At 41.2% G+C, this 57,671-nt stretch carries 54 protein-coding genes and 2 tRNA genes (1 of these 56 only partly in view); 44 read left to right on the top strand and 12 right to left on the bottom strand.

Features of this window, described 5'->3' with window-relative positions:
• Both gpmI and CFE23_RS09505 read right to left on the bottom strand, forming a co-directional pair.
• A protein-coding gene (gene gpmI, locus CFE23_RS09510) for a 2,3-bisphosphoglycerate-independent phosphoglycerate mutase (RefSeq protein WP_291087119.1) crosses the window boundary here: on the bottom strand, positions 1 to 750 show its beginning. Its footprint begins 768 nt before the window's first position; only the first 750 of its 1,518 coding nucleotides appear in the window; the start codon lies at positions 748 to 750; its stop codon lies off the left edge, out of view.
• Between the two features lie 78 nt (positions 751 to 828).
• A complete protein-coding gene (locus CFE23_RS09505; protein ID WP_291087117.1) occupies positions 829 to 3,249 on the bottom strand; it encodes a DUF5916 domain-containing protein in 2,421 nt (806 codons plus the stop codon).
• 195 nt (positions 3,250 to 3,444) lie between these two features.
• On the opposite strand from CFE23_RS09505, the gene CFE23_RS09500 reads away from it, so the two are divergent.
• A complete protein-coding gene (locus CFE23_RS09500) occupies positions 3,445 to 4,155 on the top strand; it encodes a murein L,D-transpeptidase catalytic domain family protein (protein WP_291087115.1) in 711 nt (236 codons plus the stop codon).
• On the opposite strand, the gene CFE23_RS09495 is transcribed toward CFE23_RS09500, so the two are convergent.
• Complete coding sequence (locus CFE23_RS09495) at positions 4,150 to 4,596, bottom strand: GNAT family N-acetyltransferase (RefSeq protein ID WP_291087113.1); 447 nt, start codon at positions 4,594 to 4,596, stop codon at positions 4,150 to 4,152. The genes CFE23_RS09500 and CFE23_RS09495 overlap by 6 nt on opposite strands.
• A 142-nt stretch (positions 4,597 to 4,738) precedes the next feature.
• On the opposite strand from CFE23_RS09495, the gene CFE23_RS09490 reads away from it, so the two are divergent.
• Positions 4,739 to 4,814: transfer RNA gene (locus CFE23_RS09490), tRNA-Gly, on the top strand.
• A gap of 225 nt (positions 4,815 to 5,039) precedes the next feature.
• On the opposite strand, the gene pepE is transcribed toward CFE23_RS09490, so the two are convergent.
• Positions 5,040 to 5,747: a dipeptidase PepE gene (gene pepE / locus CFE23_RS09485; protein WP_291087111.1), complete on the bottom strand. Its 708-nt coding sequence runs from the start codon at positions 5,745 to 5,747 to the stop codon at positions 5,040 to 5,042.
• A gap of 162 nt (positions 5,748 to 5,909) precedes the next feature.
• Between pepE and CFE23_RS09480 the strand changes: the two genes are divergently transcribed.
• The 7 genes from CFE23_RS09480 to CFE23_RS09450 all read left to right on the top strand — a co-directional run bounded on the left by CFE23_RS09480 (position 5,910) and on the right by CFE23_RS09450 (position 11,915).
• Positions 5,910 to 6,665 carry a carboxypeptidase-like regulatory domain-containing protein gene (locus CFE23_RS09480; protein ID WP_291087109.1) on the top strand — a complete coding sequence of 252 codons (756 nt, stop codon included), beginning with the start codon at positions 5,910 to 5,912 and terminating at the stop codon, positions 6,663 to 6,665.
• The gene (locus CFE23_RS09475) at positions 6,652 to 7,362 is read left to right on the top strand and encodes a hypothetical protein (RefSeq protein ID WP_291087107.1); all 711 of its coding nucleotides are present in this window, start codon (positions 6,652 to 6,654) and stop codon (positions 7,360 to 7,362) included. Before CFE23_RS09480 ends, CFE23_RS09475 begins: the two co-directional genes overlap by 14 nt.
• Positions 7,349 to 8,107: a hypothetical protein gene (locus tag CFE23_RS09470; protein ID WP_291087105.1), complete on the top strand. Its 759-nt coding sequence runs from the start codon at positions 7,349 to 7,351 to the stop codon at positions 8,105 to 8,107. Before CFE23_RS09475 ends, CFE23_RS09470 begins: the two co-directional genes overlap by 14 nt.
• Positions 8,108 to 8,119: 12 nt before the next feature.
• On the top strand, positions 8,120 to 8,617 hold the full coding sequence (locus CFE23_RS09465; protein WP_291087103.1) for a DUF6702 family protein: 498 nt from the start codon (positions 8,120 to 8,122) through the stop codon (positions 8,615 to 8,617).
• Positions 8,618 to 8,642: 25 nt separating this feature from the next.
• Entirely contained in the window at positions 8,643 to 10,895 is a 2,253-nt protein-coding gene (locus tag CFE23_RS09460; RefSeq protein ID WP_291087101.1) for a M1 family metallopeptidase, read from the top strand.
• A 73-nt stretch (positions 10,896 to 10,968) separates the two neighbouring features.
• Positions 10,969 to 11,340, top strand: coding sequence for a twin-arginine translocase TatA/TatE family subunit (locus CFE23_RS09455; protein ID WP_291087099.1), 372 nt, complete (start codon positions 10,969 to 10,971; stop codon positions 11,338 to 11,340).
• Between the two features lie 2 nt (positions 11,341 to 11,342).
• Complete coding sequence (locus tag CFE23_RS09450; protein WP_291087097.1) at positions 11,343 to 11,915, top strand: phosphatase PAP2 family protein; 573 nt, start codon at positions 11,343 to 11,345, stop codon at positions 11,913 to 11,915.
• Between the two features lie 124 nt (positions 11,916 to 12,039).
• Here CFE23_RS09450 and CFE23_RS09445 read toward each other — a convergent pair whose 3' ends face one another.
• Positions 12,040 to 12,681: an O-methyltransferase gene (locus CFE23_RS09445; RefSeq protein ID WP_291087095.1), complete on the bottom strand. Its 642-nt coding sequence runs from the start codon at positions 12,679 to 12,681 to the stop codon at positions 12,040 to 12,042.
• A 120-nt stretch (positions 12,682 to 12,801) separates the two neighbouring features.
• On the opposite strand from CFE23_RS09445, the gene rlmN reads away from it, so the two are divergent.
• The 6 genes from rlmN (at position 12,802) to dnaG (ending at position 19,984) form a co-directional block, all read left to right on the top strand.
• Positions 12,802 to 13,842 (top strand): 23S rRNA (adenine(2503)-C(2))-methyltransferase RlmN, encoded by a 1,041-nt coding sequence (rlmN, locus tag CFE23_RS09440; RefSeq protein ID WP_291087139.1) that lies wholly within the window; start codon positions 12,802 to 12,804, stop codon positions 13,840 to 13,842.
• A gap of 294 nt (positions 13,843 to 14,136) precedes the next feature.
• A complete protein-coding gene (locus CFE23_RS09435) occupies positions 14,137 to 15,114 on the top strand; it encodes a polyprenyl synthetase family protein (protein ID WP_291087092.1) in 978 nt (325 codons plus the stop codon).
• Positions 15,115 to 15,275: 161 nt separating this feature from the next.
• Positions 15,276 to 15,836, top strand: coding sequence for a sigma-70 family RNA polymerase sigma factor (locus tag CFE23_RS09430; protein ID WP_291087090.1), 561 nt, complete (start codon positions 15,276 to 15,278; stop codon positions 15,834 to 15,836).
• Complete coding sequence (locus CFE23_RS09425; RefSeq protein ID WP_291087088.1) at positions 15,823 to 16,554, top strand: hypothetical protein; 732 nt, start codon at positions 15,823 to 15,825, stop codon at positions 16,552 to 16,554. The genes CFE23_RS09430 and CFE23_RS09425 overlap by 14 nt, the downstream gene beginning before the upstream one ends.
• A gap of 29 nt (positions 16,555 to 16,583) precedes the next feature.
• A complete protein-coding gene (locus tag CFE23_RS09420; protein ID WP_291087086.1) occupies positions 16,584 to 17,630 on the top strand; it encodes a hypothetical protein in 1,047 nt (348 codons plus the stop codon).
• Between the two features lie 377 nt (positions 17,631 to 18,007).
• A complete protein-coding gene (gene dnaG / locus CFE23_RS09415) occupies positions 18,008 to 19,984 on the top strand; it encodes a DNA primase (protein WP_291087137.1) in 1,977 nt (658 codons plus the stop codon).
• Here dnaG and CFE23_RS09410 read toward each other — a convergent pair.
• Positions 19,981 to 20,610 (bottom strand): response regulator transcription factor, encoded by a 630-nt coding sequence (locus CFE23_RS09410; protein ID WP_291087080.1) that lies wholly within the window; start codon positions 20,608 to 20,610, stop codon positions 19,981 to 19,983. The genes dnaG and CFE23_RS09410 overlap by 4 nt on opposite strands.
• A gap of 71 nt (positions 20,611 to 20,681) precedes the next feature.
• Positions 20,682 to 21,482 (bottom strand): NAD(+) synthase, encoded by an 801-nt coding sequence (gene nadE / locus CFE23_RS09405; protein ID WP_291087078.1) that lies wholly within the window; start codon positions 21,480 to 21,482, stop codon positions 20,682 to 20,684.
• Between the two features lie 245 nt (positions 21,483 to 21,727).
• Here nadE and gldB point away from each other — a divergent pair, with 245 nt between their 5' ends.
• Entirely contained in the window at positions 21,728 to 22,705 is a 978-nt protein-coding gene (gene gldB, locus CFE23_RS09400; protein ID WP_291087076.1) for a gliding motility lipoprotein GldB, read from the top strand.
• Positions 22,698 to 23,030: a gliding motility protein GldC gene (gldC, locus tag CFE23_RS09395; protein WP_291087074.1), complete on the top strand. Its 333-nt coding sequence runs from the start codon at positions 22,698 to 22,700 to the stop codon at positions 23,028 to 23,030. The genes gldB and gldC overlap by 8 nt, the downstream gene beginning before the upstream one ends.
• 3 nt (positions 23,031 to 23,033) lie before the next feature.
• Here the strand turns inward: gldC and yihA are convergent, their stop codons facing one another.
• On the bottom strand, positions 23,034 to 23,651 hold the full coding sequence (gene yihA / locus CFE23_RS09390) for a ribosome biogenesis GTP-binding protein YihA/YsxC (RefSeq protein WP_291087072.1): 618 nt from the start codon (positions 23,649 to 23,651) through the stop codon (positions 23,034 to 23,036).
• Positions 23,652 to 23,700: 49 nt separating this feature from the next.
• Complete coding sequence (locus CFE23_RS09385; protein WP_291087070.1) at positions 23,701 to 24,465, bottom strand: alpha/beta hydrolase; 765 nt, start codon at positions 24,463 to 24,465, stop codon at positions 23,701 to 23,703.
• Between the two features lie 385 nt (positions 24,466 to 24,850).
• On the opposite strand from CFE23_RS09385, the gene CFE23_RS09380 reads away from it, so the two are divergent.
• The 16 genes from CFE23_RS09380 to CFE23_RS09305 all read left to right on the top strand — a co-directional run bounded on the left by CFE23_RS09380 (position 24,851) and on the right by CFE23_RS09305 (position 42,851).
• On the top strand, positions 24,851 to 25,324 hold the full coding sequence (locus tag CFE23_RS09380) for a division/cell wall cluster transcriptional repressor MraZ (RefSeq protein WP_291087068.1): 474 nt from the start codon (positions 24,851 to 24,853) through the stop codon (positions 25,322 to 25,324).
• Entirely contained in the window at positions 25,299 to 26,207 is a 909-nt protein-coding gene (rsmH, locus tag CFE23_RS09375) for a 16S rRNA (cytosine(1402)-N(4))-methyltransferase RsmH (RefSeq protein ID WP_291087066.1), read from the top strand. Before CFE23_RS09380 ends, rsmH begins: the two co-directional genes overlap by 26 nt.
• A 4-nt stretch (positions 26,208 to 26,211) precedes the next feature.
• The gene (locus tag CFE23_RS09370) at positions 26,212 to 26,559 is read left to right on the top strand and encodes an FtsL-like putative cell division protein (protein WP_291087064.1); all 348 of its coding nucleotides are present in this window, start codon (positions 26,212 to 26,214) and stop codon (positions 26,557 to 26,559) included.
• A complete protein-coding gene (locus CFE23_RS09365) occupies positions 26,550 to 28,550 on the top strand; it encodes a penicillin-binding protein (protein WP_291087062.1) in 2,001 nt (666 codons plus the stop codon). The genes CFE23_RS09370 and CFE23_RS09365 overlap by 10 nt, the downstream gene beginning before the upstream one ends.
• Positions 28,547 to 30,010, top strand: coding sequence for a UDP-N-acetylmuramoyl-L-alanyl-D-glutamate--2,6-diaminopimelate ligase (locus CFE23_RS09360; protein WP_291087060.1), 1,464 nt, complete (start codon positions 28,547 to 28,549; stop codon positions 30,008 to 30,010). Before CFE23_RS09365 ends, CFE23_RS09360 begins: the two co-directional genes overlap by 4 nt.
• A gap of 4 nt (positions 30,011 to 30,014) precedes the next feature.
• The gene (mraY, locus tag CFE23_RS09355; RefSeq protein WP_291087057.1) at positions 30,015 to 31,244 is read left to right on the top strand and encodes a phospho-N-acetylmuramoyl-pentapeptide-transferase; all 1,230 of its coding nucleotides are present in this window, start codon (positions 30,015 to 30,017) and stop codon (positions 31,242 to 31,244) included.
• Positions 31,245 to 32,579 (top strand): UDP-N-acetylmuramoyl-L-alanine--D-glutamate ligase, encoded by a 1,335-nt coding sequence (murD, locus tag CFE23_RS09350; RefSeq protein WP_291087055.1) that lies wholly within the window; start codon positions 31,245 to 31,247, stop codon positions 32,577 to 32,579. It abuts the gene before it with no gap.
• 103 nt (positions 32,580 to 32,682) lie between these two features.
• Positions 32,683 to 34,026, top strand: a complete 1,344-nt coding sequence (locus tag CFE23_RS09345; RefSeq protein WP_291087053.1) for an FtsW/RodA/SpoVE family cell cycle protein — start codon at positions 32,683 to 32,685, stop codon at positions 34,024 to 34,026.
• A 5-nt stretch (positions 34,027 to 34,031) separates the two neighbouring features.
• Positions 34,032 to 35,141 (top strand): undecaprenyldiphospho-muramoylpentapeptide beta-N-acetylglucosaminyltransferase, encoded by a 1,110-nt coding sequence (murG, locus tag CFE23_RS09340; RefSeq protein ID WP_291087051.1) that lies wholly within the window; start codon positions 34,032 to 34,034, stop codon positions 35,139 to 35,141.
• Positions 35,138 to 36,487 (top strand): UDP-N-acetylmuramate--L-alanine ligase, encoded by a 1,350-nt coding sequence (murC, locus tag CFE23_RS09335; RefSeq protein ID WP_291087049.1) that lies wholly within the window; start codon positions 35,138 to 35,140, stop codon positions 36,485 to 36,487. Before murG ends, murC begins: the two co-directional genes overlap by 4 nt.
• Complete coding sequence (locus tag CFE23_RS09330) at positions 36,474 to 37,208, top strand: cell division protein FtsQ (protein WP_291087047.1); 735 nt, start codon at positions 36,474 to 36,476, stop codon at positions 37,206 to 37,208. The genes murC and CFE23_RS09330 overlap by 14 nt, the downstream gene beginning before the upstream one ends.
• A 6-nt stretch (positions 37,209 to 37,214) precedes the next feature.
• On the top strand, positions 37,215 to 38,615 hold the full coding sequence (gene ftsA / locus CFE23_RS09325; RefSeq protein WP_291087045.1) for a cell division protein FtsA: 1,401 nt from the start codon (positions 37,215 to 37,217) through the stop codon (positions 38,613 to 38,615).
• Positions 38,616 to 38,692: 77 nt separating this feature from the next.
• On the top strand, positions 38,693 to 40,621 hold the full coding sequence (gene ftsZ, locus CFE23_RS09320; RefSeq protein WP_291087043.1) for a cell division protein FtsZ: 1,929 nt from the start codon (positions 38,693 to 38,695) through the stop codon (positions 40,619 to 40,621).
• 250 nt (positions 40,622 to 40,871) lie between these two features.
• Complete coding sequence (locus tag CFE23_RS09315; protein WP_291087041.1) at positions 40,872 to 41,321, top strand: GatB/YqeY domain-containing protein; 450 nt, start codon at positions 40,872 to 40,874, stop codon at positions 41,319 to 41,321.
• A gap of 9 nt (positions 41,322 to 41,330) precedes the next feature.
• Positions 41,331 to 41,402, top strand: a tRNA-Arg gene (locus CFE23_RS09310).
• Between the two features lie 300 nt (positions 41,403 to 41,702).
• Positions 41,703 to 42,851, top strand: a complete 1,149-nt coding sequence (locus tag CFE23_RS09305) for a site-specific integrase (RefSeq protein ID WP_291087038.1) — start codon at positions 41,703 to 41,705, stop codon at positions 42,849 to 42,851.
• Here CFE23_RS09305 and CFE23_RS09300 read toward each other — a convergent pair.
• Positions 42,844 to 43,080: an XRE family transcriptional regulator gene (locus tag CFE23_RS09300; protein ID WP_291087036.1), complete on the bottom strand. Its 237-nt coding sequence runs from the start codon at positions 43,078 to 43,080 to the stop codon at positions 42,844 to 42,846. The two genes, CFE23_RS09305 and CFE23_RS09300, sit on opposite strands and share 8 nt — an antisense overlap.
• 84 nt (positions 43,081 to 43,164) lie before the next feature.
• Here CFE23_RS09300 and CFE23_RS09295 point away from each other — a divergent pair, with 84 nt between their 5' ends.
• The 10 genes from CFE23_RS09295 (at position 43,165) to CFE23_RS09250 (ending at position 53,129) form a co-directional block, all read left to right on the top strand.
• A complete protein-coding gene (locus CFE23_RS09295) occupies positions 43,165 to 43,581 on the top strand; it encodes a TM2 domain-containing protein (protein WP_291087034.1) in 417 nt (138 codons plus the stop codon).
• Between the two features lie 209 nt (positions 43,582 to 43,790).
• On the top strand, positions 43,791 to 44,312 hold the full coding sequence (locus CFE23_RS09290) for a hypothetical protein (RefSeq protein ID WP_291087032.1): 522 nt from the start codon (positions 43,791 to 43,793) through the stop codon (positions 44,310 to 44,312).
• A gap of 118 nt (positions 44,313 to 44,430) precedes the next feature.
• Positions 44,431 to 44,727: a hypothetical protein gene (locus CFE23_RS09285; RefSeq protein WP_291087030.1), complete on the top strand. Its 297-nt coding sequence runs from the start codon at positions 44,431 to 44,433 to the stop codon at positions 44,725 to 44,727.
• The gene (locus CFE23_RS09280; RefSeq protein ID WP_291087028.1) at positions 44,717 to 45,709 is read left to right on the top strand and encodes a hypothetical protein; all 993 of its coding nucleotides are present in this window, start codon (positions 44,717 to 44,719) and stop codon (positions 45,707 to 45,709) included. The genes CFE23_RS09285 and CFE23_RS09280 overlap by 11 nt, the downstream gene beginning before the upstream one ends.
• 506 nt (positions 45,710 to 46,215) lie before the next feature.
• Positions 46,216 to 46,911 (top strand): AbiV family abortive infection protein, encoded by a 696-nt coding sequence (locus CFE23_RS09275; protein ID WP_291087027.1) that lies wholly within the window; start codon positions 46,216 to 46,218, stop codon positions 46,909 to 46,911.
• 19 nt (positions 46,912 to 46,930) lie between these two features.
• A complete protein-coding gene (locus tag CFE23_RS09270; protein WP_291087024.1) occupies positions 46,931 to 48,142 on the top strand; it encodes an HNH endonuclease in 1,212 nt (403 codons plus the stop codon).
• 113 nt (positions 48,143 to 48,255) lie between these two features.
• Entirely contained in the window at positions 48,256 to 50,199 is a 1,944-nt protein-coding gene (locus CFE23_RS09265; RefSeq protein WP_291087022.1) for an AAA family ATPase, read from the top strand.
• A 2-nt stretch (positions 50,200 to 50,201) separates the two neighbouring features.
• Entirely contained in the window at positions 50,202 to 50,807 is a 606-nt protein-coding gene (locus tag CFE23_RS09260) for a hypothetical protein (protein WP_291087020.1), read from the top strand.
• A complete protein-coding gene (locus CFE23_RS09255) occupies positions 50,804 to 51,868 on the top strand; it encodes a hypothetical protein (RefSeq protein WP_291087018.1) in 1,065 nt (354 codons plus the stop codon). Before CFE23_RS09260 ends, CFE23_RS09255 begins: the two co-directional genes overlap by 4 nt.
• 1 nt (position 51,869) lies before the next feature.
• Complete coding sequence (locus tag CFE23_RS09250) at positions 51,870 to 53,129, top strand: DNA methyltransferase (RefSeq protein ID WP_291087017.1); 1,260 nt, start codon at positions 51,870 to 51,872, stop codon at positions 53,127 to 53,129.
• Positions 53,130 to 53,504: 375 nt separating this feature from the next.
• On the opposite strand, the gene katG is transcribed toward CFE23_RS09250, so the two are convergent.
• A complete protein-coding gene (katG, locus tag CFE23_RS09245; protein WP_291087015.1) occupies positions 53,505 to 55,781 on the bottom strand; it encodes a catalase/peroxidase HPI in 2,277 nt (758 codons plus the stop codon).
• Positions 55,782 to 55,956: 175 nt separating this feature from the next.
• On the opposite strand from katG, the gene CFE23_RS09240 reads away from it, so the two are divergent.
• Positions 55,957 to 56,853, top strand: a complete 897-nt coding sequence (locus tag CFE23_RS09240; RefSeq protein ID WP_291087013.1) for a DUF72 domain-containing protein — start codon at positions 55,957 to 55,959, stop codon at positions 56,851 to 56,853.
• A gap of 14 nt (positions 56,854 to 56,867) precedes the next feature.
• Here CFE23_RS09240 and rpe read toward each other — a convergent pair whose 3' ends face one another.
• Complete coding sequence (rpe, locus tag CFE23_RS09235; protein WP_291087011.1) at positions 56,868 to 57,527, bottom strand: ribulose-phosphate 3-epimerase; 660 nt, start codon at positions 57,525 to 57,527, stop codon at positions 56,868 to 56,870.
• Positions 57,528 to 57,671: the final 144 nt, after the last annotated feature.

Here is a 57,671-nt window from a genome sequence, read left to right as displayed (position 1 = left end):
GCCTTCCTTAATGGTCGCGAGTGGCTCATCTTTATCATTTACCATCACCATCGGCGGTGTGAACTCATCGGTGAGATTTTTTTCATAATTGGCCTTCAGGCTGGCCACGGCATCTGTAGTATGGGCTCCGCTACCATGTACCAACAGATCATACGCCTGCTTGACACGCTCCCAGCGTTTGTCGCGGTCCATCGCATAATAGCGGCCAATTACTGACGCCAGTTTTACCGAAGTGCCTTTAACATGGTTTACCATATCACCAATAAAACCAACTCCGGATTTCGGATCTACATCGCGGCCATCGGTAAACGCATGGATAAAGACTTTTTCGAGTCCGTAATCATGTGCGGCATCTACCAATCCCTTGAGGTGATTGATATGGGAATGTACGCCGCCGTCGGATACCAGTCCAAGAAAATGGACATCTTTATCATATTCCTTTGCATAATGGAATGCATCCGCAATCGCCTTTTCTTTGTTGAACGTCTTGTTCTCCACGGCAAGGTTGATTTTGGCAAGATCCTGGTAAATAATCCTCCCGGCACCAAGATTCATATGCCCAACCTCAGAATTCCCCATCTGACCTTCAGGAAGGCCGACGTTCAAACCGTCAGTACGCAGTTCCGCACTTGGATATTTTTGAAACAGGCTTTTTATGAATGGGATATTGGCATTGTCGGGGGCAGATACCTTTGGGTCCGGAGATTTCCCCCAGCCATCCAATATCATCAATATGACTTTCTTGTTCATCGGTGTTATTTTTCCGCAAAGATAACCGATTTATAAAACGGGCAGGTTAATTAAATCTAAAAATGGGAGGGATATGGGTTAAAACCAACGCTTTGCGCTATTGTAATCGATATAGTACCGGAAACTGATGGAAAAAATATTGTTCAGGTTGTCTGCAAACAGGTTTTTGAGGTTGTTGGTGAGGTTTCGTTCAATCACGTTCCTGTAATCTGAGGCATTGTTCCGGTAAAGAATAGAAATCTGGCTGGCCGGAGCAAACCACCAGGCATAAGACAGGTCAAAATTCCAGACGTTGAAGTTTTCGTCGACGTTTGAGCCAAATGCTGTTGGAGACAAATATCCGGTGTCTTCCAACGTAAAGAACGCGTGATTGTCAGAAAAAGACCAGTAATAACGAGTGGTTAGGTTGATGGTCATTTTATTGTTCAGCGCGAGTTTTCCCGAAAGTTCACTCGTGATGGTCTTAATATCCCGTTGCGCATAATAAATATCCGTTGCATCTGAAGCCACATAGCCACGGTCATTCATGGATCGAAAATAATTGAACCCATAAATCAAAAGGATTTTATCATTGATTCGGTAGCGCGGGCTGATGAAAAATCCGTAATCGATCCTGCCGGATTCGTCATACATTTTAACCGAGGGATTGATGTCCAGCGCCAACGTGTTGTTGTAGTTTGACGAAAAGACAAAGAGAGACGTGACACTGCGGGGGACATATGAAAACCGTCCGCTGGACCTGGGCTGGTAAAAGTCGAAGCTCTCCAGCGGATTGAGCTGTATCAGGAATTTATAATAGTCGTTTTGGCGCGAATTGCCTTCAGCCGAGACATTGATGAAGTTATCCTGTATCCGTCCCGTGGTATTTTCAAGTTCGAGGCTTGATTTCATGTCGGTACGAAATGTGTTGAATGTTTTGGTCGGGTTCAGGATCCTATAGCTGAAATCGGCGTAGATGTTGTGGTAGTCTGTCTGGAATCCGATCCCAAGGTCGTTGATGTCATAGTCTGCAGAAATGTATTTGCCGAAAATTGTATAACGGTATTTTCCGCTTGTTTTTTCAAAATTTACCGACGTCTTAAAGCCTTCGTAATTTTGGCCAGTATTAATGGCGCTGTATTTAAAATCGCCGGAAAGATTGTAGGCGTTCTCTTTTGTATTTAAATCAAAAATCAATCCTGCCACGTTGGCATCCCTGTAATTTCCTTCGCGGAAGGTACTGGCATTCACCAATGTGACCGATGAGTTTTGATTGAAACGCTGGTCCAGGACCAACAAATTGTAATTGGTCAATGGCTCCACAACCCCACGGCGCCTGGCTCCTGTAGCCGTGTTTTCTATTGTTGCATAGGTACGCTCAGTCACTGCATTGAGTACGCCGATACCAAGACCTTTCTTTGTGCGTCCGGATATTTTGACGGCATTAAGCAAATTGACCGTGTTGGGAATTTCGGTTACCGTTTCATTGGCGGTGTCGAGATCTTGTGGGGTGAATCTTGGCGCCCCTCCGATTCGTCTCGAATAAAGCAGCGCGCCTTTGTTGAACAAATCTGTGCCCTCAGTAAAGAAGGGTCTGTTTTCTGCGAATTCCTGCTCAAACGGGCTGAGGTTCAATATGACATTGTCAAAACGCGTCTGGCCGAAATCCGGGACCAGGATGGCATCTAAGGTAAACGAGTCGTTGATGCCGTATTTGATGTCCATACCGGCTTTAAATTTGGTAGCCGATCCCGATTCATTTTCTTCATAATAATACGAGGAATAAGGAATAAAAAACAGTCTGGTAGACGTTTTTACATTTTCGATGCCTTCGAGTATTCCGTTTTGATTGCGCGTAGAGCGAATTTCAGAATCAATAGGACTCCAGGTGTAGTGTTGCCTGTCGCGACGAATGCTCCGGTAAAAATTGAGTCCCCACGTTTGTACATTTTCCTTTGAAAAACGAAGCGCGGCGTATGGTATTTTCATTTCGACCGCCCAGCCAGACTCGGTGATTACGGTTTTACTATCCCAAATGGCATCCCATGAAAAATCCTGGCTAAAGTTATCAGGAGCGACGGCGCCGTCCTCAGTTGCCAGTCGGTCCATCTGTACGCCTGAAGCGCTCACAAAAAATTGAAAATCCTGTTGGCCATCGTTGAATCCGTTAATAAAAACCCCGAAAACATCAGCCGTGCCCACATTGTCACGCTGTGTAATTTCTTTCAGGATTTTTTTGGGTTGGTCATCGTTCATCACAGCGGCAATGTACACTGCTTCATTGTCATACAGGATGTGTACTTCCGTTCTTTTGGTGCTGTCGATGGGTTTGCCGTTGTCGGGCTGAAACATTACAAAATCTCCCGCAACAGGCGCGGCTTTCCAGGAAAGTTCGTTGAACTTTCCATCAATAATGATGTTGTCAGTTGTGGTTTTGGCTACCAGAATTTTCTTTTGTGCCCATGATTTTGAACCTGTCAATAGTATCAATAACAGGAAAAATTTTAAAATCTGGTTCATAGGGGTTTCGTTGTGAGGCAAATGTAAAAATTAAAGTAAAATATACCTAATGGGTATAATAATAATAAAATGACAGCGTTATGAACGTCCTACCTGATATCCTGTGAAAGTTAAAATTTGGTTATAAATTTGATTTACAGCCGTTAACGATTTACCTTCGCAATCCCGATCTGAATAGTAACTTAAATTATTTCAATGGTATACAGACTATCAGTGGTCATGATTTTTTTCCTGACCAGCTTTTCCCCAATCGAAAATAAAGTTGAGCGTAAATTAATTACTGCCAATACGATCACCAAAACTACTGGTTTTGAGGCAGAAGCCACCGCCGTATACAATCAGTTAAACGCAAACAGCTTTGCACTACCAGAAGTGTCCAGTTTCACTCAGGCACTGGAAGGTTTTTACGCTTTGAAAGCAAAAGGGGTGATCCAAAAGGACATTTTGACGTTAATCGATTTTAGCAAATCGTCGAATACCAAAAGGCTTTGGGTGATTGACATGGCGACCAATACTATTTTATTCAATTCCCTTGTGGCGCATGGCCGGAATACCGGTGAAGAATTTGCAAATTCGTTTTCCAATCAACCCCAGTCTTATAAAAGCAGCCTTGGGTTTTATGTCACGGGCGAAATTTACAATGGAAAACACGGCGCTTCCCTAAAACTTGATGGACTGGAAAAAGGTGTAAACGATACTGCGCGGGAAAGAGGCGTTGTGATGCATGCCGCCGATTATGTTTCAGAATCATTTATTAAAAACAATCACCGACTTGGCAGAAGCCAGGGTTGCCCGGCACTGCCTGCAGAACTGACCCAGGAAATCATCCAGAAAATTAAAAATAAATCGTGCCTTTTTATTTACCATCCTTCACGAGCCAAAGCAAGCCAGGTACTGGTTTTATAATCCCGACATGTCTTTATACATCAAATAATGCGGCCCGACGTTTTCGATCTCAAACGGTGGGCCGTTTTTTTTATAGCCCGCTTTTTCATAAAATCCTACTGCGGTAACGCGGGCATTAAACCATATCCGGTTTGCGTCCTGTCCCCAAGCGAAGTCTTCCGCGGCTTTTAAAAGCAACGCCCCAAATCCGCCGTTCTGACATTGTTCCAATACCGCCATGCCGCGAAGCTGGAATTGTTTTGCCGTAAAAAAATCAGGATGACTGTTTTCAAGCAGGGTCACAATGCCTGCCAGCTCTTGATTGTGGTATAATCCTAAATGAACTGTTGTCGGGAAATCGTCGCCATCAAACTGGCAGCTTTCGGGTGGCTTGCCTTTTCGGAGCACTTCCTGGCGTATCGGATGCGTTTCTAATGCCGTAATTTGCCTTATTTCTATCATCTTTTTAAAATTTATTTTGCTTTTTCCGGCTGTAACTTTTTAAAGATAAAATGGTTATGTGGCCTGCAAAAGCGATACTGTGCATTTTTCAAAAAAAAACTTGCAACTAAAAAAACTTATTACTTATATTTGCACCGTTAATGCGGAAGTAGCTCAGTTGGTAGAGCTCCAGCCTTCCAAGCTGGTTGTCGCGAGTTCGAGCCTCGTCTTCCGCTCCAAAATCCTAAACAAAGTTTAGGATTTTTTTTTATACGTCCAGCGAGAAGTTTATCCCGAGAGGGTTGCGATTCGGGGAGCCTCGTCTTCCGCTCCAAAATCCTAAACAAAGTTTAGGATTTTTTTTTATACGTCCGGCGAGAAGTTTATCCCGGGAGTGCAGCATTTCCAATTCATACGAGGCCCAGTGCCAAACAGACGGGAGGTAATCGCTCACCCAAAACCACTCACTTCACGAAGCTAAGGTCACTTCCCGGCTCAAGTTCCTCTGCTTCCTGTCCCTGACGGAATAAACGCGCCTTCAAATCGCCCTTCAGTATAATTGTTTCCCCTTTCACGTCCAGCCAGCTTCCTTCGCGAAGCCCTAATACCGGTACCGAATTGAATTGGTGGTATTCCCTAATCCGGGTTTCGCGCGTTTCGCCCATGTGTTTTGATTGCAGATCAGCATCCAGATAATGCGGATTCAGGTTAAACGGAATCATACCAAGCGTCTTAAAACTGGGAGGATAAATAATTGGCATGTCGTTCGTCGTTTGCATCGTCAATCCGGTAATGTTACTCCCGGCGCTGGAGCCAAGGTAAGGCGTGCCGTTTTTCAATGCCCCGGCCAATTGTTCCATCACCTGAAATTGATACAACTGCGACACCAATAAAAATGTGTTGCCGCCTCCTGTAAAAATGGCTTCAGCGTTTTGCACCGCCTTCACAGGATCGTCAAATTCGTGTAAGCCGATGACTTTTTTTCCCAATAAAGCAAAGGCTTCGGCGACTTTTCCGGTGTAGTCGTCGTGTGAAATGCCACCCGGTCTTGCATACGGGATGAAAGTGATGGTACCACAACCGGAGAAATGATCTTCAAGCGGCGGCATGAGGTATTCGAGATAGCTCCCACCATGTAATGTGGACGTACTCGCGATGATGAGGTTCTTCATGATTAGGATTTTCGATAAAGATAAAAATTCTTGTTTTGGAATTGAAATACTTCGGTTGGTACGTGATGACCTAATTAACAGAATTTTACGATTTCGTTGGCATTAATTTGGCAAAGCTTTTAGATATTTTTACCACTGTAAATTCCCATTACAACAATTCCCATGACAAAAAATATCTTCCTACTGCTGTCGCTACTTGCTTTACTGCCATCGGTTGCACAGGAAAACGCGTTGAAGAATATTAAAGGCAAAGTCTATTCCGACTTTTCAAACCTGTCAGATATCAATGTTATCAATCTGCGTTCAGAAAAATATGCTGTGACAAATCATGACGGTTATTTTACAATACAGGTAAAGGAGGGAGATACCCTGCTCTTTACCGCGGTAAATGTCCATCCAAGAAAGGCAGCGATTGGTTGTGAGGATTTTGAAAGTGAAAAAATGTATGTGAAGCTGCAATCCGTGGTGAATCAACTCAAAGAGGTCGTCATCGTGAATTACAAAAATATCAATGCTGTGGCTTTGGGAATTATTCCTGCCGACCAGAAGAAGTTTACGCCGGGTGAGCGTCGCCTGAATACAGCCACGCGACTGGATGCCCAAATTGGTTTGGACACAAAGTTCTCACTCGACCCGTTATTGAATGCCATTTCAGGACGCACCGCAATGCTCAAAAAGGCATTGGAAACCGAAGAGAAGGAAACCTGGCTGCACAGGGTGATCGATCTTTACAATGACGATTTCTTAATTAATACCCTTAAGATTCCAATTGATTATGTAAAAGGATTTCAGTATTTCATAATCGAAAACAAGTCGTTTTTGAATACTTTAGCATTAAACAATAAATCGATGTCTGATTTTCTTTTGGGACAATTGGCCACAAAATTCATTGAAAATATTGCGAATGAAAAAAAATAATACGTTACTGCTACTGTTTTTGTTGGTGTCATCGTGCGTTTTTTCGCAGCAGGAAAAATTACTATCAGGGACTGTTGTCGTCAAAGACGGTAATCCAAAAGGCATACATGTTCTAAATATCGTCAATGAAAAGGAAGCCACCACCGATGCCACCGGTAACTTTTCGATATTGGGAAAAACTGATGACGTGCTGGTGATCTCTTCTCCATCCGTTGAAATGAGGAGGAAGGAAATCGAGAAAACAGACTATGAATCCGGAAAAGTTACCATCGAAACGCTCGCTAGCGTCACCGAACTGGACGAGGTCGAGATTGTTAAATTTGATGCCGTAAGCCTTGGCATCCTTTCCAAGCCCGCAAAGGAATATACGCCGGCTGAGAGAAGGGTATATAGTGCAAACAGCACGGCAGTGGATGCGCTGCTGAACCTGATTTCTGGCCGAACCAAACAGTTGAAAGCCAATGTGAAAGTAGAGCAAAAAGAATTCCTGCTTGAAAAACTCGACGGTCTTTTTGAAGAGGCATACTATGAACAAAACCTAGGAATCTCAAAAGAGAGGATTAAAGGGTTCCATTATTACCTCGTGGAAAATCCTAAATTTGCAAATGCCCTGAATGCAAAAGACAAAACACTTGCCACTTTTTTAATGGTAGAACTTGCGAGGGAATATAATGGCCTAGCCAATGATAAAAAATAGTCTGATAGTTATTCTGCTGATCCTGTGGCATTGTGGTTTCGCACAGCAGGAGAAAATGTTGACGGGCAGGGTAATTGTAAAGGATGGAAGTGCCAAAGAAGTTCATGTTGTAAATGTCGCTAATGAGTCAGAATCCGTTAGTGATGATAGTGGAAATTTTAAGATTTCCGCTAAGGCCGATGATGTGTTGGTTTTTTCGTCGGCGAAACTCGATTTCCAGCGTTTGATTGTAGACCAGCAAATCTATGATTCGGGTGTTCTGGAAATCACCATGACTTCCAAAGCGACGAACCTGGACGAGGTAGAAGTCGTAAACTACAACAAATTCAACGCGGTCGATTTGCGGATACTATCAAACAAACCGAAGTCGTACACGCCGGCCGAACGTCGGTTGCGGACTGCAGGCGACTTTAAGCCGATCCAACTGCTTGGTATTATTGCCGGAGGAATGGAATTTGATCCGATTATTAATGCCATCAACGGAAAGACAAAAAGATTGAAGGTACTTGTGAAACAGGAGAAGAAGGAACTATTGCTTCTGAAAATCAGTGAGACCTATTCTGACGAATTTTTTGTCAACGAAATGAAAATCCCCGCCGATTATGTCAAAGGATTTAAATATTATCTCGCTGAAGATCCGGAGTTTACTGCCACATTTGTTCAAAACAATAGTGAAGCTGCCAAATTTGTAACGGCAAAGCTTTCCGTGCTGTTCAACCAATCCCTTTCTGATGAAAAGAAATAGTATCTTTGGGTAATGAAGAAATGGGCTTGTTACATCTCCGTGTTTATCCTGCTTTCCGGTTTTTCCGTAGCGCATAAGTTCTATGTCTCCATTTACCAGCTGCACTTCGCGCCTGAGAAAAAGATGTTGCAAATCACCACACGCATATTCATTGACGACCTGAACAATACGCTGGAAAAGCATTTTAAGGTCAAAGCACACCTTTGCGATAAAGCTGAAACGCCGCAGGATGTGGAGCGAATGAAAACGTATCTGGCAGAGAAATTTATCGTAAAGATAGCCGGAAGACAAAAGGAAATTACCTACCTCAGTAAGGAGGTTGAGGGCAATGTCCTGATCTGTTATTTCCGTATTACCGGCGTAACAAAACCAGATAAGATCGACATATACAATCCAGCGCTGATGGAACTCAATGATACACAACAAAATATTATCCAATATTCAGGCAGCGGTGAAAAGCAAAGCCTGCTGCTCACTATTGACAGTCCATCCGGTACATTAAAACCCTAAAGCGCAATTATTAAGCCCATTTGACATGACTAAAATTACCCTATCGTCACTGCTATTTTTTTTTACCATCCAACTGGTTGTAGGTCAGGACGCCCCAAAGCCGAAGGAATCAGGACACGAGGATGTGAATAAATTTCGCCAGATGTACGATTTGCTGGCCACCCCTAACATGTACAGGACCGCTTCCGGAGCACCGGGCCCGGAATATTACCAGCAACAGGCAGACTACAAAATCAATGTAGAGCTCGATGACAAAAACCAGAAATTATATGGCACAGAAACGGTGACGTACACCAACAACGCCAAAGAGTCGCTGGACTATCTGTGGGTACAGCTGGACCAAAACCAACATGCGCGTACCTCGAAGAGCCCACTGGCAGAAAGCCAGAATCCGGATGCGGTCATGGGTGTCAGCGGGTTTGCTAAGACATACCTTCAGGAGAAATTTGATGGCGGCTTTAAGATTGAATACGTAAATGACATTTCGGGAAAACCGCTGCCGTACACTATCAACGAAACCATGATGCGGGTGGACCTGCCCAAACCATTAAAGCATGGAGAAAAGGTTTCCTTTTCAGTGAAATGGTGGTACAACATCAACAATTACATGGTGGATGGCGGGCGTTCCGGCTATGAACACTTCCCGAAAGACGGCAATAACTTATATGTGTTGGCACAGTTTTATCCGCGCATGGCGGTGTATAACGATGTGGAAGGCTGGCAGAATATGCAGTTCTGGGGCGGTGGTGAGTTTGCGCTGCCGTTCGGGAATTTCGAAGTCAATGTTACTGTGCCAGCAGATCACATTATGGAAGCCACCGGCGTACTCCAGAACCGTGCAGAAGTGTTTACGCCCGAACAGCTAAAACGTTACGCATTAGCCGAAAAGTCTTTTGACAAGCCCGTCATCGTAGTTACCCAGGCCGAGGCGACTGCAAAGGAATCGGCTTTTGCAACCGATAAGAAAACCTGGAAGTTTAAGGCAGAAAATGTCCGCGACTTTGGGATTGCCACCTCCCGAAAGCTCATTTATGATGCCATGGCGGTGAAAATCGGGGATAAAAATATCATGGCGGTTTCCGTTTATCCGAAAGAAGGAAACCCACTTTGGGGACAGTATTCTACGAGGGCCGTTGCGCATACTTTGAAAAGCTATTCCAAATACACCTTTGATTTCCCGTATCCAAAGGCGGTTTCCGTGAATGCACAGGACCAGGGAATGGAATACCCAATGATTTGCTGGAATTTTGGACGCCCGGATGAAGACGGCTCCTATACTGATCGTGTCAAATACGGCATGCTCGGCGTAATCATACACGAGGTGGGGCATAATTTCTTTCCGATGATTGTCAACTCTGATGAAAGGCAATGGACCTGGATGGATGAAGGCCTGAATACTTTTATGGAATACCTCGCAGAGCAGACGTTCGATCCAAACTTTCCATCGCGCCGCGGCCCAGCGAAAACCATCGTACCCTACATGAGTGGCGACCAGTCAAACCTGGTGCCGATTATGACAAACTCTGAAAGCATCAAGCAATTTGGAAATAACGCCTATGGGAAGCCTGCAGTCGGGCTGAATATCCTCCGCGAGACCATCATGGGTCACGAGTTATTTGATTTTGCGTTTAAAACCTATGCGAATCGCTGGAAATTCAAGCACCCCACACCTGAGGATTTTTTCCGTACGATGGAAGACGCGTCTGCAGTCGATCTGGACTGGTTTTTCCGGGGATGGTTCTTTACGACAGACAATAACGACATCGGGATCAAGGACGTTAAAAGGTATTTTGTCAGTACGGAACAGCCTAAAAATTACAAAGAACCACAGCCGGAAGCAAGTCCCAGAAAACGCCGTGCACCTGCAGGCCCACAGGTATTTCTATACAGTAAAGACAGCGAAGACTACAAGCCCGAAATGGACAAGGCATTCAGTTACAGTGATGCGAAGCCATTGGCATCGTTTATCGATGCGAACTTTAACGCTGAAGAAAAGGCGAAACTCGCCGATCCAAAGTATTTCTATCACGTCACTTTCGAGAAACCGGGTGGATTGGTCATGCCGATCATCGTTGAACTGACCTTTGAAGACGGCAGCACCGAGATACGGACTTTTCCCGCCCAGATCTGGCGTATGAATGACAAACAGGTATCGCGGATGTTTGCAACGGCGAAACCGGTAAAGAAATTTATGGTCGACCCCAAAGAAGAAACGGCGGATGTGGATGTGACAAACAACTCCTGGCCTAAGGAAACAACCAAATCAAAGTTTGATTAATCATATCATAAAGTGTATCGCGGCGCATACATTCTTTTGTATTTTTGTAAAATAAATGTCTAAATAAATAGCTATGTTTGGAATGGGTGGCGGCGAGATGATCTTTATCATCTTTATTGCATTAATGTTGTTCGGGACAGATAAGCTTCCTGAAATCGCGCGCGGACTGGGAAAAGGCATCGCCCAGTTGAAGAATGCCACGAATGAAATCAAAAGCGAAATCAAGAAAAGCGCCGAAGACCATGGGTTTGATCATAAGTCAATCACCGGCGGAATCACGGAAGAGATTGACAATGTCAAGAAAGGGTTCAATAAAATGGTGACAGACCACACGCCGGAATCTCCGATCAATATGAACGATGTCACTTCGGATATTACCGCTGAAATCAATAAGGCCAAAGAAGGTATTGACGATATAGCCGGCTCGGTCAGAAGGCAGTCATAACCATGTTAGAGGAGCTGCTATCGCTTGACCGCCGTCTGTTTATATTCCTGAACGGTTTTGGTTCTGAAAAATGGGACTATCTCTTCCTTTTCCTAACAAACCAGCTCAATTGGACCCCGTTTTTTATTTTCCTTTTCTATCTCGTCTTTAAAAAGCTGGGTGTCAAAAACACGCTGTTGGTAATGGTGTTTGTTGCGTTTTTGATTCTTATCACAGACCAAACGACGAATTTCTTCAAATATGAGTTCAAGCGCCTTAGGCCGAGCAGCGACCCCGATCTGAATACGTTTATCTATTTCGTAAAAAGCAAGACCAGTAAGACTTTTAGCTTTTTCTCCGGGCACGCCGCAAATTCCATGGCAGCGGCGGTATTTCTTTACACCATTTTAAAACCCTACTACCGCATGATGTGGCTGATTTTTCTTTGGCCAATCGTGTTCGCGTACACGCGGATTTACCTCGGCCTGCATTATCCCATTGATATTTTATGCGGCTATCTTTGCGGATTTCTTACCAGTTCGCTCGTTCTCAAAGGGTATTTCTGGTCAAAGGAGAAGCACTTCTCACATTTCTAGTTTTGAAGTGTTGAGGCTGAGCCGTTTTGCACTTTTGGAGTATGGGTCCTGCTTTCTGCTATATCTTTTCTCCCGAAAAGATGGAGGAAAAGGATGCCGCTTCTCCCGAAGCTTCGGGACAGGGCTAGCGCACCCGGCTCACGGTCAAACCATCTCTTATAGGCAGCAGCACCGTCTCCACACGCGGATCGTCGCGCAGTAATTTATTGTATTCCAAAAGGACTTTTGTGCTGAGGTCATTCGGTTGCAATTCCTGTACTACCTTGCCGCTCCACAACACGTTATCTGAAAGGATGATGCCGCCTTTATTCATCTTTGGCAAAATCATCTCATAATAATTGAGGTAGTTTTCCTTGTCGGCATCGATGAAAACCAAATCAAATTTTTGGTCAATGCCGGGGATAATGCCCAACGCTTCTCCCAAATGCTGTACAATATGTGTGCCCCAGGGGGAAGCATCAAAATACTTTCGCTGGAAATCCACGAGTTCTTCCTTAATGTCAATCGTATGCACGACACCATGTTCCTGCAAACCCTCGCATAAACAAAGCGTGGCATATCCCGTATAGGTCCCGATTTCCAAAATCGCCGTCGGCCGGATCAATTTGGACAACATGCCCAACACCCGACCCTGGAAATGGCCGCTGAGCATCCTTGGCAATAGGATTTTCTGGTAGGTCTCTTTGTTGAGTCTGGCCAGCAATTCGGGCTCTTTTTCTGAATGTTGCTCGATATAATCTTCTAAATCGTCGGATAGGAAATGCATGGTTGGTATTTTTGTCAAAAATACTAAAAGTTTGGCGATCGAACGTTCGTGTCATACTGTCGTATTGTCTTCCGATCTTCCGAACTTTCGAACTCCAAACTAAAAATGTACCTTTGCACCATGGAAATGCAGAAGAAAGACATTCGTGCACTGAGCAAAGAGCAGCTTCGCGACTTTTTTGTGGCCAATGGTGACAAGGCTTTTCGCGGCAACCAGGTCTACGAATGGTTGTGGGGCAAAGGCGCCCACAGTTTTGAGGACATGAGCAACGTGTCGAAAGCCACCCGCGAGATGCTTGAAAGTAATTTTGTGATTAACCACATTAAGGTCGATCAGATGCAGCGCAGCGAAGACGGCACCGTAAAAAATGCGGTACGCCTTCATGATGGGCTTGTAGTAGAATCAGTGCTGATCCCTACTGAAACCAGAACGACGGCTTGCGTGTCGAGCCAGGTAGGGTGTAGTCTCGACTGTAATTTCTGCGCGACGGCAAGGTTAAAAAGGATGCGGAACCTCGCACCCGACGAAATCTACGACCAGGTGGTCGCGATCGACAAAGAGAGTCGGCTCTATTACAACCATCCGTTGTCGAATATTGTATTTATGGGCATGGGAGAACCGCTGATGAATTATAACAATGTGCTGAAAGCTATTGAAATGATTACGTCCCCGGAAGGCCTGGGCATGTCCCCGAAAAGAATTACGGTGTCTACCTCCGGTGTGCCGAAAATGATCAAAAAACTTGCAGACGACGAAGTCAAATTCAAGCTGGCCGTGTCACTGCATTCCGCCATCGATGATACGAGGTCGAGGATCATGCCTTTTAGTGCTAACTTTCCGCTGTCTGAACTGCGGGAGTCTCTTGAATACTGGTATGCGAAAACTAAAAGTCGCGTAACCTATGAATATGTTGTCTGGAAAGACATCAACGACGATAAGGCCTCCATCGATGCGCTGGTGCGTTTCTGCAAATATGTACCGTGTAAGGTCAACCTGATCGAATACAACCCTATCGATGACGGCGAATTCCAGCAGGCTTCCGATGAGAGCATCAATGCCTACATCAGAGCGCTTGAAGCACATGACATCGTTGCCAAGGTACGCCGTAGCCGCGGTAAGGATATTGATGCGGCTTGTGGGCAATTGGCGAACAAAAGCTGATTTTCCGCTTCAGTGTTTGGAGAGTTATTTTTTTGCCTCAGAAATTACCGTCCGATTCTTCTTTACTACCGTCCGTTGCGTCCGCGCCACAGTGTCTCGTCTCCGCGAAATTGTTCGGGATATCGAGGTTGTAGTCAAACTTTGCCGCCTACACAACGATTGGCCTCGCAAAGACCATAGACGGTATTATTATACTTGACTTATAGGTTTTTTGGCTCATTGGACTGGTATTTCTGAAAACTCAGGTGCTCGGAGCCCAATTTACTCATCGACTTTTTTCCTATCTTTGAACCAATGAAAATCACAGAGCAGATCAAAGAACCCATACTCCGGGAGATGGAACTTTTCGAAACAAAGTTTCACGACGCTATGGCGTCTAAAGTGGCGCTGCTCAACCGCATTACTTACTATATTGTCAACCGAAAAGGCAAGCAGATGCGCCCGATGTTCGTGTTCCTGTCTGCGAAGATGGTGTCAGGCGGCACAGTAAATGAACGTACGTATCGTGGCGCCTCGGTCATAGAATTGATTCACACGGCTACTTTAGTCCACGATGATGTGGTCGATGACAGCAACCGCCGCCGCGGATTCTTCTCTATTAATGCGCTTTGGAAAAACAAGATAGCCGTCCTGGTAGGGGATTACCTGCTTTCAAAAGGGCTGTTGCTTTCCATTGACAATGGTGATTTTGACTTGCTGCGCATCATATCGGTGGCTGTACGCGAAATGAGCGAAGGGGAGCTGCTCCAGATTGAAAAGGCACGCCGGCTTGACATCACCGAAGACGTGTATTATGATATCATCCGCCAGAAAACGGCTACCTTAATTGCCGCGTGTTGTGCACTTGGCGCGCAGTCGGTGATTGAAGACGCAGCGACGGTGGAGGACATGCGGTATTTCGGCGAGCTCATTGGGATGGCCTTCCAGATTAAGGACGATTTATTTGATTATACCGATGAAGCCATCGGGAAACCCACGGGTATAGACATCAAAGAACAAAAAATGACGCTGCCATTGATTCACGTGCTGAACAATTGCACGGCAAAGGAAAAATCCTGGCTGATCAACTCGATAAAAAACCACAACAAGGACAAAAAGCGCGTGAAGGAAGTGATTGCATTTGTCAAGGACCACCACGGGCTGTCTTATGCCGAGAATAAGATGGAAGAATTCCAGCAAAAGGCGCTCCGGATTCTCGACAAGTTTGACGATTCGACTTATAAGGAAGCATTGATCGTCATGGTAAATTACGTCATCGAAAGGAAAAAGTAAAAAATATCCCAACATTATTTTGGTTGCCAACGCTTGATTTTACTGGAGTTCATGATTTTTAATTCATAATTCTTAATTTTTTTTTACCACTCCATGCAACCATTTTTAAATCAATTCCGTCTATGCCAATAGAAGTCTGACTTCAGGAAACCTAACCAGGAATGAAAGTAATTAATTTACATCAGGAAGAAGAAGAGATCATCCGGCTGGCCGTTGAGAACAACCGCCATGCACAGCAGAGGATTTATTCTAAATACGCTTCAAAGATGTTGAGTGTCTGCCGGCAGTACATTAAGGACTTGCACCAGGCAGAGGACACGATGATTACCGGATTTATGAAAGTGTTTGCTAACCTTGGAAGATTTGAACACAAGGGAAGTTTTGAAGGTTGGATTCGGAGAATCATGGTGAATGAGTGTATTTCGTTTCTTCGGGCGCAAAAGAAAATAAGTTTCCTTGAAGATGTGTATTATAAGGAGGACGGCTTCAATAATATCGAAAGCAACTTTAGCGTCGAAGACATCCAGTCCCTGATTGACAGCCTTCCGGATGGTTACCGGATGATTTTTAACCTTTACGCGATAGAAGGATTTAAGCATAAGGAAATCGCAGAGCAATTAGGTATTAACGAGGGCACATCGAAATCGCAGTATTCACATGCAAAAAGGATGTTGCAGGAACAGATCAACAAATTAAAGAATTATCAAAATGGCACAGCATAAATTAGAGAACGACTTCAGGGATAAACTGAATCAAAGGGAGATTGAGCCATCGGCAAATGCATGGGACAGGTTGGACGCGATGCTTACCGTAGCTGAGAAACCTAAGAAGAACTATGGCTGGATGTATATTGCCGCATCAATATTGGGTTTTTTGTTCATTGGGATCGCATTCTTATCCCAAACCGACGAAATGACCGACGTAGGTAGGGGAGACAACACCGTAACAGTAAAAGAAGATAATCAGGCGACGGATACCATAAATGTAAAAGGGACGAACGAAACCAACAGCACTCCGGTAAAAACAGAAACTAGCGTTGCGGAACAGAATCAATCATCAATCAAAACCAATCATCAAAATCAACAATCACAATCATCATCAATCAAAAAACCAATAACAAACGAAGCGCTTCCTGTTATTGAAAAATCAATCAACGCCCAAGTCGCTGAAAGGCAAAAAGCACCGGAGCCTGTAATCAATCAAAGTCCTGCACCGGTAACCAAAAAAGGAGTTGAGGTCAATGTTGACGAACTATTGGCATCAGTTTCAATCAAAAAGCAAATGCCCACCAATGCTGCTGCGGTACAAGTGAATCCAAACAGCCTGCTTTCACAGGTCGATGGCGAAATCACGCTTACCTTCCGCGAACGCGTGATCAACAGTGTGAACAAAAACTACAGATCCGTAAAAGTGGCATTGACAAACCGAAACAAAGAATAATCATCAATTAATTTTTAAAACAAGCAATCATGAGAAATCTAATCATTTACTTAACAGGATTCCTATGCTTTTTTGTAAGCAGAATCAATGCACAGGAAACATTTGAAAACAAAGCGAAAAGCATCGCTTTAAAAATCGAGAACATCACCAAAGAAGAAAAGATGATGCTTCGCGACGAAGTGGAACAAGTCAACGAAGACCTTGATAAAGGAAAGCTAACGGCTGCGCAGGCTGACGAAAAAAAGTTGAAACTCGCGGAAGTGCGCGCCAAAAACATCGAAACCCGTGTGGCGGCAGCTGAAGCGGAATTAAAAGCGCTCGTTCAGGACCAGGTGGATGGGAAAATCAGTGAACGCGATACAACGCACGGTCGAAGTATCAGTGTGTCGTTCCATAACTTTAAAATCAAGGATAAAAGCAAACCGGCAAGGGTAGGGGAGCCTAGGACCACCTCACAATTTGTATTTGCATTTGGGGTGAACAACCTTGCCACTGACGGTAAAGTAAGTGGGTCTGACTATAGATACTGGGGTTCACATTTTTATGAATGGGGCCTTACCTACAATACCCGCCTTGCAAAAAACAGCAACCTGCTGCATGCCAAATACGGTTTGTCATTAATGTACAACAACCTGCGCCCAACAGACAACCGACTCTTTGTTGACAACGGTACTCAGACAAATCTGGAGATTAATCCTGTTAACATGAAAGATTCAAGATTCCGGAATGTCAATCTGGTCGTGCCGGTGCATTTGGAGTTTGATTTCACAAAACCGGAAATAAAAGACGGTAAAACCATCTTCAGGACGCATGAAAGTTTCCGGGTTGGCCTTGGAGGTTACGCGGGTGTAAACGTAAAGTCAAAACAAATCATCAAATATGATGTCGATGGCTATGATACCAAGGAAGTTACTAAAGGCAGCTTTAACACCAATGATTTTATTTATGGATTAAGTGCCTACATCGGATACGGAGAGACGAGCTTGTATGTAAAATACGACCTGAATCCGTTGTTTAAGGACAATCCGATCAAACAGAACAATGTATCACTGGGAGTCCGTTTTGATCTGAATTAATTTTGTTTAAGTTAGTTATACTGAGTTTTTAGCGCTTCGAAAGAGGCGCTTTTTTATTTGGTGATGTGCGAAGGGGTTTATGTCTTTAGAAAAATTAAGAATAAGTATGGGTTTTCCGTAAAATCATATTGGGGGAAATTGTATTTTACCTTCAGGGAAGGGGATGTTGCTATCCCTAATGAATAATAAAATATGTTCATTACGGTAAATTCTCATCTTTTGTTAATTTTTCAATTTTCCATTCTGGTGCGGAGTTGCTTCACAAGTTTTTAGGTACGCTTTTATTTGGAATATAGCTCTGGGGTTTTTAGAAAAAACTCATGCGCCCACGCACTCCGGTACTCCAGAACTTTGTAACTTTGGCACTTTCCGAAACCATGATTTCAAAAGCCACCATCGATACCGTTTTCGAAACCGCCCGTGTAGAGGAGGTGATTGGCGATTTCGTGCAGTTAAAACGTGCAGGAAGCAATTACAAAGGGTTAAGTCCATTTTCAGATGAGCGGTCGCCGTCGTTTATGGTGTCGCCGGTAAAGCAGATCTGGAAAGATTTTAGTTCCGGAAAAGGAGGGAATTCAGTAGCCTTCTTAATGGAACATGAGCATTTCACGTACCCGGAAGCAATCCGTTACCTGGCCAAAAAATACAACATCGAAATTGAGGAAACGGAGCAAACTTCCGAAGAGAAAGCGAATGCCGATGTTCGGGAGAGCATGTTTCTCGTGTCAGAATTTGCAAAGAACTATTTTCACGATGTGTTGTTGAATACCGATCAGGGCAAAGCAATCGGTTTCTCGTATTTTAAGGAGCGCGGTTTCTCATTAGATACGATTAAGAAATTCAGCCTCGGTTTTTCTCCGGACAACTGGGATTCCTTTACCAAAGAAGCCTTAGGAAAGGGTTACAAAATGGAGTTTCTTGAAAGTACCGGGTTGACGATTGCGAGGGAAGACAAACCATTTGATAGATTCAAAGGGCGCGTAATGTTTCCCATCCAAAGCATGTCTGGCCGCACGCTGGGTTTTGGCGGAAGGATTCTTACCAACGATAAAAAGGTGGCGAAATATGTCAACTCGCCTGAAAGTGAAATCTACCACAAAAGTAAGGTGCTGTATGGTATTAACCACGCCAAGCAGGCGATTGCAAAACTGAATAACTGTTTTCTTGTCGAGGGCTACACGGATGTCATTCAATTTCACCAAGCCGGAATTGAGAATGTGGTTGCCTCCTCCGGTACCGCGCTGACACCAGACCAGATCCGTCTGATCAACCGGCTCACAAAAAATATCACGGTGTTGTTTGACGGGGATGCGGCAGGGCTTCGGGCTTCCATCCGCGGGATCGACCTGATTCTTGAAGAAGGGATGAATGTTAAAGTATGTACATTTCCAGAGGGAGAGGATCCGGATAGTTTTGCAAGGAAAACGCCTTACGAGGCACTGGTAAAATATCTTGACGAAAATGCTAAAGATTTTATACAGTTCAAGGCTTCGTTGTTGATGAATGAAGCCAAGAATGATCCCATAAAGAAAGCAGAGTTGATACGGGATATGGTTTCGAGCATTTCCAAAATACCAGACCGGATACAACGGGAGATTTATATACAGGAATGCTCCCGCATCATGGACATTTCCGAGCAGGTCCTGGTCAGTACTTTGGCCCAGTTGATACAAAAAGACCTGGGAGATCAGGTAAAAAAGCAAAAGCAGGAACAAAAGGCATTTGAAGTCATTCGGGAGGAATATCCACAGGAAGTTCAAAAAATTGACATCCTGTACGGGTTGGAACGAAAAATTATTGAGATTCTCCTTTTATATGGTAACCTGAACGAGGAATTTGAAGATGTACTGCTAAAGACAAATGAAGAAGGGGAAGTTGAAACGGTTACAGAGAAACATGCCTATAAAGTATACGACCGAATTTTCCTCAGCCTGCAGGAGGATGAGGTAGAGCTGACCAATCCTTTATTCCGAGGGATATACAACGATTTGATCAGCTTTTTTCAACAAAATGAGACTTTTAATACCGAGCAATATTTGATGAAGCTGCCTGTTGAGTTTGCGCAGGAGGTAACGGATATCCTGATGGAAGACGAAAAAATGACACTTCACAATTGGGAAGCACAGAACATCATCGTCAAGCAAAAAAGCCATTCAATCTCCCAATACGTTTCGGAAACGATTTTAACACTGCGCTGGTACCTTGTCGACAAGATTATTGAGGATCTAAAAGCTGATATCTCGCAGGAAACCGACGCTGACAACACCGAAGTGCTTTCCATGGCCATGGACTACTACAAGCTTATCAATTTTTTCTCAACAAAATTGGGACGGGTAATGTCGCGCTATCATTAAACAATTTCCAGTTTCTTTGCCTTATTGACAAGGTCTACAAGATTGGTGACGTTTAATTTATTCAGTAATCTCAGCTTGTATGTGCTGATCGTTTTTTCATTAAGGTCGAGTAACTTTGCAATTTCGTTATTCTTTTTACCATCACTCAAATAACGAAGCACTTCTATTTCGCGGGAAGATAGTTTGCGATACAACCTCTCGCTTTTATTTTGTTTAGAAATGGCAAGCAGCTTCTTCCTTACATCATCGCTGAATATAACTTCTCCCTGGTTAACACGCAGGATCGCATCTTCGAGTTTTTCGAGTTGACTCGATTTGTGGATGTAAGATGCAATACCCGCTTTAATTGCGTTTGGAGTATACGTCTGTTCGGAAAGATTACTGTATATAACAATTCTGGTAAAAGGGAACTCTTTGACAAGTGACTTAACGTAATTCATACTGGCCAAACCCTCTAAATCAAGGTCCAGTACCAGAATATCCGGCTTATCATTTGCCAGCGCTTCCGGAATTTCATTGAAATTCCAATAGTGACCCACAATACTGATTTGTGGATGCCCCTTAAAAAACGAATCGATTCCAAAATGGACTACAGGCTGGTTATCAGCAATAGCAACTTTTATCATGATGTAGAATTTTAATAATAATCGTAATTCAGATTAAACGTTAAACTTCCTGCCTGTAGTCTCCTATCTCATCAGAAAATGGGTATTTTACAGACAGGTATTGGTTGCATTTTATGTTGGTTGTTCCGATTTAATCGCTTATAGATTCCGAAAACAACCTGTTCACGCCCCGAAAAATCGCCATCGGATTTTCCGTTTTCGTCTTGTACCATCGCCCACTCCAGTTCGTCATAAGAAGCGCCAATCTGCTCCTCGTCGGTCCTGTCATCTCCAAACAATCCGTCCGTTGGTGGTGCATTCAATATGGTTTCTGGCACCTGCAAATAACTTCCCAACGCGTATACCTCTGATTTCACCAAATCGGCAATCGGGCTCAAATCCACGCCGCCGTCGCCATATTTGGTATAAAACCCAACGCCGAAATCTTCAACTTTATTTCCGGTGCCGGCTACCAATAGATTACCGATGCCCGCATAATAGTACAAGGTTGTCATGCGAATCCTGGCTCTCGTGTTTGCCAACGACAGGTGCAAACGCGCTTCATCAGCGTCGGAAGCAATCTTTGTTTTAAACACTTCAAATACCTCCGAGAGGTCCGCAGCTGTGCTGTCAACGTTCGGGAAGCGTGCTTTCAATTGGGCGATATGCTCCTGCCCCCTGCTCACATGGCTGGGCGCCTGGTGGATTGGCATTTCCACGCACAGTACTTTTTTTCCCGTTTGCGCACACAATGTCGATGTTACGGCAGAGTCGATTCCGCCGGATATTCCAACAACAAAACCGTCCACCTTAGCGTTATCCGCATAGTCGTTGAGCCAGTTTACAATGAATTTATTTACCTTTGCCGCCGTATCAGCATTGATTTTTCGCATAGTATTTAGATAATTTAAAAAACTGAGATGTATATTTGCACGTCAAAAATCGAATTTATCCTTACACCGTTACGGCAGGATAAAATTCGTCTAAAATTAACAAAACAATTTATTCTTTAAGTCAGAAAAGTTGTAATATTTGAAGCTGAATCCCGCTGTTCGCTGCAATCTTTTTGTTTTTAAAGAACAAACAAAAAGGATTTCCGCTGCCATCGGGGCTAGGCATCCAGAATCCCCACTTACGTATGAAGCTAATTTTCAGGTTATTCGTTTTTTCAACTGCCTTTTTTTTCATTTCCTGCGATAAAACATCGAAAGTAGAGAAGGAAGTGGAGCAAATAAAGGTAAAGCCAATCCAGGTGACGCGTTTCGAGAAAGCTTTTTTTGAGACTAAGCCTGCGGATCTTCCAAAACTAAAGCAGGAATATCCTGATTTCTTTCCGCCCAATGTCAGCGACGCCGAATACATCGAAAAGATGACCAATCCCCAATGGCGGGAACTATACGCAGAAGTCGAGAAAAAGTACAGCGACTTTACCCCTGAAGCCCATGAAATAGAAGACGTCGTCCGACACATCAAGTTTTACTATCCCAAAGCCCGCACGCCGAAAGTCATTACGATGATTTATGAAATGGATTACAATACCAAAGTGTTGTATACGGATAGTATTGTGCTCGTGTCTTTGGAGATGTATTTGGGGAAAGACCATCGTTTCTATGACGGCATCGACAAATATATCAGACAGAATTTTGAGCGCCGCCAGATGATGCCGGACCTTGTGTCCTCCTTCGCCGCGACCAAAGTTCCGCCTCCGGCCGAAAAGACATTGCTTGCCAACATGATTTATTACGGCAAGCAATCATATATGCAGGACCTGTTAATCCCGGATTATACCGACGCCGAGAAGATCGGTTATACTGAGGAACAACTGAAATGGAGCGAAGCAAATGAAGCGATGATATGGAGTTACTTTATTGAACAGAGTTATCTTTACAGCACAGATAATAAGTTGTTGAGCCGATTTATAAATCTTGCGCCATTCTCCAAGTTCTACCTGGAAATCGACAACCAGTCGCCAGGACGTATCGGAAGGTGGATAGGATGGCAAATCGTTCGTTCCTTTATGAAAAACAATCCCGATGTGACCCTGCAGAAAATGCTTTTAATGGATGCCACGGAAATATTCAACAAATCAAAATACAAACCCGCACAGCATGAGTAATATTACCTCTGAAATAAAATTTTTAGTCGAGTTAGACGACAACCGTGTTCCTGAAAAATTGTCATGGACAGCACAGGACGGTGGGATAGATGCTGAAGAAGCAAAAGCCATGATGCTGTCAATATGGGACAGTAACGCGCAGGAAACGCTTAGAATAGATCTTTGGACGAAAGATATGCCCGTTGACGAAATGAAGATATTCTTCCATCAGACATTAGTGGCTATGGCAGACACCTTTATGCGCGCCACCAACGATGAAAAGATGACCGATACCATGAAGGATTTCTGCGATTATTTCGCTGAAAAGCTGGAGCTGAAGAAGTAGTGGTTAAAAGCCTTCGTTTTTGAAAATGCCCTGGTTCAAAGCATCAATATAATCCAACAGGGTTTCTTTGCCGGTCGCTTCCGATGCCGATGTTAAAAAATGCTGTGGCATTTCTTCCCAATTGTTTGCAAGCATCGACTTGCGGTAAGCGGCGATCGCCATTTCGGCCTTGACTTTCCCGATTTTGTCCGCTTTCGTGAACACAATACAGAACGGGATTTGCGAATCACCAAGGTATTCCATGAACTCCAGGTCAATAGATTGTGCTTCATGACGGATATCGATTAATACGAAAGCGCAAACAAGCTGTTCCCTTTTTTCAAAGTAATCAGTGATAAACCGCTGGAAAACCTCTTTTGTTTTTTTTGAAACCCTGGCATAACCATATCCGGGAAGGTCAACAAGGAACCAGTTTTTGTTAATGAGAAAATGGTTGATTAACTGTGTTTTTCCTGGCCTCCCTGAAGTTTTTGCGAGATTTTTATGATTGGTCAGCATGTTAATCAATGAAGACTTTCCTACATTAGAACGACCGATAAAGGCATACTCAGGAATCATATCCTTTGGGCATTTGGATACCTCGGAATTACTGACGACAAATTCTGCAGTGTTAATTTTCATAGTTTGCGGATCATAAAAATAAACCGCCATTTGGGCGGTTCGGTGGTTTCTAAAAGTGATGGGTTTTTAGCCAGTCGTGCATTAGGGTGTTAAATTCATCGGGATGCTCCATCATCGCAGCATGGCCGCATTTGTCTATCCAATATAATGATGAATTGGGCAACAGGCGGTCAAATTCCACCGCCACGTCCGGTGGTGTAACTTTGTCGTTTTTACCCCAGATGATACAGGTTGGAACGTGCATTTTTGGTAAGTCTTTTGCCATATTATGCCTGATGGCACTTTTAGCAATGGTCAGGGTTTTGATCAGTTTGATGCGGTCATTGGCCATCGCATAAACCTCCTCAATAATCTCCGGGGTGGCAATTTTAGGATCATAAAAGACTTCCTCAGCCTTTTTCTGTATGTAATCCCGATCACCGCGGCGTGGGTAACTGTCGCCCATAGCGCTTTCATAAAGTCCTGAGCTGCCTGTTATCACAAGCCCCATCATTTTTTCAGGGTACATCTTGGTGTGATACAACGCGATATGTCCGCCAAGCGAATTCCCAAGAAGGATTACCCGGTCAAAGCCTTTATAGGTGATGAAATCCTTTACGTATTTAGCGAATGCCTTGACGTTGGTTTTAAGGATGCTTTGGGTGTAAATCGGTAACTCCGGGATGACCACTTTATAACCGTGCTTAGGGAAATAGTCAGCGACTCCGTCAAAGTTGCTTAAACCACCCATAAGTCCATGTAATATAATAATTGGCGTGCCTTCTCCGGCTTCAAAATACTTGTATTTTCCTTCTTTTCTTAGGTCTTGGTCCATTACGGTCAGGCTTTTGGCGTTCACGCAAATATATGATATTATGGTAAAAAATGCCGCTTTATAAATTGAAAATGCTGTTTTACCTGGGTTGCGTGTAAAAGGCTAATATTCAACAGTGTCAAACGGATCATTGGTCTATTGGGAATAACATTTTTTTTGCGAATAGCTTTGTAAAACGCCAATAGTCGGTCTGAAAATTTCGGTTTATTCCACATTTTAATCATTTACGTTGTTTTTAATCGTAATTATTTTTTAGTGGTTCGTGGCGGGGTACGGTCAATTCATTGTGAAAAAGGGTAAAACTTATCAACAAAGTGGGGGATTTAGGTAAAAAGTGGGAAATATTTATTTATTTTTGCTTTCAATCGTGCAAAACCGTAACCCATTGAATACCATTATCGGGACATATGAATGCAAAGCCGATGGCAAAGGAAGACTCCTGTTGCCGGCGCCATTGAAGAAGCAGCTCGCTTCTTCATTGCAGGACGGCTTTGTTTTGAAACGATCGGTTTTTGATCCATGTTTGGAATTATGGCCGATGGCAGAATGGAATTTGATGATGTTGAAAATCAATAAGCTCAATCGGTTTAATAAAAAGAACAACGATTTTATCCGCAAGTTCATGGCGGGCGTTAAAATGGTTGACATTGATGATGTCGGCAGGCTGCTCGTAGCCAAAGACTTGATGGCGTACAGCAGTATTGCAAAAGACGTGGTGTTTTCTTCTAAAGTGAACATTGTTGAGATCTGGGATAAAAGCCTCTATGAGCAATCGATCTCGGGCGGCGACCAGGATTTCGCGGATCTTGCAGAAGAAGTTATGGGTGATGTAAATGATGACGACCATGGAATATCATAATCCTGTATTGCTTAAGGAAACCGTCGGTGGGCTTGATATCAAGCCTGATGGCGTGTATGTTGATGTCACTTTCGGGGGCGGTGGACATTCGGCGGAGATATTGCGGCAGCTGGGCCCCGATGGTAAGTTGTTTGCCTTTGATCAGGATGAAGATGCTTTGGCGAATGCGCCAGAGGATGACCGGTTTACGCTGATCAATGAGAATTTCAGGTTCCTTAAGCGGTACCTGAGGTTTTATAATGTCACCCAGGTCGATGGCATTCTGGCTGACCTTGGTGTTTCATCACACCAGTTCGATGTTGCGGAAAGGGGTTTTTCGACCCGTTTCGATGCAGAGTTGGATATGCGGATGAGTAAAAAAAATGACCTGAATGCATTTCGGGTGGTAAATGAATATGACGAGGCAAACCTCAAAAGGGTTTTTCTGGACTATGGTGAATTAAAAAACGCACCAGCTATAGCGCGGGTTATCATTGAAGCGCGGGAAAAAGAACCTATAAAGAATACCGAGCAATTGAAATTTGTGTTGGGAAGATTTCTTCCGCAGCACAAAAGCCACAAAATCCTGGCGCAAATGTACCAGGCGATTCGTATTGAGGTAAACCGCGAAATGGATGTTCTGAAAGAATTTTTGGTGCAATCACTTGAGATTCTAAAGCCGGAAGGAAGACTAAGTGTCATCGCCTACCATTCGCTTGAAGACCGGTTGGTGAAGAGATTTATGAGAAACGGGATGTTTGAAGGGGAGCCCGAACGCGATATGTTTGGGAATTTTTCAGTTCCATTTAAGTTAATCGGAAAATTGATTGTGCCGGACGAAGCGGAGATCAAAATGAATAATCGCGCCAGAAGTGCCAAATTGAGGATTGCTGAAAAGCGATAAACCAATGAAAAAGGGAGTTTACAGCATATTAAAAGCAAGATTTCTGGTCAATGAAGATGCCAATAAAAACTGGCGCTTTATTGTGTTTATCATTTTGATTGTGCTGGCGATGATTGGCAATACCAACCGCTATGAGCAGAAGATTTTCAGGATAACTGAGCTTACGAATGAAGTGAAAGAGCTGCGCTCAGAATTTGTAGACAGGCGTTCAGAACTCATGAAGTTGAGAATGGAATCCACTGTTTCAGAAAAAATGTCGTACCGCGGAATCCTTCCGGCATCGGTTCCGCCAGTCAAGATTAAAGTAAAGCAGGAAAAGAAAAAAGATTTTTGGGATAGTTTATGGCAATAGAAGAAAAAAATATTTCCTACCGCGTTTACATCGTTGGGTTTGCCATGTTCGTCATGGCAATCGCAATTGTTGTAAAGCTAACCAATATCCAATGGGTAGAAGGGAACTATTACCGTAAACTTGCCAAGGAACGCACCGTGAAAAATTTTGTCATTCCTGCTAACAAAGGGAATTTATACTCGGCGGACGGCAGCCTTCTCGCTACTTCAATTCCCAATTATAAGGTGCGCTTTGATGCAGTAGCCCCAAAGTCGGAAGATTTTAAAAAAAATGTGGTGGCGCTGGCAGATTCTCTGGGTGCGTTGTTGGGCAAACCTGCCTCATTTTATTTGTCCGGATTGCAGAGGGCGAGGAACAACAAAGACAGGTATTTCCTGGTAGCGAGGAATTTAAGTTACACCGAATATGTGAAAATCAAAGGATTCCCACTTTTTAAACTCGGCGCGTACAAAGGTGGAATTATCATAGAGCAACAAACTGTACGGGAACACCCTATAGGGCTGATTGCTGAACGTACCATTGGTTATGAAAGGGTGAATCCTGATGGCACGCCCGACGGAAAAGGAATTGAGTGGGCGTACCGGAAATATTTAAACGGCAAGGATGGTAAAATCCTGAAACAGAAAATCGCCAAAGGGCAATGGAAACCGTTGCGCGACAACAACGAGGTGGAGCCGCGCGATGGTTATGATGTCATTTCGACGATTGATGTCTACATCCAGGATATTGCGCACCACGCATTGTTGAAACAGCTCCAGGATTATGACGCGGATCACGGTTGCGTGGTGGTTATGGAGACAAAAACCGGGGAGATTAAAGCGATCGCAAACCTCGGAAAAGCCAATGACGGAACGTATTATGAAACGCAGAATTATGCCATTGCGGAATCCCATGAGCCCGGTTCAACATTTAAATTACTTGACCTGATTGCGCTATTGGATGATAAAAAAATTGACACCAGCGCTGTTTTTGATAAACATGACGGTTTGATAATGTACTGGGGTCACAGGGTTGAAGATTCCCACAGGACCTCTGGAAAGGTTTCGCTGGCCAAAGGCTTTGAAGTGTCTTCGAATACGGTCATGGTGCAGGCAGTATATAACAATTACAAAAACAATCCAGAGGAATTTGTAGATAGGATCAACAGTTATGGATTGAACAAACCGTTGGGACTCCCATTTCAGGGTGAAGGAAGGCCACGGATTCCGCAACCAGGTGACAAGACATGGTCGAAGTTGAGTCTTCCATGGATGGCGTTTGGTTATGGCGTATCCGTTACACCGCTGCAGACACTGTCGATATACAACGCGATTGCGAATGATGGCGAAATGGTGAAGCCGATTTTCGTCAGGGAAATTAAGGAATGGAACAAGACGATTAAAAAATATGACAAAGTGGTCATCAACCCGAAGATTTGTTCTGATGAGACGTTGGCAAAGGTCAGGGCAGTCCTGAAGAATGTCGTGAAACGGGGTACTGGTAAAAACCTGTACTCGAGAGATTTTTCTATGGCAGGAAAAACGGGTACGGCTCAGGTGGATTATGCGAAAAATGGCGGTGCCGATAAATATTATGCGTCTTCCTTCGTGGGTTATTTTCCGGCTGATGCGCCAAAATATTCCTGCATTGTCGTGGTTCATAAGCCGAGTACTGTAAACAACAATTACTATGGCGCAGATGTAGCCGGGCCGGTTTTCAAACGCATTGCCCAAAAGATCTTCACTGACTCACCGTCGATGAACGAAGTCAAAACTTTGAAAAAGAAGATCGTCGTTCAGGAAAAAAGCTACAACAATTATGATGCAAAGGCTCAGAATAACCTCACGCAAATCCCGGATGTAAAAGGAATGGCAGGGATGGACGCTGTGGCTTTGCTTGAAAATATGGGGCTGAAAGTCAAAGCAATAGGTATCGGAAAAGTGAAGAAACAGTCGTTGCCTGCTGGAGGTCGTTTAGTGAAATCAAAAACCATTATACTCGAATTATCGTGAACACTTTAAAAGACATATTGTACAGGGTTTCCATTGAAGCGGTGAAGGGCACCACTGATATTGAAATCAATATGGTTGATTTTGATTCGAGAAAGATTTCCGAAAACGACGTTTTTGTGGCCATTCGGGGTACAGCGTCAGATGGTCATGACTTTATAGAAAAGGCTATTAACCAAGGCGCTATTGCCGTGGTGTGCGACACATTTCCGGAAGTTATTGTAAGCGGAATCACCTATGTTAAAGTTAAAGATACCAATGCTGCCCTCGCTTTTATGGCAGATAATTTTTATGACAATCCTTCGAAAAACCTAAAACTGGTGGGGATTACCGGGACCAACGGCAAAACAACGGTAGCGTCTTTATTGTACCAGTTGTTTAAAAAAGCAGGTTATAAGGTAGGTTTGATTTCAACGGTGAGGATTTTGGTCGATGAAGTTCAATATAGCGCAACGCATACGACACCGGACCCATTGACAATCAACCGATACCTCAAAGCCATGAATGAAGTGGGTGTGGAGTTTTGCTTCATGGAAGTCAGCTCCCACGGTATTCATCAAAAGCGCACAGAGGGACTTCATTTCGCCGGAGGTGTCTTCACGAATCTGTCACACGACCATCTCGATTACCACAACACATTTGCAGAATACCGCGATGTGAAAAAGTCATTTTTCGACCATTTGGAGAAATCGGCGTTTGCCCTGTCCAATGTGGACGATAAAAACGGCCTGGTGATGTTGCAGAATTCAAATGCGAAAAAAGTCACTTATGCCCTAAAATCATACGCTGATTACAAAGCACAGATTCTTGAAAACCAATTGTCAGGACTGTTGCTTAAAATCAATGACAATGAAGTTTGGGTGCGTTTAATAGGAACTTTCAATGCTTACAACCTACTCGCGATCTATGGTACTGCGGTTGAACTTGGTCTGGATAGTTTTGAGGTTTTGCGCCTGCTTTCTGAATTGGAGAGTGTTTCTGGCCGATTCCAGTTTATCATCTCAGACCAGCAGATTACTGCAGTAGTCGACTATGCACACACACCGGATGCACTGGAAAATGTGCTGAAAACCATCAATGATATCCGTACAAAAAACGAACAATTAATTACGATAGTAGGTTGTGGTGGTGACCGGGATAAGACGAAAAGACCGTTAATGGCAGGTATAGCAGCCAGCCTGAGTGATAAAATAATCATCACTTCAGACAATCCGAGGACGGAAGATCCTGAAGCGATTATCGCTGAGATGGAGAAAGGTGTTGAACCGCAACATTTCAAGAAGACCATTTCAATTACCGACAGGAAACAAGCGATAAAAACGGCTTGTCAATTTGCCGGACCAAACGATATTATCCTGATTGCCGGAAAAGGACATGAGACCTATCAGGAAATCCAGGGCGTGAAGTATGATTTTGACGACATGAAGATTGTGAAAGAATTTTTGGAACAACTCAACAAATAGAACTATGCTGTACTACTTATTCGATTATTTGCACAGAGAAATGAATGTTCCGGGAGCCGGTGTTTTTCAATACATCACGTTCAGGTCGGCGTTGGCAATTATTATGTCACTTTCTATTTCAACGATTTTTGGAAAGAAAATTATCAATTTCCTGCGGAACCAACAGGTTGGCGAAACGGTAAGGGAATTGGGACTTGCTGGTCAGAATGAAAAAGCGGGTACCCCAACGATGGGCGGCTTGATCATCATTGTCGCGACGCTTATCCCGGTAATTCTTTTCACAAAATTGGATAATATCTATATCATACTGCTGGTTGTGACTACATTATGGATGGGAACCATAGGCTTCATCGATGATTACATTAAAATCTTTAAAAAAGATAAGCAAGGGCTCAAAGGAATATTCAAAGTTGTGGGCCAGGTTGGGCTTGGGCTGATTGTCGGAAGTGTGCTGTATTTTAATCCAAATGTTACGGTCAGAAATGATAAAACCGCTGAAAGCTATACTTACGAAAAATCTGAGAGTGTCATTACCACGTTGCCGTTAGAAGAGAAATCTACAGCAACGACTATACCTTTTTTCAAGAACAACGAGTTTGATTACGCAGAACTGTTAGCGTGGACGGGTGACAATTACAAAGACTGGGCCTGGTTGATATTTATCCCGATCGTCATTTTTATTATCACTGCAGTTTCAAACGGCGCCAACCTTACCGATGGTATCGATGGATTGGCTGCAGGAACATCGGCGATATCAGTAATCGCACTGGGTATTTTCACTTTCGTTTCCGGAAACGTTATTTTTTCCAGTTACCTGAACATTATGTACATCCCCAATTCAGGAGAGATGACGGTGTTTATTGCATCATTCGTTGGCGCATTGGTCGGTTTTCTGTGGTATAATTCTTATCCGGCATCGGTCTTTATGGGCGATACGGGTAGCTTGACCATCGGTGGAATTATTGCCGTATTGGCGATTTCGGTCAGAAAGGAATTGCTGGTGCCACTGTTGTGCGGAATTTTCCTGGTCGAAAATTTCTCAGTCGTTTTGCAGGTAAGCTATTTCAAATATACGCGCAGGCGTTTTGGCGAGGGCCGCAGGATTTTCCTGATGTCGCCATTGCATCACCATTACCAGAAGAAAGGATACCACGAAAGCAAGATCGTGACGCGGTTTTGGATTGTCGGAATTCTGTTGGCCATCGTGGCCATCGTGACACTAAAATTGAGGTAAATGAAAAGACTGGTGATTCTGGGTGGTGGCGAAAGCGGTGTGGGTACTGCGATTTTGGGAAAGAAGAAGGGATTCGATGTGTTTGTGTCGGATTTTGGGAAGATAAAGGAAAATTATAAAGAAGTTCTTACGATTAATGAAATTGCCTGGGAAGATGAAAAGCACACGGAAACACTCGTGCTGAGTGCCGATGTGGTCATGAAAAGTCCTGGAATTCCGGAAAAAGCGCCGATCGTCAAAAAGTTGGTCGAAAAAGGCATTCCTGTGATTTCTGAAATTGAATTTGCGTTTGGCTACACCGATGCGATTACCATCGGAATAACGGGAAGCAACGGAAAGACAACAACGACAATGCTGACATACCACTTGTTGAAATCAGCCGGATTGAATGTAGGATTGGGCGGAAACATCGGGAAAAGTTTTGCATGGCAGGTTGCAGAAAACCAGTTCGATGTCTATGTATTGGAGTTGAGCAGTTTTCAACTGGACGGAATCATTGACTACAAGCCGCACATTGCGATAATTACAAACATCAGCCCAGACCATCTCGACAGGTACAATTACAATTACAATGAATACATCGATTCGAAATTCAGGATTACGATGAACCAACAGGAAGAGGATTTCCTGATTTACGATGACGATGACGAGGCCATTTCATCCTGGCTTTCAAAAAATAAGATTAAAGCACAGAAAATACCATTTTCGATTACAAAACAACTTGAAGAAGGCGCATCAATAAACGACAGAACAATGAAAATTAATATCAAACAAGAAGAATTTACAATGGACACCAATTACCTAGCACTGGAAGGCAAACACAATCTCAAAAATGCCATGGCAGCTGCATCGGTAGCCCAACTGATGAAAATCCGCAAGGAAACCATCAGGGAAAGCCTGTCCAATTTTCAGGGTGTCGAACACCGCCTGGAGAAAGTACTTAAGATTCAGAATGTGCAATACATCAACGACTCTAAAGCGACTAATGTAAATGCTACGTTTTTTGCGCTGGAAAGCATGACCATGCCTACAGTCTGGATTGTCGGTGGTGTGGATAAGGGAAATGATTACGCCGAATTAATGCCGTTGGTGCGTGAAAAAGTCAAAGCGATTATCTGCCTGGGCGTGGATAACAAAAAGATAATTGATGCGTTCGGAAATGTGGTAGACATGATGGTCGAAGTACACTCAATGTCTGATGCGGTACGCACTGCTCAAAGGTTGACTGAGAAGGGCGATGCGGTTTTACTCTCACCAGCCTGCGCGAGTTTTGATCTTTTTGAAAATTATGAGGACAGGGGAAGACAATTTAAACAGGCGGTACAGAATCTTTAGTTGGGTAAGCTTCCAACTAATAGCAGTCAGCTCCTAAGTGATAACGAATAAGTAAATAAAACAAAGCTGAAAGCTATATGCCGACAGCTAAATGCTAAAAAAAATGTTCAAACTAATCAACAGTTTAAAAGGAGACAAAGGCATCTGGTCATTCGTGGCCCTGCTTGCTTTATTCTCTTTTATGCCGGTGTTTAGCGCGAGCAGCAACCTGGCCTATATGAACCACGGCTCAGGAAATACATTGGGGTACCTCCTCAAACATGCGATTCACATTCTTTTCGGTTTTTTTATTTTATACAACATACAAAAAGTCCCATACCACTATTTTCGCGGTATTTCCAGGATTCTCCTGCCATTTGTATGGGCGCTTTTGGCGTATACATTGTTTTTTGGGGTAGAGCAGGGAAGTGCCACGCGTTGGATACAGGTGCCTTTCGTGGGTATTTCGTTCCAGACATCCGCTTTGGCATTTATTGTGCTGATGATTTTCGTTGCGCGATATTTATCCAAAATGCAAACAGCCGAAATCACTTTCAAATCATCATTGATTGATTTATGGCTTCCTGTCGGATTTACCTTAGCGCTGATTCTGCCCAATAACTTTTCAACCGCAGCCTTGATTTTTGCTATGGTCCTGATGCTGACGTTTATTGGGAACTATCCCATAAAATACATCGCTTCTATTATCGGGATTGGCGTGGCGATGTTTGCGTTGTTTATTATTGTCGCCAAAGTAGTCGAAAAAACAAACCCGGACCACACCCCAAAAATCTTCGGGCGCGTCAAAACCTGGGAAAATCGTTTCGACAGTTTCTTTGATAAAAAAGATAAAAGCCAATCTGAAATCTCCGACGATGATTACCAAATCGAAAAGGCCAAGACAGCGATAGCGTCCGGCGGATTCTACGGTCTGGGTCCTGGGAAAAGTGTGCAGAAAAATTTCCTTCCACAATCTTCTTCCGATTTTATTTTTGCAATAATTGTGGAAGAATATGGATTGGTTGGTGGTCTTGGCGTGCTCACATTGTATCTGCTGCTGTTTTTTCGGTTCATTGTGGCGGCGCACAAAGCGAACTCGCCATTTGGAAAGTTTCTGGTAGTGGGATTGGGGTTTCCGATTATATTCCAGGCCTTAATTAACATGGGCGTTGCCGTGCAGCTTTTACCGGTAACGGGTCAAACGTTACCATTAGTCAGCAGCGGTGGAAGTTCCATCTGGATGACGTGCATCGCCATTGGGATCATCATCAGCGTAACCAAAAAAGAAGAGGAAATAGCCGAAGAGCTCGAAGAAAAAGAACGCAGGAACGAGGCGTTGCAGAAAATGATTGACAAACATTTGCAGGACGAAGAAGAGGAAACTGAAAATGAAGCGGCGTTCGGGGAAAACGAAAATTATTCCATCACCGATTCGGCAAATCCGATGAAAGCAGTGATGAACAAATAGTATACATGAAGAAACTTAAATTCATATTAAGCGGCGGCGGTACCGGTGGACATATCTACCCGGCAATCGCTATTGCCAATGAATTAAAGCAGCGGTTTCCAGATTGCGAAATCCTATTCGTCGGAGCAAAAGACAAGATGGAAATGCAGAAAGTGCCTCAGGCGGGTTACCCCATCAAAGGACTTTGGATTTCGGGAATACAGCGCAGGCTGACTTTCGACAATTCGCTTTTTCCAATGAAATTGATTGACAGTTTATTGAAATCAAGGACAATCATCCGCGAATTCAGGCCAGATGTCGTCATTGGAACCGGCGGTTTTGCAAGCGGTCCGTTGCTAAGAGTCGCTGGGATCGCAAAGATTCCGACTGTAATCCAGGAACAGAATTCTTTTCCCGGAATTACAAACCGCTGGCTAAGTGCCAAAGCCAATAAGATTTGTGTGGCGTATGAAAACCTCGAGCGGTTTTTCCCAAAAAACAAAATCGTGTTTACGGGAAATCCCGTGCGACAGGATTTGATTGGAATCGATAATAAAAGAAATGAGGCGTTTGCGCATTTCAATCTTTCAGAAGATAAAAAAGTGGTTTTGGTACTCGGCGGAAGCCTCGGATCCGGAAGAATTAACCAGCTTATTGCAAAGGAACTGCTCAATTTTGCTTCGCAGAATGTGCAGGTCATCTGGCAGTGTGGTAAGTTTTATTACGAACAGTACAAGCATTTCGGCGAAAATGAAAATGTACAGGTGATGGCTTTTATTGATAGGATGGATCTGGTATACGCTGCCGCAGATGTAGTCATCTCGCGTTCCGGAGCGTCTTCGGTTTCAGAGTTGTGCATCGTCGGGAAGCCGGTGATCTTCATCCCGTCGCCGAATGTTGCGGAAGACCATCAAACCAAAAATGCAAAATCAATTGTGGATAAGGATGCCGCATTGATGATCCGTGAAGCCGAATTGGATACGCAGTTCACGAATCTGTTTAATAATTTATTGTCCGATGAGAATCTGCAGCAAAAGTTATCCCAAAACATCAAAACATTGGCTAAAGTAAACGCCACAAAAGACATAGTAAACGAAATCATCAAATTAATCCCGAATCCGGGCGCATCAATATGAACCTGAACCAGATCAATAACGTGTATTTTATAGGCATCGGCGGCATCGGCATGAGTGCGCTGGCACGTTATTTCAAAACACTTGGGAAAGATGTTCAGGGTTATGACAAAACACCGTCAACATTAACGGGAGAACTTATTGAAAGTGGCATCCAAATTCATTTTGAAGACAATATCAGTCTAATCCCTGAGCATTTTTATGTTGAAAATACGCTGGTGATCATCACGCCGGCGGTTCCCGTGTCTCATTCGGAATGGAATTACTTCCTTGAAAGGAATTATCATGTTAAAAAGCGCGCGGAGGTCTTAGGAATCATTACAAAAGACACCTTCTGCTTTGCGGTAGCCGGCACACATGGAAAGACGACAACTTCAAGCATCCTTGGGCATATTTTGTTTGAAAGCGGCGCCGATGTGACGTCATTCCTCGGTGGGATTGTGGAGAATTATAACTCCAACTTAATCGGCAATGGTAAAACCGTAACGGTTGTCGAAGCAGACGAATTTGACCGTTCTTTCCTGCACCTGCATCCGGATTTGGCCTGCATCACCTCGATGGATGCCGATCATCTCGATATTTATGGTGACAGCGCCGCAATCGAAGCTTCGTTTGTGGAGTTTTCAGAGAAAATCGATACGCGGGAAAATTTATTTATTGCCAAAGGACTTCCATTGAAAGGAATGTCTGTCGGTATTGATGAAGAAGCCGATTACAAAGCATATAATATCAGGGTTGAAAACGGAAGCTACGTTTTCGACGTCAAAACGCCATCGGAGGTGATTGAAGACATTCGCTTCGGGCTTCCGGGAAGGCATAACCTCATGAACGCAGTAATGGCTTTGGCAATGGCCAGGAAATTCGGTACCCCAACCGTGACCATTGTTAAAGCATTACTGTCTTTCAGGGGTGTGAAAAGACGTTTTTCTTATCAGATTAAATCGGAAAAGCTGGTTTATATTGATGACTACGCGCACCACCCGACCGAGATTGAAGCGGTGCACCAGGCGGTTTCGGAATTGTATCCCGGAAAGAAGGTTTTGGCGATTTTTCAGCCGCATTTGTTCAGTAGGACAAGGGATTTTATTGACGGTTTTGCAACGAGCCTGTCGAAATTTGGTCAGGTGATCTTACTCGACATTTACCCGGCAAGAGAGCTCCCGATTGCAGGCGTGAATTCTGAATGGCTGTTGGGAAAAATAACAAATCCAAACAAGAAACTGGTTTCAAAAGAAGCTTTGATTCCAGAAATTTTAAATGCTGATGCCGATGTGATTGTTACAATCGGAGCAGGCGATATCGGAGAGATGGTGGAATCGATAAAAGAGGCATTGAATGAAAAAGCTTAATTGGAAAAGTGTCTGGATTAACGTCCGCCTGGTGCTCGTCTGCATCGGGCTGGTGTCGCTTTATTCTTTCACGCTAAAAAGAAATGAAGGAAGAAAACTTGCAAAATCGGTAGTCGAATTTACCGCCGATGACAACCAGTTCATCACCCGTGAAACGGTTAATAAATTGTTAATAGAAAATAAATCCGGCGCGCAAACCATACGTAAAGAAAATTTAGATTTGAATAAACTGGAAAATTCCATAAACGCCAATGATATGATAGAAACATCGGAGGTTTTTGTGAGTATTGATGGTGTTCTGAAGGCTGTTGTAAAACAAAAAACCCCCATAGCACGGGTGGTTGGCGAGACAAATTCTTTTTACCTTGACCGTGAAGGGAAAAAAATGCCGCTTTCCGCAATTCATGCTGCAAGGGTTCCGCTTGTTTCGGGTACGGTTGATGATAGCAACAGCAAAGATTTGTACAAAGTTTTTCGGATTATCCACGACGATGATTTTTTGAAAAAAAACATTATCGGTATCAAGGTTTTGCCTAACGGTGGCCTGATTATGTCGAATCGTAATTTTGGTTACGCTATTGATTTCGGGTTGCCGATAAACATAGAACGGAAGTTTGATAATTATAAGGCCTTCTTTCAGAAAGCGGTACAGGACAGTTTATTAAATAAATACAGGATCATAAACCTAAAGTTTACGCAACAGGTGGTGTGCACAAAATAATAAATTATGGAAAAAGAGAATATTGCTGTTGGTTTAGACATTGGAACAACAAAGATTGTTGCAATGATTGGCAGGAAGAATGAGTACGGGAAGCTTGAAATCCTTGGGGTTGGGAAATCCAAAAGCCTTGGGGTAGCACGCGGTGTGGTCAATAATATCACCCAAACCATCCAGTCGATACAACTTGCCGTTGCGGAAGCCGAAAACAATTCAGGCTACCGCATTAATGACGTTGTTGTCGGCATTGCCGGGCAGCATATCCGCAGCATACAGCACAGCGATTACATCAGCAGGAGCAATCCTGAGGAGGTTATCGGGGACAGGGATATTGATCTTTTAATTAATCAGGTGCATAAGCTGGCCATGTTGCCGGGAGAAGAAATCATCCACGTTTTGCCACAGGAATTCAAGATTGACGGACAGTCTGAAATCAAAGAACCTATCGGTATGTATGGCGGAAGGCTTGAATCCAGTTTTCATGTTGTTGTAGGCCAGGCATCATCAATCCGGAATGTCGGTCGTTGTATTCAAAGCTCCGGCATCGAATTGTCAGGTTTGACATTAGAGCCGCTCGCATCGGCCGATGCAGTTCTAAGCCAGGAAGAAAAAGAAGCTGGTGTCGCCTTGATTGATATTGGTGGTGGGACAACAGATTTGGCGATATTTAAAGATGGCATCATCCGTCACACGGCAGTGATTCCTTTCGGCGGAAATGTAATTACAGATGATATTAAAGAAGGCTGTTCGATCATTGAGAAACAGGCGGAATTGTTAAAAGTGAAATTCGGCTCTGCATGGCCAGGTGAAAATAAAGACAATGAGATTGTTTCGATTCCTGGTCTACGAGGAAGAGAGCCGAAAGAGATTTCTTTGAAAAATCTTTCTAAAATTATCCATGCCCGTGTGGTGGAAATCATCGAGCAGGTTTTTGCCGAAATTAAGGCTTACGGTCACGAAGACCCAAGAAAGAAACTAATCGCCGGAATCGTTTTGACCGGTGGTGGCGCACAATTACAGCACATTAAGCAACTAGTGGAATATATCACCGGAATGGACACGCGCATCGGGTATCCAAATGAGCATCTGGCCGGGAATTCTGATGAGGAAATTTCAAGCCCATTATATGCGACTGCTGTTGGTTTGGTGATGAACAGCATCCAGAACAATACCAGAAGCGCGGTGCCGATTGAAGTTGTTGTTGAAGTTGCGAAACCTGTAGTGCAAAGACAGCCTGAACCACAGCCCGTACAAAATGAAGTCGTGGCAGAGGAAGAAAAAGAGGTCGTTTATGCTGATATACAGCCTAAAAAAGAAAAAATCCAGGAGTCGACGGAGAACAAGATCCGTAAATCTTTTTTTGATAAGTATGTTGATAAAATCAGGGATTTCCTGGATAACGCTGAGTAAATTCAGTGTAATTTGAAATTTGTTACCGGGGGGAGAAACGCAAGAGAAAAGAACAGAGAATAATAAAACCAAAGAATATGACAAGCAACTCAGATTTTGGAAGTATTTCATTTGATTTGCCTAAGAATCAATCAAATGTGATTAAGGTAATTGGTGTAGGTGGTGGCGGTAGTAATGCCATCAACCACATGTTTAAGCAAGGGATAAAAGGCGTTGACTTTATCGTTTGCAACACCGATTCGCAGGCTTTGCAAAACAGCCCTGTGCCAAACAAAATCCAGTTAGGGGTGAACCTTACTGAAGGTCTTGGAGCCGGAGCTAACCCTGAAGTGGGTCAGCAATCGGCGATCGAGAGCATCTCCGATATTGAGAAAATGCTTGACAGCAATACTAAAATGGTATTCATCACTGCCGGAATGGGCGGTGGAACCGGAACAGGTGCTGCTCCAGTTATTGCCCAATTGGCAAAAGAAAGGGACATCCTGACCGTCGGAATTGTGACAATCCCATTCCAGTTTGAAGGAAAGGTACGTCAGGATCAGGCTTTAAACGGGGTCGAAAGGCTGCGCAAACAAGTGGATTCATTAATCGTAATCAACAACAACAAACTCCGTGAAGTGTACGGAAATCTTGGCTTCAAAGCCGGTTTCTCTAAAGCCGATGAAGTGTTGGCAACGGCATCTCGTGGAATCGCTGAAGTGATCACACACCACTATACACAAAATATCGATTTGAAAGATGCTAAAACAGTACTTTCAAACAGCGGTACCGCAATAATGGGATCCGCTTTAGCCAATGGTGAAAACAGGGCGAAAGATGCGATCGTATCTGCGTTGGATTCCCCGCTTTTAAATGACAATAAAATTACCGGTGCCAAAAACGTTTTGTTGCTGATTGTTTCCGGTACGAATGAAATCACTATTGACGAAATCGGAGAAATCAACGACCACATTCAATTGGAAGCCGGCTATAACGCAAACATCATTATGGGTGTCGGTGAAGACGAAAGCCTTGGGGATGCGATTGCGGTAACAATTATTGCGACAGGTTTCAACGTAGAACAGCAAAATGAAATTGTCAACACCGAACCAAAAAAGATCATCCATGCGCTTGAAGAAGAGCAGAAGATTGTGCACAACCTGACGCCAAAAGTCGTATCGTCATTCGAATTTACTGAAGTCGCTGCGCCTCAGAATGAAGAAAGGATTGTACACGACCTGATGGAAGAAATCGTGGAAGAGCCAGTATTTGAGGAGCCTGTATTTGAAGTTACTTTGGTGCCTACAACCGAATTCATTAAAAACCTTGAGGTTACTTTTGAAATCGTATCACCAGCGCCTAAGGCAACCGAGCCGGATTTTTTCTTCACGACGCCAGAAGTAAAGGAAATAGTCGTTAATGAACCAAAGCATCTTAAGGAAGAAGAACAAATCACATTTTCTTTTGACCTTCCATTAGAGAAAAAAGAGCCAGTTCCTGTCGCCAATAACAATATCTTTTTTGAACTTACAGAGGAAACGCGCGATATCAAGGTAAACCAACCCGTTCAGGTGGTACCGATGACCGAACTGAACGAAACAGGTGTAATCCGTTATTCATTGGAGGAATACATGGAAATTGAAAACACGCTGCTTGAGTCAAAACCGGTTGCAAAAGTAGCTGAGCCAGAAAACGAAGCGTTGCAATTCACTAAAAAAACGATAGAGCCTACTGCCGAATTCAGTAACTTCGAAAGTATTTCACCAACTGAAATGTCTCTCGAAGAAGCAAATAAACTAAGGGCTGACGAAAGAAGAAGAAAATTGAAAGAATTCAATTATAAATTTCATACCAATTCTTCAAGAATGGAAGAAATGGAAAGAGAGCCGGCATACAAACGTCTGGGTATCGATATCTCGGGTACGCCTGAGAGTAACAATAAATCCAGGACTTCTTTAGGAACGGATAGCAATGACGATATGCAATTGCGTTCAAACAATTCGTTCCTTCACGATAACGTGGATTAACTAACTCAAACCAAGTTTAAACCCGAAAGTCTGTGATTTTCGGGTTTTTTTTTGAAAAACCAAGCCAAATCATCTTTTGCAGTTAAAGTAATTTTGCCTAAGTTTGCACTGCATTATTTGGGGCCTGTTTCCGGCTATCCGCTGCAATCTTTTTTAGCCGGTTCGAATAGTTTTATAAGGGTACGTTTAGAAACGCTAAAAAAGGATTTACGCTATTATCCGGAGTCCGACACCGTAAAACAATCAAGATATGAGTTTATCAGTCAGGATCATGGACGAAATCAAAGACGCCATGAGAGCAAAAAATACAGTAGCCCTCGAAGCGTTGCGCTCCGTAAAATCGGAGTTGCTATTGGCACAGACCGCTACCGGATCTAAAGAAGAGATCTCAGAAGATGAAGAGATAAAGTTATTGCAACGCCTTGTAAAAACAAGGAAAGAAAGCGCTCGCATTTTTACGGAGCAAAACCGACCTGATCTTGCAGAGCCAGAATTAGCACAGATTGCAGTGATTGAAAAATTCCTTCCGGTACAGCTAAGCGAAGCTGAAGTGGAAGCGGTAATTTCAAAAATCATTGCTGAAACCGGCGCTTCAGGAATCGCCTCCATGGGCAAGGTGATGGGATTGGCGAGTGCACAGTTGGGCGGTACTGCTGAAGGCAAAACCATTTCGACTATCGTAAAAAAATTATTGACTTAAGTAAATAACGGCTGCGTAGTTCAACGGATAGAATGTCAGATTCCGGTTCTGATGATGGAGGTTCGAGTCCTCTCGCGGTCACAACATATTGTATGAAATGTCATGTAATGCCTATTAAAGCTCTAGTAAACACTAGGGCTTTCGTTTTTTAGTAGGTCATGGTATGCCAACATATGTCAGATTTGTTACCCCTATTGTAACCCCTCTTTTTATTTTCATATTTTTTCTTATCCGCAAACTCCTCGGAAATGTTAAACTTATTTTTTTTAAAACATTAAACTATTGAATACTATGTAGTTATCATTTTTTATAAGAAATAAGCTACTATTTTTGCTTTTGTAAATAGTGAGTGCCCGCTATTACATAAGTAAAATATAAATTATGATACAAAATTTTACTGTGAAGGCTATCTTGAGAAAAGATAAAATCCGTAAAGACGGTACATGCCCTATTAATTTCCGAGTAACTATAAACAAAAAATCTTTGAAGATATCCTCAGGAGAATTTATCAAAGAAGTGGAGTGGAATAATAAGGCTGGGCTTGTAAAAGGTTCTAAGTCCAGCCACCTAAACAGCGTACTCGAAAATGAGATTTCCCGAATTAAAGACTTTCTTAGGGAACAAAGGTCAATAGGTACTTACTTAAATCTTGAAATTGTAAAAGCATTTCTTAAAACGAATGATAGGGATGATTTTTACGAATATTACGATAACTTCTGTGAATTGAGATTTTTAGAAATTGAAGAAGGTACTCAAAGGCATTACAATCTGACAAGAAAAAGATTGAAGGAGTTCAAATCCAAAATAACCTTTCGAGAAATTAATATTGACTTCATTGAAAAATTCGACTACTTTTTACGCAAAAAATTAAATACTGGCATAGAAGGAGTGTTTAGCAGGCATAAAAATCTAAAGACTATTCTTTCGCAAGCTAAAAAAAGAAAGATCATTAAAGATAATCCCTATGAAGATTTCAAGTTAAAGCGAGGAGTGTCTAAGTATGGCTATTTGACCGATGAAGAATTAGAGACTATTCAAAATTTAGATTTCAGGGATGTGCCTAATGGCGCAGGGCTAGAACTTAGTAGGGATATGTTTTTATTTGCTTGTTACTGTGGGCTACGATGTTCTGATATTTCAAATCTCGCTAAGGAAAATATTCTTCAAGATAAAATTTCAATTATAATGAAAAAAACAAAGAGTTTGGTTGAAGTACCGCTTACAAAAAAGGCTGAGATACTTTTGAAAAAATACACTATTGCGTCAAGTGAAAAAATATTTCCATTTAGAACAAATCAATGCTTGAACAGAGATTTAAAAACAATAGCCGAAATGTGTAAGATTGATAAAGTTATAACCTTCCACATGGCCAGGCATAGTTTCGCAACCATCATGGCAAATTATGGAGTGAATGTATTTCTAATAATGAAGCTATTAGGTCATAAGGATATTCGTATGACACAGATTTACGTAAATCCTAATCATCAAATACTTGCTAGTAAGCTTGGTGAAATTAAAGCGTTTAACTAAAGTCCTTGAAGAATTCTTCGGGAGTTAAATTATGGATTGCTAGTATTTTGAAAAAGGTCTTTAGCGTAATGTTATGGCCTTTTTCTATTCTCCAGTATTGCACCCGATTAATGTCTTTATCATTGGCAAAAGTTTCATGGCTGCTATAACCCATGTTGATGCGCAGTTGCTTAATTTTATTTGCAACCTTGTCTAGATTATGCGATATTTCTTTTTCTTCTTCTGCCATTTACAGGCGCAAATTCTCATTTTATCTTAATATAATTTACCGCATTAATTAGGGAATATTTATATTTGCTCAAAATCAATAAATATGAGTTTTCATAATTTGCCTTTAGTTGTGCAGAATAAATTACTAACAATGAAGCCTTTGGAGGTTCAAGGGTTTTGGGAGCAATACAATAAAAAGAAGAAATCAATATTCACAGGCTATATCCTTCTTTTACTTTTAGGTTGGCATTATGCTTATGTGAACAAATGGGGTACACAATTTCTTTGTTGGATTTCACTATGGGGATTATTGCTCTGGTGGTTTGTAGATTGGTTTAGAATACCGAGCATCATTAATTCTTACAACAATGATTTAGCGATAAATGTACTGCGGGATTTTTCACTACTCAATTATTCCGCCCATCCAGCACCTGATGACAATAATACAGCGATGAGTGATTGGAAAAAACAAAACCCAACGGCAACTTTAAATGATTATTACAAACAATTACGTAAATGAGAAAAGGAATTATCATCGGCTTATTAGTCTGCATATGCGGTTGTAACAATCTTGTCGACAAAAGCAATTCGGACAATCAAACTCATCAACCCTCAAGTATGGATTTCAATAAAGAAGTTTTTTCTAATAGGGCTGAGGAATTGACTTACATTCGGGAATACTTGAAATATAAATTGCCGCAAATATTTGTAAAAAAATATCCCGAGCAAATGAAAAAAGTTCAATATTCATTAATCGTACAGGGTGAAAATCCAACGCTGGAAGATGCAGCAAGAAAGAGTATTATGTTTTCGAATCAATACCAAATGCTCATGTCCAGATATATTTCGGAAAATTCAACTTTTAAAACAGTAAAAGTGCAACTTGAAAATTTTGACCAATACAAAAAAGACTGGGCGAAGAAAGAAAGGGAAAGCGAGTTTGATAAAATCATTGATGTTTTTAAATCTTACACCATCAATCGAATCCACGATATTAATAAACACAACATAATCAAAGATAATCTCGAAGGTGGTTACACTGTTGCAGATTATTTTGAAAAGCAAAATCCAAAACGCAAAATCGAATACCAAAAATTAAAAACAAAGAACCCAAATGTCTTTAGGATTGTCATCGAAGTAAGTGAAAACGATACTCCTTTTTCGCTCAATATTTTCGAATATGACTTCGTTTCAAAGCAATTTACCCATATTGAAACCATCCAACAGCAGGATTTGATTAATGCCGATTAGGTTGCGATAAGGGCGCAATGTTATTAAATTGTTAAGTTTCTTGAAAAAAGCCCTTTTTCGCACTTTTTCATGTGAGTGCCTCAGTTTGCTAAATGATTAATAACAAATTTTTTTAATCATGGATGCAAAAATTAAAGCATTATTGCAAGAGATTGTTGAGGAGATAAGCTCAACAACAACAAATCAAATAAAAGAAGAATTGCGATGTGAAATGCAATCTTCTAAAGACGATTTTCAACCTCACGAGCTTCTTACATCAAAAGAAGTATGTGAATACTACAGAGTCAGTATTAGAACTCTTGACCGGAAAACTACGAAAGGTTTGAAGTTTCGTCAAAGCGCAACAAAAAGCAAAAGGCTTTTCAGGAAATCTGACTGTGATAACTTTTTTAAAACGAGAAATCATGGTAGATAACGGAACCCTTAACTTTAGTTTTGGTTGCAAAAACATAAAAGGTTTTTTGAAGCAATTAAGCAATCACGGAACTTGTAGAAAAATGAAAAGTGATGGTTCGTATTACATCGTAAAGCTTTTCAATGAACCAGACTTCACAGCTAATAATAATTTTAAAAACAACCCAAAATTACAGCTCAATATTTTTTGGGAAAATGGCATTGTGAAGATTAATGTACGTAACAGCCTAAGAAAATGGTATTATGGTTCATCAAGCATGCGGAATTTTAATAAAACTGATTTCATCAAGTGCTTACATTTAATTTCAAAAAAATTAGATGTCGATTATAACACATTAACAGCATCAAAAATAACTAAACTAGAAATCGGGCTAAATCTAAGATTTGAATTTTTCTTTCAAACTTTTCTCTCTACAATCATAGAACATGAGAGGCTTAAAAATGATTTTCATTTTAGCAGAGGTACTTCCGGTTTCGAGGGTGAAAATTTGAGTTTGATTTTTTATGACAAACTTCGTGAACTGTTTGACCATGGTAAAATCAACTCCAGAGTTTATCGAAAACTGTCAGAAAAATATTTTTTTCTTAGAGTAGAAGCAGGCTTTAAAAAAATAAGTGGGGTTCCATTTGCTAAGAAGAATTTAAGTAGTGTGAATGACCTGCTGACTAATTGGGAAGAAGTCTATGGTTATTTACTAGACCAGCTTCGAAAAGTCACATACATAGATTGGATCTCTCCAAGAATTGATGATGAATTAAAATTTTCAAGTTATTCTGAAATAAAAGAATATTTTATCTTTTTGCTTTCTGAGTTTATCGGAATGAAAAAGCTATTTCAACTTTTACAATATACTGACAGACCTTCAATTCACAAAAAGCAAATTATAGCCGCAGTAGAAAAATTTAGAAAGCTGAAAAATCCATCTTACAAAGAAGTATTTTTTCAAAATTTTCTTGACAATAAAAGCTACATTCTTTCCTAGTTGATTACGATATATATAATAAGAGTAATATCATACTAAAAAGAAGTATATAACATATAAGAGAATAACGCTATTAATCTAGATTAATAGCTCTTGAGGTGGAAGAGTACATAGTACTCTTCTACCTTGTTGTATTAACCCTATTGACATATAACCTAATCGCATATAATTGAAGTAAAAACCCATATGATGACAAGTTCAATAAATATATGGTCATTTGTCAAATAACATTTTCTGCAAACTCTTGCATTTATTAGAACGGTTCGCTGAATTCGAGTGCAATTCAAAATTTCCATAACATGTGATAAGTTCTTATTATATAATTATGAGACGTTTTTAAATTCCAGATTCATAGCTTCAGAAAAACTTTCAGATATGATATTTTATAAAGAACAAAGACGATTTTAGACTTGTAGCGAGATTAGAATAGTTTTTCGGCGCAAGTATATACATGAGAATAATTTCGTTAATTGTAGGCGTTATTTTAAGTCTTAAAAAATTAAATCATGTCAAGTTTTCTAAATATATCGCCGCAAAAATCAAAAGGAATACACGAAGCCATATACAAAAATGCTCGTAAGCTTAAACAGGATGCCACACTAATTGCTGAAGTAAATAAATCCTACAGCACCGCTACATCTTTGCTTATATTAAGTTCAGAAGAAATTGTAAAAGCTATTTTAGTTTTGTTACATTCGGAAGGGTTTGACACTTATAGAATGGAAAATGCCAAGCGGTTTTTTTCTGACCATAAGATTAGGCATCAGTTAGCTAAGTTACTTGAGTTGAGTGCTGGCCTATTTGAAGCATTTGAAAAATACGATACTCAAGAACCTGCAATGTTATTTAACACTAAATATGAATGGTTGAACGATACAATGAATTGTTTGATAGATTTTAAAAATGCTGCTGTCCCGTTTATAGAATCCGTAAATAGGACAAATGAGTTAGAATCCTTCAACGACCTTAAAAACCAAGGCTTTTATGTTGATTACAGAGATTCATTATTAATTCCAGAAATAGTAATCGGCGAATATTCCTATAACAAAACAAGGATGATTGTGGACAGGATTTTCAGAGTTTACAAATTTTTCAATATTTTGTTTCATCCGAGTTTGAAACGGCATTATAACTTGAATGAAATTGAAAATTTTAAAAATGATTTACAAGCGATTATGAAGCTTACAGTTGCGGAAATTTAATATTATTTAGAAAATAAAGATGATTACAAAAAAACCTTTTGTTTGGCAAATGATAAAAGAAGCTGTTGAGAATTTAAATGGAGTAGCTTCTTACAAGGAAATAAAAACATATATACTTTCGAAATGGGGAGAAATCAATTCTCAAACACTTACCGACCAAATGCAAGTTTTGTCAGTAAATCATAAGTCAAGAATAAATTATCCGCAAAATCAAAAACCAAGATTTACTGATTCTAATTCTGACTACGATTTGTTATTTACGACTGGAAGAGGAGAAGTCTCAAAGTACGATATAGAAGAGCATGGTATTTGGGAAATTTTCTTAAACTCATCAAAAAAATTCGAAATTAGAAAACACAAAAATCCAATTGTATCTAAGATTTTTACACCTTCTGACATAGTTTGGATTAAAAATGTTACAAATACAGAATCCGGAGAAGCATATTTAAATTTTGACGGTAATGAGTTTGTTTTAAACTTCCCCACCAAACATAGGACTAATCTATCAAGTCCTAAAATTGGAGATTTAATTTTGCTATATCAAAAGGTTAAAGGCATCCCTGTATTTAGCCATCTAGTTTCGCCGATAGATATTGATGAAGTAGATGAAAATGTTAGAGCAGATTACCGTTATGGAAGAAGGGTAAAAATTGTTGCTAAAACTAACCATATAAGCCTAATAGAAGTTTCAACAACATTATTGGGCAGGTTAAATTTTGCTGGATTCACACAAGGAAACGCTTGCAAACTTGAAAATATCAAAAATATTCAAAATATAGATTCCTTAAAATTTGATATTTGGAAAAAATTCGAACCATATTTTATTTCTGCAGAACAAGAATCTGTTATAAATACTTCTAATGCGATAAACGAATCCGAGGATTTAGGTTCTGATATTTCAGCAATTGAAGGAGGTTTGCGTTTAGTTTCTCATATCGTGAAAGAAAGAAATAGAAAAATTGTTTTTGAAAAAAAAGCTCAGGCAATTTTAAGCAATACTTTACATTGCGAGGTTTGTGAATTTTCATTTTCTAAAATTTATGAATCCAATTTTATTGAATGTCATCACTTATTACCAATTGGACAAATTGGTTCAAGAGTTACAAAGTTGCAAGACTTAGCATTAGTTTGCTCAAATTGTCATCGAATGTTGCATACAAAACTTGACAATGAATTTTTGACAATCCAGCAACTACGTGATAGAATTGCTAGGATTAGCAACAAATATTAATAATAAAAAAACTTTAAAAAAGGTTTATTTTTTACTAACTTCGTTCGCAATGAGCGAATGAAATATATCACAAAAAAGCCTGTTTTTATTTCTGTTTAAACAATATATCATAGATGAAAAAGTTTGATTTCCCAGTAATAAAAAAAATTAAAATTGAATATTTCAGTCTTTATAAAAAAGCAGATTTTCTTGATATAGATTTAACGAAAAATGTTTTCTGCCTTGCCGGAGCTAATGGATTGGGAAAGTCTACTTTTATAACAATAATAAATTATGCACTAACCGGAATAGTAAAAAACCCAAATCGTAAATTCACACAATATAACGAGATACCAAAATTTTATAATCAAAGCAAGGGTTTTGCTGCCACTTATTTTGATGGAAGGATTTCAGAAGATAATCTTGACCTCTCACAAGTTACAGTCGAATTCACGGTCGGTATTTACGATTATAGTATAACTCGAGGCTTTTTTGAACCTGACGAACTTAGAGGCTTTAAAAAAACTTCGCCCGATGGAGTGATTGAAGCGAATGAGAGTATGTCGCATTCGGAGATTAATGAGTTATATAAAGTTAATTTCACTAAAGATGTAAATCTCTCCCAATTTGATCAGTTTGTTTTTTTGCAATCCTATTTATTCACTTTTGACGAAACACATCAACTTTTATTTTGGGATGAAAGCCTAATGGAAAGAGTTTTGTATTTGTTTTTTGGTGTAGATGCAAATAAGGCGAAATCTGCAGATAGATTACGCAAAGAATTTAATAAGTCTGATTCGGATGCTCGTAATCTACAATGGCAAATAACAAAAACTAGGAGCGAATTAAATACTATAAAAAAGGAGATGCAATCTATTGATATAAATGATGCGTCAAATATTGAGCTTGCCGAAACACACAAATCTTTACTCGAAGAAACAGATGAATTAAATTTAGCGATAAATAGAGCTAGAGAAGAAATTAAAGAGTGTGATTTAGTTATTTCAGATTTATCTCTCCAGGCTTCATCATTGAGAAGTGAGTACGAAATAATTTTTAATAAATCATTAAAAGAAGATGTTCCGATTGAAAAAAACCCCGTCGTTATTAATATTTTAAATGAATTAAAGATTAGAATATATTCTTCAAAAGATTTTCAGGATTTAATTGACAAATTAGTCAATGAAATTAATCAGCAAAGACAACAATCAACGGAAGAAAAAAACAATCAACAGTATTTCGAGGAATTAAAAAACATCGATGAAAAATTGATGGAAATATCTAACAATATTAAAACTGCTCAAAGTAGAAAAGATCGTTTTATTGAAAACGAAAATGTTTCTGTTGACTCGTTGAAATCTGTTGGCTCTAGGATTGACGAAATTGAAAAAGATAATTTAGAGATAATTCAGAGTATAAACAGCCTAAGAGATAATGTACAGCTAAACGCTGTGATAAAAAGGTATGAAGATACAATCAGTGCATTTGTCAAACAAAAGGATGATGCTTATGAAAAAAGAAATAAGGCAAGAAAAGAGTTAGATATTCTCGAAATTGAATTAAACCAAGGATTCTCTGACGCTGAATCTAAATTTATCCCCACGTTTAATAACTATGCAAAAAGCTTTTTAGGACTTAATATTACTATTGGTCTTAGTAATGTGACTAAAGGGGCAAGTTTATTTTTAGATATTGAAGATTCGAAAAGAAAAGATTCATTTCAGTTATCAGAAAGCCAAAGATATTTTATAGATATAGCCCTGCGAATGGCGTTAATTGAATTAAGCGCTAATTCCGCGACATTTTTAATAGATACTCCAGAAGGCTCGTTGGATATTGCCTATGAAAGTCGTGCAGGTAAAATGTTTGCTGATTTTGCAAAATCTAACCATAAACTTATTATGACAGCCAACATTAATAGTTCACAATTATTGTTGGAATTGGCACATATCTGCAAAGATGAAAATATGAAGATAGAAAGAATGACTAACTGGACAACTTTATCTGATGTTCAACAGCAAGAAAGTTTACGGATTGAAGAAGCATATCAAAATATTGAAAATAAACTTAACGAATGAGTATGAAGTCTGAAGCAGTTTTCGATATGCTATACATTGGAAATAAATTACAGTTTAAAATAGAGGATTTTTCGTTATCAGAGATAAATTTTTTTTCCTATTTAAGTTGTTTACTTTCATTATACGATGGCAAAATGATTGATAATTGGGAATATGGATTCATAAAAAGTAGTTTAGGAAGCCCTATTTCAACCGATTTGGACAAGGCTTTAAATGCTTTATGTTCTAATGGCTCGTTATGTAAATCTGAAGGTGTTGATGGGTATTACAATTTATTGCCTAATGGAGAAAAAATGTTAGAATTGTATAGTACTTTATATAAATTTTCATGGCGTATACCATATTTGGAGGCTTCTTGTAAAAGTTTATCATTAATGCCTTTTGGCATTGTAAAAGATGCTATTAGTAATGAACCAGTTTTAAAATCTGCAAATAATACAGTGAATAGGCGAAGTTTACTTGAAGAAAGTAATCCGGCTACAAAATCTCTTCACAATCAATTTTCGTTGTTGAAGGTTGCGCTTGAAGATAAGTTTAGTGATTTATTGATTCCGGCAGTTGTTTGGATTGAATCATTAAATAAAGAAAATAGTGTTGTTAGGATATGATAAACGACCAAAGAGGGATAGAATATTTCAAAAAAATTGCCCAACTTCACTTTGCTGTAGTTGTGGTATCAGATTATGGTATTCAATTAACAGACGTTACGAAATTTACGGATACTATAAGTTTAATTTACAGATACCTTGCTTATAATACTTTTAAATCAGTAACAATTTATTCTGCCTTGACGGAAACTAATTATTTATCTGCTCTAATAGGCGCGAATCCAACTACATATAGTTCGTATGAAAACATTACACCTCTATCTGGTGATGACATCGTTATCGAAATCAAGTCGAATGGAGAATTAAATATATCGATAAATTATAAGATTGATATTGAGACTCTTAGGAAAGATTCTATTATTTATAATTTTGATAAACAGAAAGGTGTAGAATCTATATATAACAAAACTACCGTTAGCAGGCTTGAGCCGATTCCGGATTCCGACAGCTATTTTGCCATACAGTCTTATAAAAGCCTAGAGTTGGCTTTAGAAGATTATAAGACAAAAGTTGCCAAACATTCAGATTGCCCATATCTGCAACGAGTTTGGTTTGATAGTAATATGCTTTTTTTCAGAAAGGCGCCAGAGCACATATTACGGGATTCATTAACACATTTCTTGAAACTTAAACTAAGAAATGCTGAAATAAGACCCGAACAAATTGTAGACAAATCACACCCTGTTGACATAAAAGTTACTTGGGCATTAGCAAATAGACTGGCATTGATTGAGATTAAGTGGCTAGGAAAATCCCTGAAACATCGAAATAAACAATTCACAAAAAAGTTTTATCCAGCAAGAGCTTTGTCCGGTGCTAAGCAATTAGCTGATTATCTTGATGCAAATCTTATACAATCTCCAACTTATGCAACTATGGGTTATCTCGTAGTTTTTGATGCGAGGAGGGCGGGCTGCAATAAAGGGACTGTAGAAACATTAAATTCTACAGATGCATTGACTTTTTTAAATCAAGAAATCGTTTATAACCCTGAATATCATTCTATAAGGACGGATTTTGCAGTCCCGCAAAGATATTTTATGACACCAAAATACAGTTAAAATGAGTATAATAAATGATAATTTTGGTTTAAAAAATGGAGGTTATTCCAACTCTGAAAACACCGTTGATCTTGCAAGACATAGATGGTATTATTATAAAGAGGGTTTTTCTCCTTTGTTAGTAGAAAAGGCTATCGAAATTGCAGAAGTTGGCAAAGATGATATCGTATTAGATCCGTTCAATGGAGGAGGAACTACTACTTTAACAGCATCATCACTCGGCATAAATTCTTTTGGAATTGAAGTTAATCCATTTACTTCCTTCTTGTCATTAGCTAAAACTAGAAATGTAAAAGTCAAAGAGTTAGATAAATGGACAGATAAGATAGTTGATACTGATATGAGTTCTAGTTCTAAACTTATCGGATACTCAACCTTTAGTGAAAAGGCAAATTTAAAAAAATGGCTATTCAATACAGAGGTATTAAATTCTTTTGAAACTAGTTGGGATAAAGTAAACACTATAAAATCAAAAGAGCTAAAGGAAATTTATCGTCTTTCTTTAATTTCTGCTGCAATTCAAAATTGTAACGCAAGACGAGATGGTAAATGTTTCCGTTATAATAATGATTGGCAGAATAATGGATTAAATGATGAAAGTTTTAAAAAATCTCTACAGGCTAATCTTGATGCAATAAAAGAAGATATTCAAAGCCATATTATAACTACAAAGCCGACAATTCTAAATGGTGATTGTAGAAAAGTTTTAAAAGAGAATAAGGTTGAAAAGTTTAAATTATGTATTACCTCTCCACCATATTTAAATACATTTGATTATACGGATATTTATAGACCAGAGTTATTTCTAGGGAAATTTATTAATTCCAGCGAGCAACTTTATGATTTAAGATTAAAAACTGTTAGGTCTCACATACAAGCAAAGTGGGAGGAGCCTACATTGGCAAATTTTGGAGTACTCTATCAAAAATCTATTGAACATGTTAAATCTAATGCAGAGAATCTGATGCATAAAAATATTCCGATGATGATACAGGCATATTTTGAAGATATGTTTAGCATCTTGAAACTATTGAAAACTAAAGCGCAAAAAGATGCACAACTATGGTTTGTAGTATCAAATTCAGCCTATGCAGGAATGGAAATACCTGTAGATTTGATTGTAGGAGACATTGGGGCTCAGGCTGGTTGGTACTTAAAAGAAATAGGAGTTTTGCGTTATATAAATAAAAGAAAAACTAAACATAGCCCAGAAGTAAAATCGCTAAGAGAGAGTGTCATTATTTTCACAAACAGGAAATGATTTTAATGAAAAAATTGAAATAGTTACCCCCATTGTTACCCCCTCAATTTTTTAACCCTTGTAAACTCCCGCAAACAGAGCCGATTTCGAATTACGTTCGAACCCTCTCGCGTCACGAATAAATCAAAAGCCCTGAAAAAGAAAAGAAAGTTCGCTTTCAATTTTCTTTTTCAGGGCTTTTGATTTTCAGCGCGGAGCGCTGAGGAAGTCCGCGATAGCGGACAATCCTCCCGTGTTCAGAAAGTTCGCTTTCAATTTTCTTTTTCATGGCTTTTGATTTTCAGCGCGGAACGCTGAGGAATGCTACTTCATCAGCAATCGTTTGGCGTAAAAAAAAGCGCCAATAAGGCGCCTTTTTGTTCATAAACTAACGGTTTAAGCTAAATCAAATCTGTCCAGGTTCATCACCTTATCCCATGCCGCGATAAAGTCCTTAACAAATTTATGTTTTGCATCGTCACTTGCATAAACTTCTGCAATAGCCCTTAATTCGGAGTTTGATCCAAACACTAAATCCGCCCTGGTGGCTGTCCAACGTCTGGCATCTGTCTGGCGATCCCTGCCTTCATAAAGTTCGTTGTCATCAGAAATCGATTTCCATGTGGTATTCATGTCAAGCAGGTTCACAAAAAAGTCGTTGGTCAGCATACCCGGTCTTGAAGTGAACGCACCATGTTTTGAGCCGTCAAAATTGGCTTCCAATACACGGAGGCCGCCAATCAATACCGTTAATTCGGGTGCGGTAAGCGTGAGGAGCTGTGCTTTATCAATAAGCAAGGCTTCTGTCGAAACGGTTGATTTTGATTTTCTATAGTTCCGGAAACCATCTGCTGCCGGCTCGAGATAACCAAATGACTCTACATCGGTTTGTTCCTGTGAAGCATCCATTCGGCCCGGAGAGAATGGAATTGATACAATAAAACCGGCATCTTTCGCCGCTTTTTCAATTCCTCCGCAACCTGCAAGTACAATCAAATCTGCAATTGAGACCTTTTTGCCACTTGTTTGCGACGCGTTGAATTCGTTTTTTATGGTCTCTAATTTGTCAAGTACCCTTTGTAACCGCGACGGATTGTTCACGCTCCAGAATTTCTGCGGCGCCAGGCGGATACGTCCTCCATTGGCACCGCCGCGTTTGTCAGATCCTCTGAATGTTGAAGCCGACGCCCACGCCGTTGTTACCAGATCCGAGATATTCAGTCCAGAATCGAGAATTTTATTTTTTAATGTCGAAATGTCGCTTTCGTCAATCAAAACATGGTTGATTTGCGGAATTGGATCTTGCCAAAGTAATTCTTCTTTCGGGGCGTCTGGCCCTAAATACAAATCACGGGGCCCCATGTCACGATGGGTTAATTTGAACCATGCCCGGGCAAATGCGTCAGCGAATGCATCGGGGTTTTCTAAAAACCGCCGGGATATTTTCTCATATGCCGGATCAAATCGCAGTGAAAGATCTGTAGTCAGCATGGTTGGCAATTGCTTCTTATTGTTGTCAAAGGCATGCGGAATGACGTTCTCTGCGTTTTTAGCAACCCACTGGTGCGCGCCTGCAGGGCTTTTAGACAATTCCCATTCAAACCCAAAAAGATTTTCAAAAAAATTGTTGCTCCATTGCGTCGGTGTTTTTGTCCAGGTCACTTCCAATCCGCTCGTGATGGTGTCTGCGCCTTTGCCTGAGCCGAAACTATTTTTCCATCCTAATCCCTGCATTTCCAAATCCATTGCTTCAGGCTCTTTGCCTACATGGTCTGCAGAGGCAGCGCCATGCGTTTTCCCAAAGCTATGTCCGCCCGCAATCAGCGCGACGGTTTCTTCGTCATTCATGGCCATACGGCCAAACGTATCACGGATGTCTTTCGCGGCTGCGATGGGGTCAGGGTTGCCGTCGGGCCCTTCCGGATTCACGTAAATTAATCCCATCTGTACTGCTGCGAGCGGTTTCTCAAGGTTTCGGGAATGAATGTTGCCATCGGCGTCGTCGTCAGACACCAATATACCGTGGTGTTCTTTTACACCATCAGAACCATCGGCGTAACGAACATCCCCACCAAGCCATTCATTTTCAGAACCCCAATAAACGTCTTCCTGAGGTTCCCAAACATCGACGCGTCCCCCGGCAAATCCAAACGTCTTAAAGCCCATGGATTCTAAAGCCACGTTTCCGGTCAGGATCATTAAATCGGCCCACGATATTTTATTGCCGTATTTTTGTTTTATCGGCCAAAGCAGTCTTCGCGCTTTATCAAGGCTTACATTGTCGGGCCAACTGTTTAGCGGTGCAAAACGCTGCATTCCGGCTCCCGCGCCGCCACGTCCATCCGTAACCCGATACGTACCTGCGCTATGCCATGCCATGCGGATGAATAATGGGCCGTAGTGTCCGAAATCAGCAGGCCACCATTCCTGGGAGTCGGTCATCAAGGTGTGAAGGTCTTGTTTCAATGCCTCAATATCCAGGCTCTTAAATGCCTCCGCGTAATTAAAGTCCGAACCCATCGGGTTTGATAAAGGGGAATGTTGCCGAAGAATATTCAATTTTAATTGGTTAGGCCACCAATCTCTGTTTCTTGTGCCCTCACCGGCTACACTTTGCCTCATACTGCCGTTGTGAAACGGGCATTTACTGAGGTCTTTTGTTTCATTTTCCATTGTGGTTGGTATTACGGTTAAACGATAGTTAATTGCTAACGATAAATGTATGACATCAAGAACAATAATCAAAATTGATTGATTTTATATTTGAATAACTTTAAGCTATTAAAAAATCTGTTTTTGGTGTCGGCAGCAACCCAAACTTATTATTATATTGCGTTAAAACTATATCATGCAGTTTGGAAAAGTTGAAAACCCGGAAGATATCGATTTTACGCTGCCTCCAGATGCGCCTAAAACGCCGGAGCTACTGGGAGCACATAAAAGTGACGCTCCGTTCGAAGTGTACATCGGATGTGCGAAGTGGAACCGAACCGATTTAAAAGGCTTTTACCCCCGCGGGACTAAGGACGAACTTGCTTATTACGCTACGCAGTTCAATTCGATTGAACTTAACGCTACCTTTTACCGCATGCCGGAGTGGCAGCAGGTCGAAACCTGGAAGAAGAAAACACCGGACAGTTTTAGATTTTTTCCAAAAGTTACCGATGTCATAACCCATTACAGGCGACTCAATGACGTTAAGGAACTTATTGATAGTTTTGTTAACGCAATCAGTAACTTTGACGAAAAGCTTGGAATGGCATTTCTGCAATTGCCCGATAATTTTAAGCCGAAAGATTATGACCGCCTCGAAAAAGTACTCGGTGATTTTCCAAAAGGGGTTCCATTGGCCGTTGAAGTACGGAACGCAGAGTGGTTCCAGAAACCCATTATCGATACCTACACTGCTTTACTCGAGCGTTATAATATGGCAAATATCATCGTAGACACTGCCGGTCGGCGCGATATGCTGCACATGCGTCTCACAAGCCCTGTGGCGTTTGTGCGGTATGTCGGTGCAAATCATCCTTCCGATGTCACAAGGCTAAATGATTGGGTTCAACGGATTGCGACGTGGCGTGAACAGGGCTTACAGAAGCTTTATTTCTTCGTGCATCAAAACATTGAACTCGCATCACCATTGTTGGCAGAGCATTTTATAAAGGAAATGAACCATAGTTTAAATCTCAATATTCCGGTTCCTTTACGGCAACCGACACAGCAGTCTATTTTCGACAACCTTTAAAAATACCGAAAACGCTATTCTAATATCGACTTGAGGTTTTCAATCGTTTGGATCGGATTGTCAGAGCGGAACACGAAATTTCCAGCCACAAGCACATCGGCGCCTGCTTCCGCAAGTTGCTTGGCATTTTTATCCGTAACCCCACCATCAATTTCAATGAGCGTGGAAGCACCATTTCTAGTGATGAGCGCTTTCAATTTCCTGACCTTTGCATAGGTATTTTCAATAAATGACTGCCCGCCGAATCCCGGGTTTACGCTCATAAGGCATACTAAATCAATGTCGTTAATCACGTCTTCAAGTAAATCTATATTGGTATGCGGGTTGATGGCTACACCGGCTTTCATGCCTTCTGATTTGATCGCTTGTAAAGTACGGTGCAGGTGGGTGCATGCTTCATAATGGACGGTAAGGTTGTCAGCGCCTAAATCAGCGAAGGTTTTGATGTACCGGTCCGGATCGACAATCATCAGGTGTACATCAATGGTTTTTTTAGCGTGTTTATTAATCGCGTCCAGCACGGGCATTCCGAAGGATATGTTGGGAACAAAAACGCCGTCCATGATGTCAATATGAAACCAGTCGGCGGCACTGTCGTTGATCATTTCGATGTCGCGCTGTAAGTTTGCAAAATCAGCGGCAAGTACAGAAGGGGCAATAAGTGTTTTAGTCATGCTGTGTAGTTGTAGTTATCGTTCAAAATTCAGTATTGAGCGTTCGTTATTCAACACTCATTTTGAATTGCCTGCAAAGATAGGAAATCCGATTTTCTTTGGAGATTGAAAGCTGGATTTTGAACAACGAATATTGAATTAACC

Origin of the sequence: Flavobacterium sp. BFFFF1, from assembly GCF_002256285.1 — a bacterium.
In the GTDB taxonomy this organism is placed as follows: domain Bacteria; phylum Bacteroidota; class Bacteroidia; order Flavobacteriales; family Flavobacteriaceae; genus Flavobacterium.
The sequence above is the reverse complement of the archived record's forward strand: the minus strand, read 5'-3'. Positions and strand labels throughout refer to the sequence as shown.

What these genes read in the sequence shown, in the direction of transcription:
- yihA (WP_291087072.1), bottom strand. Translation starts at nt 23,651, where the DNA reads ATGAAAATTAACACTGCAGAATTTGTCGTCAGTAATTCCGAGGTATCC.
- rsmH (WP_291087066.1), top strand. Translation starts at nt 25,299, where the DNA reads ATGATGACGACCATGGAATATCATAATCCTGTATTGCTTAAGGAAACC.
- CFE23_RS09265 (WP_291087022.1), top strand. Translation starts at nt 48,256, where the DNA reads ATGAAAAAGTTTGATTTCCCAGTAATAAAAAAAATTAAAATTGAATAT.
- CFE23_RS09420 (WP_291087086.1), top strand. Translation starts at nt 16,584, where the DNA reads ATGAGAAATCTAATCATTTACTTAACAGGATTCCTATGCTTTTTTGTA.
- CFE23_RS09290 (WP_291087032.1), top strand. Translation starts at nt 43,791, where the DNA reads ATGAAAAAAGTTCAATATTCATTAATCGTACAGGGTGAAAATCCAACG.
- mraY (WP_291087057.1), top strand. Translation starts at nt 30,015, where the DNA reads ATGCTGTACTACTTATTCGATTATTTGCACAGAGAAATGAATGTTCCG.
- CFE23_RS09330 (WP_291087047.1), top strand. Translation starts at nt 36,474, where the DNA reads ATGAAAAAGCTTAATTGGAAAAGTGTCTGGATTAACGTCCGCCTGGTG.
- CFE23_RS09495 (WP_291087113.1), bottom strand. Translation starts at nt 4,596, where the DNA reads ATGATAGAAATAAGGCAAATTACGGCATTAGAAACGCATCCGATACGC.
- CFE23_RS09365 (WP_291087062.1), top strand. Translation starts at nt 26,550, where the DNA reads ATGGCAATAGAAGAAAAAAATATTTCCTACCGCGTTTACATCGTTGGG.
- CFE23_RS09445 (WP_291087095.1), bottom strand. Translation starts at nt 12,681, where the DNA reads ATGCATTTCCTATCCGACGATTTAGAAGATTATATCGAGCAACATTCA.
- murC (WP_291087049.1), top strand. Translation starts at nt 35,138, where the DNA reads ATGAACCTGAACCAGATCAATAACGTGTATTTTATAGGCATCGGCGGC.
- CFE23_RS09455 (WP_291087099.1), top strand. Translation starts at nt 10,969, where the DNA reads ATGTTTGGAATGGGTGGCGGCGAGATGATCTTTATCATCTTTATTGCA.
- CFE23_RS09280 (WP_291087028.1), top strand. Translation starts at nt 44,717, where the DNA reads ATGGTAGATAACGGAACCCTTAACTTTAGTTTTGGTTGCAAAAACATA.
- CFE23_RS09370 (WP_291087064.1), top strand. Translation starts at nt 26,212, where the DNA reads ATGAAAAAGGGAGTTTACAGCATATTAAAAGCAAGATTTCTGGTCAAT.
- CFE23_RS09275 (WP_291087027.1), top strand. Translation starts at nt 46,216, where the DNA reads ATGTCAAGTTTTCTAAATATATCGCCGCAAAAATCAAAAGGAATACAC.
- CFE23_RS09315 (WP_291087041.1), top strand. Translation starts at nt 40,872, where the DNA reads ATGAGTTTATCAGTCAGGATCATGGACGAAATCAAAGACGCCATGAGA.
- CFE23_RS09250 (WP_291087017.1), top strand. Translation starts at nt 51,870, where the DNA reads ATGAGTATAATAAATGATAATTTTGGTTTAAAAAATGGAGGTTATTCC.
- nadE (WP_291087078.1), bottom strand. Translation starts at nt 21,482, where the DNA reads ATGCGAAAAATCAATGCTGATACGGCGGCAAAGGTAAATAAATTCATT.
- CFE23_RS09385 (WP_291087070.1), bottom strand. Translation starts at nt 24,465, where the DNA reads ATGGACCAAGACCTAAGAAAAGAAGGAAAATACAAGTATTTTGAAGCC.
- murG (WP_291087051.1), top strand. Translation starts at nt 34,032, where the DNA reads ATGAAGAAACTTAAATTCATATTAAGCGGCGGCGGTACCGGTGGACAT.
- CFE23_RS09305 (WP_291087038.1), top strand. Translation starts at nt 41,703, where the DNA reads ATGATACAAAATTTTACTGTGAAGGCTATCTTGAGAAAAGATAAAATC.
- CFE23_RS09260 (WP_291087020.1), top strand. Translation starts at nt 50,202, where the DNA reads ATGAAGTCTGAAGCAGTTTTCGATATGCTATACATTGGAAATAAATTA.
- CFE23_RS09480 (WP_291087109.1), top strand. Translation starts at nt 5,910, where the DNA reads ATGACAAAAAATATCTTCCTACTGCTGTCGCTACTTGCTTTACTGCCA.
- gldC (WP_291087074.1), top strand. Translation starts at nt 22,698, where the DNA reads ATGAGTAATATTACCTCTGAAATAAAATTTTTAGTCGAGTTAGACGAC.
- CFE23_RS09240 (WP_291087013.1), top strand. Translation starts at nt 55,957, where the DNA reads ATGCAGTTTGGAAAAGTTGAAAACCCGGAAGATATCGATTTTACGCTG.
- CFE23_RS09300 (WP_291087036.1), bottom strand. Translation starts at nt 43,080, where the DNA reads ATGGCAGAAGAAGAAAAAGAAATATCGCATAATCTAGACAAGGTTGCA.
- katG (WP_291087015.1), bottom strand. Translation starts at nt 55,781, where the DNA reads ATGGAAAATGAAACAAAAGACCTCAGTAAATGCCCGTTTCACAACGGC.
- CFE23_RS09450 (WP_291087097.1), top strand. Translation starts at nt 11,343, where the DNA reads ATGTTAGAGGAGCTGCTATCGCTTGACCGCCGTCTGTTTATATTCCTG.
- CFE23_RS09255 (WP_291087018.1), top strand. Translation starts at nt 50,804, where the DNA reads ATGATAAACGACCAAAGAGGGATAGAATATTTCAAAAAAATTGCCCAA.
- CFE23_RS09410 (WP_291087080.1), bottom strand. Translation starts at nt 20,610, where the DNA reads ATGATAAAAGTTGCTATTGCTGATAACCAGCCTGTAGTCCATTTTGGA.
- CFE23_RS09270 (WP_291087024.1), top strand. Translation starts at nt 46,931, where the DNA reads ATGATTACAAAAAAACCTTTTGTTTGGCAAATGATAAAAGAAGCTGTT.
- CFE23_RS09460 (WP_291087101.1), top strand. Translation starts at nt 8,643, where the DNA reads ATGACTAAAATTACCCTATCGTCACTGCTATTTTTTTTTACCATCCAA.
- CFE23_RS09345 (WP_291087053.1), top strand. Translation starts at nt 32,683, where the DNA reads ATGTTCAAACTAATCAACAGTTTAAAAGGAGACAAAGGCATCTGGTCA.
- ftsA (WP_291087045.1), top strand. Translation starts at nt 37,215, where the DNA reads ATGGAAAAAGAGAATATTGCTGTTGGTTTAGACATTGGAACAACAAAG.
- murD (WP_291087055.1), top strand. Translation starts at nt 31,245, where the DNA reads ATGAAAAGACTGGTGATTCTGGGTGGTGGCGAAAGCGGTGTGGGTACT.
- rlmN (WP_291087139.1), top strand. Translation starts at nt 12,802, where the DNA reads ATGGAAATGCAGAAGAAAGACATTCGTGCACTGAGCAAAGAGCAGCTT.
- dnaG (WP_291087137.1), top strand. Translation starts at nt 18,008, where the DNA reads ATGATTTCAAAAGCCACCATCGATACCGTTTTCGAAACCGCCCGTGTA.
- gldB (WP_291087076.1), top strand. Translation starts at nt 21,728, where the DNA reads ATGAAGCTAATTTTCAGGTTATTCGTTTTTTCAACTGCCTTTTTTTTC.
- rpe (WP_291087011.1), bottom strand. Translation starts at nt 57,527, where the DNA reads ATGACTAAAACACTTATTGCCCCTTCTGTACTTGCCGCTGATTTTGCA.
- CFE23_RS09435 (WP_291087092.1), top strand. Translation starts at nt 14,137, where the DNA reads ATGAAAATCACAGAGCAGATCAAAGAACCCATACTCCGGGAGATGGAA.
- CFE23_RS09295 (WP_291087034.1), top strand. Translation starts at nt 43,165, where the DNA reads ATGAGTTTTCATAATTTGCCTTTAGTTGTGCAGAATAAATTACTAACA.
- CFE23_RS09500 (WP_291087115.1), top strand. Translation starts at nt 3,445, where the DNA reads ATGGTATACAGACTATCAGTGGTCATGATTTTTTTCCTGACCAGCTTT.
- CFE23_RS09505 (WP_291087117.1), bottom strand. Translation starts at nt 3,249, where the DNA reads ATGAACCAGATTTTAAAATTTTTCCTGTTATTGATACTATTGACAGGT.
- CFE23_RS09475 (WP_291087107.1), top strand. Translation starts at nt 6,652, where the DNA reads ATGAAAAAAAATAATACGTTACTGCTACTGTTTTTGTTGGTGTCATCG.
- CFE23_RS09425 (WP_291087088.1), top strand. Translation starts at nt 15,823, where the DNA reads ATGGCACAGCATAAATTAGAGAACGACTTCAGGGATAAACTGAATCAA.
- pepE (WP_291087111.1), bottom strand. Translation starts at nt 5,747, where the DNA reads ATGAAGAACCTCATCATCGCGAGTACGTCCACATTACATGGTGGGAGC.
- CFE23_RS09465 (WP_291087103.1), top strand. Translation starts at nt 8,120, where the DNA reads ATGAAGAAATGGGCTTGTTACATCTCCGTGTTTATCCTGCTTTCCGGT.
- CFE23_RS09285 (WP_291087030.1), top strand. Translation starts at nt 44,431, where the DNA reads ATGGATGCAAAAATTAAAGCATTATTGCAAGAGATTGTTGAGGAGATA.
- CFE23_RS09430 (WP_291087090.1), top strand. Translation starts at nt 15,276, where the DNA reads ATGAAAGTAATTAATTTACATCAGGAAGAAGAAGAGATCATCCGGCTG.
- CFE23_RS09470 (WP_291087105.1), top strand. Translation starts at nt 7,349, where the DNA reads ATGATAAAAAATAGTCTGATAGTTATTCTGCTGATCCTGTGGCATTGT.
- ftsZ (WP_291087043.1), top strand. Translation starts at nt 38,693, where the DNA reads ATGACAAGCAACTCAGATTTTGGAAGTATTTCATTTGATTTGCCTAAG.